This is a genomic window from Streptomyces herbicida (assembly GCF_032656585.1).
Taxonomy (GTDB): Bacteria; Actinomycetota; Actinomycetes; order Streptomycetales; family Streptomycetaceae; genus Streptomyces; species Streptomyces herbicida.
The window spans coordinates 287014-344500 of record NZ_JAUYWJ010000006.1 but is presented as its reverse complement, the minus strand read 5'-3'; the positions used below and the strand labels follow the sequence as shown (position 1 = coordinate 344500).

General features: G+C 69.1%; 47 protein-coding genes and 3 pseudogenes (2 of these 50 running past the window's edge). 28 read left to right on the top strand and 22 right to left on the bottom strand.

Features of this window, described 5'->3' with window-relative positions:
• Positions 1-1965, top strand: the final stretch of a protein-coding gene (locus Q8A52_RS15930; protein ID WP_316752422.1) for a polyketide synthase. Its footprint begins 5145 nt before the window's first position; 1965 of the gene's 7110 nt are visible here — the last part of the coding sequence; the start codon falls outside the window, past its left edge; the stop codon is at positions 1963-1965.
• A gap of 475 nt (positions 1966-2440) precedes the next feature.
• Here Q8A52_RS15930 and Q8A52_RS15925 read toward each other — a convergent pair whose 3' ends face one another.
• Both Q8A52_RS15925 and Q8A52_RS15920 read right to left on the bottom strand, forming a co-directional pair.
• Entirely contained in the window at positions 2441-4105 is a 1665-nt protein-coding gene (locus tag Q8A52_RS15925) for a DEAD/DEAH box helicase (RefSeq protein ID WP_316752420.1), read from the bottom strand.
• An 87-nt stretch (positions 4106-4192) separates the two neighbouring features.
• Entirely contained in the window at positions 4193-4396 is a 204-nt protein-coding gene (locus tag Q8A52_RS15920) for a cold-shock protein (RefSeq protein WP_316752418.1), read from the bottom strand.
• Positions 4397-4861: 465 nt separating this feature from the next.
• Between Q8A52_RS15920 and Q8A52_RS15915 the strand changes: the two genes are divergently transcribed.
• Positions 4862-5878 carry a LacI family DNA-binding transcriptional regulator gene (locus Q8A52_RS15915; protein WP_316752415.1) on the top strand — a complete coding sequence of 339 codons (1017 nt, stop codon included), beginning with the start codon at positions 4862-4864 and terminating at the stop codon, positions 5876-5878.
• Between the two features lie 16 nt (positions 5879-5894).
• On the opposite strand, the gene Q8A52_RS15910 is transcribed toward Q8A52_RS15915, so the two are convergent.
• From Q8A52_RS15910 to Q8A52_RS15900, 3 genes are all read right to left on the bottom strand, one after another.
• Positions 5895-6332, bottom strand: coding sequence for a LacI family DNA-binding transcriptional regulator (locus Q8A52_RS15910; protein WP_316752413.1), 438 nt, complete (start codon positions 6330-6332; stop codon positions 5895-5897).
• 463 nt (positions 6333-6795) lie between these two features.
• The gene (locus Q8A52_RS15905; RefSeq protein WP_316752411.1) at positions 6796-7308 is read right to left on the bottom strand and encodes a hypothetical protein; all 513 of its coding nucleotides are present in this window, start codon (positions 7306-7308) and stop codon (positions 6796-6798) included.
• 70 nt (positions 7309-7378) lie between these two features.
• A complete protein-coding gene (locus tag Q8A52_RS15900) occupies positions 7379-8437 on the bottom strand; it encodes a fibronectin type III domain-containing protein (RefSeq protein ID WP_316752409.1) in 1059 nt (352 codons plus the stop codon).
• Between the two features lie 982 nt (positions 8438-9419).
• On the opposite strand from Q8A52_RS15900, the gene Q8A52_RS15895 reads away from it, so the two are divergent.
• From Q8A52_RS15895 to Q8A52_RS15880, 4 genes are all read left to right on the top strand, one after another.
• Positions 9420-10406: a helix-turn-helix domain-containing protein gene (locus tag Q8A52_RS15895; protein WP_316752407.1), complete on the top strand. Its 987-nt coding sequence runs from the start codon at positions 9420-9422 to the stop codon at positions 10404-10406.
• Positions 10407-10764: 358 nt separating this feature from the next.
• Positions 10765-11862: an MFS transporter gene (locus Q8A52_RS15890; RefSeq protein WP_332845894.1), complete on the top strand. Its 1098-nt coding sequence runs from the start codon at positions 10765-10767 to the stop codon at positions 11860-11862.
• Positions 11859-12878 (top strand): TolB-like translocation protein, encoded by a 1020-nt coding sequence (locus Q8A52_RS15885; protein ID WP_316752403.1) that lies wholly within the window; start codon positions 11859-11861, stop codon positions 12876-12878. The genes Q8A52_RS15890 and Q8A52_RS15885 overlap by 4 nt, the downstream gene beginning before the upstream one ends.
• Positions 12879-12991: 113 nt before the next feature.
• Positions 12992-14026 (top strand): sulfotransferase family protein, encoded by a 1035-nt coding sequence (locus tag Q8A52_RS15880; protein WP_316752402.1) that lies wholly within the window; start codon positions 12992-12994, stop codon positions 14024-14026.
• A gap of 28 nt (positions 14027-14054) precedes the next feature.
• Here the strand turns inward: Q8A52_RS15880 and Q8A52_RS15875 are convergent, their stop codons facing one another.
• Entirely contained in the window at positions 14055-15278 is a 1224-nt protein-coding gene (locus Q8A52_RS15875) for a glycoside hydrolase family 3 N-terminal domain-containing protein (RefSeq protein WP_316752395.1), read from the bottom strand.
• A 291-nt stretch (positions 15279-15569) separates the two neighbouring features.
• Here Q8A52_RS15875 and Q8A52_RS15870 point away from each other — a divergent pair, with 291 nt between their 5' ends.
• A complete protein-coding gene (locus tag Q8A52_RS15870; RefSeq protein WP_316752394.1) occupies positions 15570-16346 on the top strand; it encodes a helix-turn-helix domain-containing protein in 777 nt (258 codons plus the stop codon).
• A 210-nt stretch (positions 16347-16556) separates the two neighbouring features.
• Positions 16557-16727: a hypothetical protein gene (locus Q8A52_RS15865; protein ID WP_316752393.1), complete on the top strand. Its 171-nt coding sequence runs from the start codon at positions 16557-16559 to the stop codon at positions 16725-16727.
• On the opposite strand, the pseudogene Q8A52_RS15860 reads toward Q8A52_RS15865, so the two are convergent.
• Together Q8A52_RS15860 and Q8A52_RS15855 are read right to left on the bottom strand one after the other, a co-directional pair.
• A pseudogene (locus Q8A52_RS15860) lies at positions 16724-17496 on the bottom strand (SDR family oxidoreductase). The gene Q8A52_RS15865 and the pseudogene Q8A52_RS15860 sit on opposite strands and share 4 nt — an antisense overlap.
• A complete protein-coding gene (locus tag Q8A52_RS15855) occupies positions 17481-17771 on the bottom strand; it encodes a hypothetical protein (protein WP_316752392.1) in 291 nt (96 codons plus the stop codon). The pseudogene Q8A52_RS15860 and the gene Q8A52_RS15855 overlap by 16 nt, the downstream one beginning before the upstream one ends.
• 110 nt (positions 17772-17881) lie before the next feature.
• Between Q8A52_RS15855 and Q8A52_RS15850 the strand changes: the two genes are divergently transcribed.
• The 8 genes from Q8A52_RS15850 (at position 17882) to Q8A52_RS15815 (ending at position 26544) form a co-directional block, all read left to right on the top strand.
• Entirely contained in the window at positions 17882-18949 is a 1068-nt protein-coding gene (locus Q8A52_RS15850; protein ID WP_316752391.1) for a glucose-1-phosphate thymidylyltransferase, read from the top strand.
• A gap of 71 nt (positions 18950-19020) precedes the next feature.
• Positions 19021-19620, top strand: coding sequence for an acyltransferase (locus Q8A52_RS15845; RefSeq protein ID WP_316752390.1), 600 nt, complete (start codon positions 19021-19023; stop codon positions 19618-19620).
• 260 nt (positions 19621-19880) lie between these two features.
• The gene (locus Q8A52_RS15840) at positions 19881-21053 is read left to right on the top strand and encodes a hypothetical protein (protein WP_316752381.1); all 1173 of its coding nucleotides are present in this window, start codon (positions 19881-19883) and stop codon (positions 21051-21053) included.
• Positions 21050-21820 (top strand): WecB/TagA/CpsF family glycosyltransferase, encoded by a 771-nt coding sequence (locus Q8A52_RS15835; RefSeq protein ID WP_316752379.1) that lies wholly within the window; start codon positions 21050-21052, stop codon positions 21818-21820. The genes Q8A52_RS15840 and Q8A52_RS15835 overlap by 4 nt, the downstream gene beginning before the upstream one ends.
• A complete protein-coding gene (locus Q8A52_RS15830) occupies positions 21820-23079 on the top strand; it encodes a nucleotide sugar dehydrogenase (RefSeq protein ID WP_316752377.1) in 1260 nt (419 codons plus the stop codon). The genes Q8A52_RS15835 and Q8A52_RS15830 overlap by 1 nt, the downstream gene beginning before the upstream one ends.
• Before the next feature lie 3 nt (positions 23080-23082).
• Positions 23083-24198, top strand: coding sequence for a non-hydrolyzing UDP-N-acetylglucosamine 2-epimerase (gene wecB / locus Q8A52_RS15825; RefSeq protein WP_316752376.1), 1116 nt, complete (start codon positions 23083-23085; stop codon positions 24196-24198).
• Between the two features lie 50 nt (positions 24199-24248).
• The gene (locus Q8A52_RS15820; RefSeq protein WP_316752374.1) at positions 24249-25094 is read left to right on the top strand and encodes a Wzz/FepE/Etk N-terminal domain-containing protein; all 846 of its coding nucleotides are present in this window, start codon (positions 24249-24251) and stop codon (positions 25092-25094) included.
• Complete coding sequence (locus tag Q8A52_RS15815; protein ID WP_316752372.1) at positions 25057-26544, top strand: oligosaccharide flippase family protein; 1488 nt, start codon at positions 25057-25059, stop codon at positions 26542-26544. Before Q8A52_RS15820 ends, Q8A52_RS15815 begins: the two co-directional genes overlap by 38 nt.
• A 31-nt stretch (positions 26545-26575) precedes the next feature.
• Here the strand turns inward: Q8A52_RS15815 and Q8A52_RS15810 are convergent.
• A pseudogene (locus tag Q8A52_RS15810) lies at positions 26576-26728 on the bottom strand (RNA-guided endonuclease TnpB family protein); the annotation flags it as partial.
• A 309-nt stretch (positions 26729-27037) separates the two neighbouring features.
• Between Q8A52_RS15810 and Q8A52_RS15805 the strand changes: the two are divergent.
• Together Q8A52_RS15805 and Q8A52_RS15800 are read left to right on the top strand one after the other, a co-directional pair.
• Complete coding sequence (locus Q8A52_RS15805) at positions 27038-28006, top strand: hypothetical protein (protein ID WP_316752371.1); 969 nt, start codon at positions 27038-27040, stop codon at positions 28004-28006.
• A gap of 11 nt (positions 28007-28017) precedes the next feature.
• Positions 28018-28815 (top strand): glycosyltransferase family 2 protein, encoded by a 798-nt coding sequence (locus Q8A52_RS15800; protein WP_316752370.1) that lies wholly within the window; start codon positions 28018-28020, stop codon positions 28813-28815.
• Positions 28816-28844: 29 nt separating this feature from the next.
• On the opposite strand, the gene Q8A52_RS15795 is transcribed toward Q8A52_RS15800, so the two are convergent.
• A complete protein-coding gene (locus Q8A52_RS15795; protein WP_316752368.1) occupies positions 28845-29756 on the bottom strand; it encodes a glycosyltransferase family 2 protein in 912 nt (303 codons plus the stop codon).
• On the bottom strand, positions 29753-31777 hold the full coding sequence (locus Q8A52_RS15790) for an O-antigen ligase family protein (protein WP_316752367.1): 2025 nt from the start codon (positions 31775-31777) through the stop codon (positions 29753-29755). Before Q8A52_RS15790 ends, Q8A52_RS15795 begins: the two co-directional genes overlap by 4 nt.
• Positions 31778-31848: 71 nt before the next feature.
• Here Q8A52_RS15790 and Q8A52_RS15785 point away from each other — a divergent pair, with 71 nt between their 5' ends.
• Complete coding sequence (locus Q8A52_RS15785) at positions 31849-32511, top strand: hypothetical protein (RefSeq protein WP_316752366.1); 663 nt, start codon at positions 31849-31851, stop codon at positions 32509-32511.
• 17 nt (positions 32512-32528) lie between these two features.
• On the opposite strand, the gene Q8A52_RS15780 is transcribed toward Q8A52_RS15785, so the two are convergent.
• The 8 genes from Q8A52_RS15780 to Q8A52_RS15745 form a co-directional block, all read right to left on the bottom strand.
• Positions 32529-33575: a glycosyltransferase gene (locus tag Q8A52_RS15780; RefSeq protein WP_316752365.1), complete on the bottom strand. Its 1047-nt coding sequence runs from the start codon at positions 33573-33575 to the stop codon at positions 32529-32531.
• 75 nt (positions 33576-33650) lie between these two features.
• Complete coding sequence (locus Q8A52_RS15775; RefSeq protein ID WP_316752364.1) at positions 33651-37253, bottom strand: DUF4082 domain-containing protein; 3603 nt, start codon at positions 37251-37253, stop codon at positions 33651-33653.
• Positions 37254-37323: 70 nt separating this feature from the next.
• Positions 37324-38442 carry a DegT/DnrJ/EryC1/StrS family aminotransferase gene (locus Q8A52_RS15770; RefSeq protein ID WP_316752363.1) on the bottom strand — a complete coding sequence of 373 codons (1119 nt, stop codon included), beginning with the start codon at positions 38440-38442 and terminating at the stop codon, positions 37324-37326.
• Positions 38439-39128, bottom strand: coding sequence for an acetyltransferase (locus tag Q8A52_RS15765; protein WP_316752362.1), 690 nt, complete (start codon positions 39126-39128; stop codon positions 38439-38441). Before Q8A52_RS15765 ends, Q8A52_RS15770 begins: the two co-directional genes overlap by 4 nt.
• Positions 39125-40264 (bottom strand): DegT/DnrJ/EryC1/StrS family aminotransferase, encoded by a 1140-nt coding sequence (locus Q8A52_RS15760; protein ID WP_316752360.1) that lies wholly within the window; start codon positions 40262-40264, stop codon positions 39125-39127. Before Q8A52_RS15760 ends, Q8A52_RS15765 begins: the two co-directional genes overlap by 4 nt.
• Entirely contained in the window at positions 40261-41256 is a 996-nt protein-coding gene (locus Q8A52_RS15755) for an NAD-dependent epimerase/dehydratase family protein (protein ID WP_316752358.1), read from the bottom strand. The genes Q8A52_RS15760 and Q8A52_RS15755 overlap by 4 nt, the downstream gene beginning before the upstream one ends.
• 30 nt (positions 41257-41286) lie before the next feature.
• Positions 41287-42342, bottom strand: coding sequence for a Gfo/Idh/MocA family protein (locus Q8A52_RS15750; RefSeq protein WP_316752356.1), 1056 nt, complete (start codon positions 42340-42342; stop codon positions 41287-41289).
• Between the two features lie 23 nt (positions 42343-42365).
• Complete coding sequence (locus Q8A52_RS15745; protein ID WP_316752354.1) at positions 42366-43805, bottom strand: sugar transferase; 1440 nt, start codon at positions 43803-43805, stop codon at positions 42366-42368.
• Positions 43806-44088: 283 nt separating this feature from the next.
• Here Q8A52_RS15745 and Q8A52_RS15740 point away from each other — a divergent pair, with 283 nt between their 5' ends.
• The 3 genes from Q8A52_RS15740 to Q8A52_RS15730 are packed head-to-tail and all read left to right on the top strand — an operon-like array spanning position 44089 to position 47295.
• A complete protein-coding gene (locus tag Q8A52_RS15740) occupies positions 44089-44952 on the top strand; it encodes a glycosyltransferase (protein ID WP_316752353.1) in 864 nt (287 codons plus the stop codon).
• 25 nt (positions 44953-44977) lie between these two features.
• Positions 44978-46249, top strand: a complete 1272-nt coding sequence (locus tag Q8A52_RS15735) for an MFS transporter (protein WP_316752350.1) — start codon at positions 44978-44980, stop codon at positions 46247-46249.
• A gap of 23 nt (positions 46250-46272) precedes the next feature.
• A complete protein-coding gene (locus tag Q8A52_RS15730; RefSeq protein ID WP_316752346.1) occupies positions 46273-47295 on the top strand; it encodes a TolB-like translocation protein in 1023 nt (340 codons plus the stop codon).
• A gap of 97 nt (positions 47296-47392) precedes the next feature.
• Here Q8A52_RS15730 and Q8A52_RS15725 read toward each other — a convergent pair whose 3' ends face one another.
• Positions 47393-48067, bottom strand: coding sequence for a hypothetical protein (locus Q8A52_RS15725; RefSeq protein ID WP_316752344.1), 675 nt, complete (start codon positions 48065-48067; stop codon positions 47393-47395).
• 913 nt (positions 48068-48980) lie between these two features.
• A pseudogene (locus tag Q8A52_RS15720) lies at positions 48981-49257 on the bottom strand (helix-turn-helix domain-containing protein); the annotation flags it as partial.
• 322 nt (positions 49258-49579) lie between these two features.
• On the opposite strand from Q8A52_RS15720, the gene Q8A52_RS15715 reads away from it, so the two are divergent.
• Complete coding sequence (locus Q8A52_RS15715; protein ID WP_316752342.1) at positions 49580-49726, top strand: hypothetical protein; 147 nt, start codon at positions 49580-49582, stop codon at positions 49724-49726.
• A gap of 7 nt (positions 49727-49733) precedes the next feature.
• The gene (locus tag Q8A52_RS15710) at positions 49734-50735 is read left to right on the top strand and encodes a peptidoglycan-binding protein (RefSeq protein WP_316752341.1); all 1002 of its coding nucleotides are present in this window, start codon (positions 49734-49736) and stop codon (positions 50733-50735) included.
• An 855-nt stretch (positions 50736-51590) separates the two neighbouring features.
• Here Q8A52_RS15710 and Q8A52_RS15705 read toward each other — a convergent pair.
• Positions 51591-52079, bottom strand: coding sequence for an ATP-binding protein (locus Q8A52_RS15705; RefSeq protein WP_332845893.1), 489 nt, complete (start codon positions 52077-52079; stop codon positions 51591-51593).
• Positions 52080-53507: 1428 nt separating this feature from the next.
• Here Q8A52_RS15705 and Q8A52_RS15700 point away from each other — a divergent pair.
• The 4 genes from Q8A52_RS15700 to Q8A52_RS15690 all read left to right on the top strand — a co-directional run.
• Positions 53508-53912 (top strand): hypothetical protein, encoded by a 405-nt coding sequence (locus Q8A52_RS15700; protein WP_316752337.1) that lies wholly within the window; start codon positions 53508-53510, stop codon positions 53910-53912.
• 240 nt (positions 53913-54152) lie between these two features.
• Positions 54153-54638, top strand: a complete 486-nt coding sequence (locus tag Q8A52_RS49065; protein ID WP_361612033.1) for a DUF5988 family protein — start codon at positions 54153-54155, stop codon at positions 54636-54638.
• A 108-nt stretch (positions 54639-54746) separates the two neighbouring features.
• Positions 54747-56015: a beta-ketoacyl synthase N-terminal-like domain-containing protein gene (locus Q8A52_RS15695; protein WP_408649206.1), complete on the top strand. Its 1269-nt coding sequence runs from the start codon at positions 54747-54749 to the stop codon at positions 56013-56015.
• 154 nt (positions 56016-56169) lie between these two features.
• Positions 56170-57487, top strand: partial view of a type I polyketide synthase gene (locus Q8A52_RS15690; protein WP_316752333.1) — the 5' end (the start) only. The gene runs 5012 nt beyond the window's last position; only the first 1318 of its 6330 coding nucleotides appear in the window; the start codon lies at positions 56170-56172; the stop codon falls past the right edge of the window.

Below are 57487 nucleotides of genomic sequence, written 5' to 3'. Positions count from 1 at the left end.
CGCACGACCCGGGCCACCGTGCACTGTCTGGTGCGCGGAGCCGACGAGGCGGAAGCCCTCCGACGGCTGCGGGACAACCTGGAGTGGTACGAGTTCTGGGACGACATCGACACCGATCGGCTCTCCGTGGTCGTCGGCGATCTCGCCGAACCCCTGATGGGGCTGGACCCCGAGCGGTTCGACGCACTGTCCCGCAGCGTTGACGCCGTCTACCACTCGGCGGCGACCGTCAACGGCTTGTACCCCTACTCGGCGCTGAAGGCGGCGAACGTCTCCGGCACCGAGGAGATACTGCGGCTCGCCGCCCGGCACCGGACCGTGCCCGTCCACCACATCTCGACCACCGGCGTGTTCGCCGCGGAGGCCGTGCCGGGCATGCCGCTGAGGGTGACCGACACACCCGGTCCGGCCGAGGCCCTCTCCTCCGGCTACCGGCAGACGAAGCTGGTCGCCGAGCAGATCATCGAGCTCGCCAGGGACCGGGGACTGCCCGTGTCCGTCTACCGGGTCGACGAGATCTCCGGTGATTCCGAGCGCGGTTTCTGCCAGACCCACGACTTCGTCTGGCTCAGCATCAAGGGCATCGTGCAGGCGGGAGCCGTACCCGCCGACCCGGCCGGCATCTTCCATCTGGTGCCCGTCGACTACGTCAGCTCCGCCGTCCTCAGGCTGTCCCTCGGCGAGTCCGCCGCGGGCCGCACCCACCACATCGCGAACCGGACGCATCTGCCGTTCTCCGAGATGACGGCGTCCCTGCGCTCGTTCGGCTACCGCCTCGACGAACTGGGCTGGGACGCCTGGGCCGAACGCATCCGGTCCGACCGCGACAACGCGATGGTGCCCCTGATCGACGGCTTCGAGTCGACCATCTACAGCGGCCGCAACCACTATCTGCCGATGGACACGGACGAGACGCGGAAGCTGCTGGCCGGGACGGGCATCGAATGCCCGCCGATGACCCAGGAACTCTTCGAGAAGTACGTCGGATTCTTCATCCGGGTCGGATACTTCCCGCCGCCCGAAGCCGAGATCGACGACACCGCGTCCACAGGGCTGCACCTCCGTGAGGCGAGGCCGGACGATCTGACGCGCATGGCCCGCATCTGCTTCGACTCCTACAACGCGTTCAACGCCAAGTTGAATCTGCCGCCGGAGTGGCCGTCCCTTGACGTGGTGACGGAGATGCTCCAGGACCGGCTGGCCTCGCCCGGGTGCCTCGGTTATGTGGCCGTGGACGACGGCGGCACGGTCGTGGGATCCAACTTCCTGGTCCTCGGCGAGTCCGTGGCGGCCCCGGGGCCGCTGAGCGTGGACCCGGCGGCCCAGAGCCGGGGGGTGGGCCGGCTGCTGATGGAGGCGGTGATCAGTGCGTGGGAGACGTCCGGCCTGGAGTCCTTCCGTGGCGTCATGGTGACCAACAACCTCGGCGCGTACCGGCTGTACTCCTCCCTCGGATTCATGCCGCGCGAGCAGTTGGCCCTCATCAGCGGCTACGCCCCGCCGACCCCGGCGAACATGGCCGGTTACGAGGTACGCCCGATGACCGAGGCGGATGTGGCCGTGTGCCAGGAGCTGTACAGGAAGGTCAACGGCCACGCGCGGGACCGGGAGATCCACATGGCCGCCAAGCGTGCCTTCGCCTGGTCAGCCCCGTACGTCGTGGTGGACCGGGAGACCGGTGACGTGGCCGGATATACGACGGGCCTGTCCGACCTCGGCCATCTGACGGCCCTGTCGGAGCCCGCGGCACGTGCGCTGTACGCGGGTGCCGGCGAGCTGATGCGCAGAGCCGCTCCCGATGGTCCGGCTCCGCGACTGCGCGTATCGGGGCGACTGCTGCCGGAGACCCTGCGGTGGGCGATGCGTATCCCCGGCCTGTCTCTTCTGCGGCTGGAGACGCTCATCGTCAGCGGCGACTACACGACTCCGGAGGCGGGGGTGTACTGCCCGGGGCTCTCCTACTAGACGGGTCGCCGGGTCGCCGCACTCGGCGGCTCCGGGCGGTCAGAATGATCACGTGACTGAACGTGTACGGGTCCCGTGAGATCGATGACGGCCGACGTGCGGGGGTACCGGGTCGGTGGGCGACCAGGCGGCGGGCCCAGATGATCCTGATGTCCGCGCAGCGCATGGACGTGGCGAAGGTCGCGGAGGTGACCTTCGCCGGCCCGGACCCGGTCCACGACGTGATCCACAGCACGAGTTCGGCCCGCGAAACCTCAAGCCCACCCGGGCCGACAGTGTGCCGAACACGGCGGCCGGACCGACGACCCTGGCGGCGGGCCCCCACCGCCGCCGCAGGGCGACCTACACGCGCCGGCACGGAGTCCGGCACCCGTTCGCCGCCTACGACCGGGCCAAGGACGAGCTCGTCCGGCGGAACACCCGCAGATACGCGCTGCCAGACCCCGCGTCTGCGGCGTGATCGGCCCTACGGGTCCTATGTGGCCGAGGTGCGGCGGCCGCCTCGGCGGTCGGAGCTGCGGCCGCCGGTCCCGGCAGCGCCGCCCGTGGCTCCGCCGGCCGCCGCCCGTCGGCCGGATCCTCGGCCGGCCTTGCCGGAGGCGGCGGCGGTCGCCGCACGGCTCGCGGACTGGCGGTCGGAACTGCGACCGCCCGCGCCGACGGCACCGCCGGTGGACCCACCGGATCCCGCCCGGCGGTCGGAGCCCCGGCCCCCCGTCCCGGTGCCGACGCCTGCCGCCGCTTTGGCCTCGCCGCCGTTTCGGCGTCGGCGGCCGGATCGCCCGTCGGGCTTGGTTCCGGTCTTCCGGTCCGGGCGGGACGCCGTCGGTGCCGCCGGCTGGGGGACCTCGATGGTGACGGCCACACCGGAAGGCTCGCGGGCGCCGGTGATGGTGGCCAGTTCCGCGTCGCCCGACTTGATGCGGGCCGTCCGAGGGCGGATGCCCGCGTCCGACATGAGCTGGGTGACATCCCGTTTCTGGTCGGGCAGGACCAGCGTGACCACGCTGCCGAAGCCGCCGGCGCGGGCCGTGCGGCCGCCCCGGTGGAGGTAGTCCTTGTGGTCGGCGGGGGGATCGACGTTCACGACGAGGTCGAGGTCGTCGATGTGTATGCCCCGGGCCGCGACGTTCGTCGCCACCAGCGCGGTGACCTGGCCGTTCTTGAACTGTTCCAGGGTGCGGTTGCGCTGCGGCTGCGAGCGGCCTCCGTGCAGTGCCGCCGCGCGGACACCGACGGCCAGGAGCCGCTTGGCGAGCCGGTCGGCGGACCTCTTGGTGTCGAGGAAGAGGATGACCCGGCCGTCACGGGCCGCGATGCGCGTGGTGACGGCCTTCTTGTCGGTCTCGTCCAGGACGTGGAGCACGTGGTGCTCCATGGTGGTCACCGCTCCCGCGGACGGGTCCACGGAGTGCACCACAGGGTCGGTCAGGAACCGCTGCACCAGGCGGTCGATGTTGCGGTCCAGGGTGGCCGAGAAGAGCATGCGCTGTCCGTCGGGCCGTACTTGCTGGATCAGCTTGGTGATCTGCGGCAGGAAACCCATGTCGGTCATCTGGTCGGCTTCGTCCAGCACCGTGATGCGTACATGGTCGAGCACGCAGTCCCCGTGTTCCACGAGGTCGTTGAGCCTGCCGGGAGTCGCTACGAGCACCTCGGCGCCGCGCCGCAGCGCACTTGCCTGCTTGGTGATGGACAGCCCGCCGACCACGGTGGCCAGCCGGAGGTTCACCGCCGTCGCGTACGGGGTCAGCGCGTCCGCCACTTGCTGGGCGAGTTCACGGGTGGGGACCAGCACGAGGGCGAGGGGTGCCTTGGGCTGTGCGCGCAGTCCGGCCGTGCGGGCCAGGAGCGCCAGCCCGAACGCGAGGGTCTTGCCGGAGCCGGTGCGCCCCCGTCCCAGCACGTCACGCCCGGCGAGTGAGTTCGGCAGGGTGGCGGCCTGGATGGGGAAGGGGGTGGTCACGCCTTGCGCGGTAAGGGTCTTCAGCAGCCCCGCGGGCATGTCCAGACCGGCGAAGTCCTCGACGGCGGGAAGCGCGGGTGTCGTGCTTTCCGGCAGCCGGAATTCCATTGGCGACGGCGCGGCCGGCGGGGGTGACGAGGCGCGTCGGTTCGTCTTCTGGGGCCTGCGGGACATGCGTTTGTTTACCTTCCTGGAAACAGCACAAACCGGGGTCCGCACCATGACGGTGCGGACCCCGGCAAGCGGATACGCGTCCGACGGTCAGGCGGGGAGGATGTTCTCCGCCTGCGGGCCCTTCTGGCCCTGCGTGACGTCGAAGGAGACGCGCTGGCCCTCCTGGAGCTCACGGAAGCCCTGGGTCGCAATGTTCGAGTAGTGGGCGAACACGTCCGGACCGCCGCCGTCCTGCGCGATGAAGCCGAAACCCTTTTCAGAGTTGAACCACTTCACGATTCCCTGTGCCATGACAATCTCCTTCAATAGGCAGAGGCCCCATCCGGAGATGCCGGAAACAACTAATGCGCCTGAAGGAGAAACATTCCCGTCAGGCGCACATAGGTTCATGGGTACCACAACTGCAACTCCGAAACCGTAGCACAGCTCGGCGGCCCGTGATGGATCATCGAGGCGCGCGCCGGGGTGTCCCGGCCGCCGCCCCCAACAGGGGTGGCCGAGGGCGATCGCTCCGCCTGACAGACAGCTGCATGCCACCCGCCGGGCCTGGCGACACCATGCCGCCCGGACCAGCATCCGAAGGCGGCGAGCGTTGCTGCAAGCGGCATGGAAAGTTTTCGATTGCTCCCCTGCAAGCGGAGTGCGAAGATTTTCCACAGATCGATCGCCACCGGTATCCCGCGGTCACTCTGGTGTCCACGGCGTTCCTGGCGCGACCGTCGTACCGGCGGCTCCCCGAAGGAGAAGCAGCACAGCATGAAGATCGGGATCACCGAGGTCGCGGCACGGGCAGGCGTCAGTGAAGCCACCGTCAGCCGGGTGGTGAACCGCCGGCCGGGAGTGTCCCGGAGCGCCCGCGCGAAGGTCGAGGAGGCGATGACCGAGCTCGGCTATCGGCGGCCCTCCCCCGGCCGGCTCGTCGCCGTGGTCACCGAGCACATCTCCAACCCCTTCTTCGCGGACGTCGCCGAGCGCATCGAGGCGGCCTTGGCTCCGCACGGACTGAAGACGGTCATTTGCCCCGCCTTCACCGGTGGGGTGCCCGAGGGCGACTTCATCTCGGTTCTCATGGGGCGCGGGCTCGCGGCGGTGGTGTTCCTGTCCATCAGCAACACGCTCGACAACGCGGACACCACTGCGTACGAGATGCTGCGGGACCGACAGATTCCCTATGTGGGGATCGACGGTCGGTTCGGCGACGGGGTCGCCGCTCCGGTGTACTCCACGGACAACCTGCAGGCGGCCGAACTGGCCGTGGCCCACCTCTACGGGCTCGGCCATCGCAGAATCGGCATGGTGTCCGGCCCGAAGGGCAATCAACCCGCGGATCTCCGCGTCTCCGGGTTCCTCAGGGCGATGGCCGAGCGGGGCATCAAGGACGCAGACCGCTGGGTGGTCCGCCAGTCGTACACGATCGAGGGTGGCCAGGCCGCGGCAGGCATGCTCACGAAGACGGGGGTGACGGCCATCGTGGCGGCCAGCGACTTCATGGCCCTGGGCGCCATCCGCGGCATCCGCCGCAGCGGCCTGAGTGTGCCCGGCGACGTATCGGTGGTGGGCTACGACGGCACCATGCTCACCGAGTTCGTCGACCCGCCGCTCACCACGGTCCGCCAGCCCGCCGACCGTCTGGCGGTGGAAGTCGGCCGCAGCGTCCGGGCGTTGGTGGCCGGGCAGGAAGTACCCACCGGGGAACTGCTGTTCGCACCCGAACTGGTGGTCCGCTCCACCACGGCTCCGCCTCCCCCGGGCTCGGCAGACGGGCAGGGCTGATCCCGCGCGGACCACGTCAGTCCTTGCGCACGGGTCCCGTCGAGGTGCGGCGTGCGCGCAGCAGCTCGTAGGTCTCGGTGTCCGCGCCCTCGAGGGTGTTCGACACCGAGAGGAAGATGACGGCCGCGATGCCCTTGTCAGCGATCGAGGTGATGAACTCGCGCTCCTGCACGCCGCCGGGGAAGGCGGGGCAGAGGACGGTCTTGAGGCCGTGCGGGGCGAGTGCCGACTCGATTCGTTCGGCGACGTCGGCGAAGAACGGGTTCGACACGTGCTCGGTCATCACGGCGACCAACTGGCCCTGAACGGGGCGTTCGTAGCCCAGCTCCGCCATCGCGCTCTCGACCGCGTCCCGTGTCCTCTTCGCCACGCCCTGCCGCCGGTTGACGACCCGGCTCACGGTCGCTTCGCTGACTCCGGCGCGAGCGGCTACCTCGACGATACCGACCTTCATGCACTCCCTTTCGTCGGGTGGCTCACGCACTTCTCCGGACAAGGGCCGGTCCCGTCCGCGGCACCGGCAGGCTGTGCGGACCGGGCGGGAGATCGATTCGGCTCCGCCCGATCATACGGCCGGACGAGCCGCGGACATTCCGTGAAATACGGACCCCCGTGCTCTCACGGCGGACAGGCTGATGAGCGGGACGCTAGCCCTCCGCCGTCGTGCTTGCCGTGTTTCAATGAAAACTTTCAGTTGGTCAGGCAGATCATGCCTGCCTGAACTGTTGAAAGCCTCCATGCCCGTTGCTAGCGTCCTCGCACCCCGACCCCGCCTCAGACTGGAGCCACCATGAGGTCGACCCGCCCCCGACGTCTGGGCCACATAGCCGCCCTCGCACTGCTCACCCCGCTCACCCCACGTCGCCGGCCTGGTCGGCGACGTGGGCGCATCTCCCTGAGCGTCTGTCCGCTGCTGTTCAGCGGCGGCGTCGGTACCCCGCCAGAAGGGCGCTGACGACCATGACAACCGCGGCGCCGGTGATCCACGTCCAGGTTGTGCTGCTGTCGGCCGGCTGGTGGGGCCGCGTCGGGGAAGCAGCCGACACCTTGGTCCGCTCACCAGGATTCGGCGGCGGCGTCACCGGTTTGGGGACGGTCACATTGCCTTCGCCATAGCCCAGTTCGGGAAAGGCGCTGCGTATCGTGATGCGCCACCGTCCCTCGGACAGCCGTTGCCGCGTGGTGAATCCGCCCGCGACATGGGGCACTTGCACCAGGCGCCATGGGCCGAGGGTACGTCCGTCGGGCGACTGCGCCGTGAGGGTACCGACCACGCTGTCGTCCACCGGATCCTTGTCGTTCTCATAGGTGGCCAGTGCCAGGACCTGCCCCGACCGGTCGAGTGAGACCCGGAAGGTGATGGTGTCGCCGTGCGGGGAAGCCGGATGAGCTCCGCCCACCACCACGACTCCGGCGAGCGCCGCGGCCACGGCTGCGGTCGATCCTTTCAGGCGCATCCCAGGCCCACCTCCTGGCGGCGTCCGGTGCGCTTGTCCGCGTTCACTGCACCTCCTTCGTGCGGAACGTCGCGGCGGGTCCCGGCTTGGTGGTGCCCTTCGGCGTGTGGGCGGTGACTGTGACCGTGTAGGCAGTGCCCGGCCACAGTGAGGTCAGGCTCAGCCGGAGCCCCTTCACATTGCCGAAGGAGCGTCCGTTGACTCGTACGGTGTAACGGTCCGCGGACGGGATGCTGCGCCAGCTCAGCACGGCCGAAGTGGCCTTCACCTGTGTGGCATGCGCTTGGGGCCCGGTTGATCCGCCGGTGCCGTTGTCCGTGTCCCCGCCTTTCGACAGGAAGGTGCTGTCGGCCACGTTCCAGTGGGTGGCCAGGTAACTACCGGGCTTCGGGGCGGTGTTGTAGTAGTCGTCGTGGTTGCAGTCCAGTCGGGCGTCCTTTGCACGGTCCGGGCACAGCACCTGCATGCGCGGGTGGAAGGGCTCGTCCGAGTAGCACATGATGTCCCACTCGTCCACGCAGTGGCCGCCCTTGCTGCTGTGCGGAGCACTGTCGTTGACGGCGCCGAGATTGTGGCCGAGCTCGTGCGCCGCGGTCTGACCGTTCCAGCAGCCGGCATCGACGCGTGCGTAGGAAGGGCCGAAGTTGCTGCGGTTGCCGGCGCCCGGCCGATCGTCTCCGGCCATGGTTCCGATGCCGCAGTACACCTTGGCGTCCGCAAAGATCAGGTACTTGCGGTCGCGCCGGTCGAATCCCTTTGCGCCCAGGGCCCGGTTCATCGAGTCGAAGCTCTGCAGGTCGGACGCCCCCACTTCGACGGCAGTCAGCGCCGCGTTGCAGCCCGAATCCGTAAGGAACCGGACGTGACGTGTTCCGCCGGTCTCCGTGGCACTGGCGTTGTAGATCGTGTCGGTGTCCGCGGCCCAGCGCTGGAAGGACGACTGGTACTGAGCGAGCCGGTTCTGGCCAGGAGCATGAACGTACAGGGCCTGAACCCTGTTGCCCGACTTCCCGTCACCGATGCACGGGACGGACGCCGCAGGCGCGGCGACTCCACTACTGGCTGCACGGGTTTCGCGCGGAGTGCTTCCGGAAGCATCCACGGGCGGGGTGTCCCTGCTGATGTCCACTCCCTTCGGTGCCGCGTCCGGACCATGGCTGCACTGACGGGAATCGCCCAGGCGGTACAGGCCGACGCACGCATCACCTTGCGGTGCGGGCCGCAGGCCCGTGTAGACCATCCCTCGGTCGGCGTCGTTCTTCGGGGGCTGGCCCAGCGGAGCAGGCTCTTTGGTGGGCGGAGCCGATATCCGTCCGCCGTGGGCCGAGCCCCGGGGTTTGTCTGCCGAGTCGGGGCTTCCTGCCATGGCGGCGTGGATGCCGACAGCCGCGGCGGCCAGACCCGCCAAGGTACTGAGAACCACGAGGAGCGCCCACGGTTTCTTCCTCCCGTGTTTGCGTGCGGCCTCTCTGCTCATGATGACTGTTCCTCCATGTGTCGTTGAAGGCGAGGGGACAGGCGGCGCTGTGCCATCGCGTGGACGGACCAGTCAGCGGCGGTCGGCCACGGATCGACCCATTTCGCGCCGGACAAGGGCGGGGGACGCCCAGGCGGGCGGGTCACTGTCCTCGCCAAGTAGCCGGCAGTCGCCGAATTGGGCGGGCGATCAGCCGGACATCGCCCAGCAGGCAACGGGGGTTGCCTGACCTAGGGGGCGCAGTGCGATGAGTCAAGGGCCAACGTTCGTTGCGGTCATCCGCCGCCAGAATGAGTTCGCCGAACCTGCGTTGTAGTCACAACCTGCGCTGGAGTCATGTGGCCGACCGCAACGCTCAAACACTTCGGGACTCACGAGAAAATGTGTACTCCCGGAAAACCCTGTGCGGCACACGATGGCCACTGACGCATACGGGCATTTTCCTCTCCCTCTCGCTATGGCACCGACCACATACTCACCGGTTATGTGGCGCCCCATGGACCGGGCGTGCCACGATGCCGCGCACCAACTCGCCGTGGAGGAACGGGAGAACGAGTGTTTCTTCAGGCAGGTGAATGGTTCCCCGTTCCCACTGGGAGGTGCTCCAATGGCCGACGAGGACCTGCGGACCCATTTGTGCCGTCTTGGGCTGACCCGCCGACAGTCGGAGATCTATATGGCTCTGCTTGCCCTCGGTCCCTGTAAACAAGAAAGTCTGGCCATGGGCCTGGGCCAGGACCAGGACGCCTATCTGGAGCGGGAGTTGACTCAACTCCGCAAGCTGGGCCTGATCACCGTCACCGGGACCGACGTCCGTGAACACGTGCCCGTCGAACCGACCATTGCGCTGGAATACCTGGCGCACGCCCGCACGGCCGAACTCCGCGAATCACACCAGGCCGCCGTCAACGCCTATCGTGGCTACCGCCGCTCCGTCAGCCCGCAGGCGACCGACAACCTGGTCGAGGTCGTCACCGGTCCATCCATCGCCGAACGCATCTGGAACATCGAGGAAGCCGCCGAGAGTCAAGTCCTGCGCTTCGACTCACCGCCGTATCACACCCACGGCAGCGCCAACCCGATCGAGGTCGACAAGCTCAAGAACGGTGTCGAGTACCGCGTTGTCTACTCCAAATCCGCGGTCGAGAATTCTGCCTACTACAGCGTCAACATCCAGCCATGCATAGCTGCCGGGGAACATGCCCGCGTCCTTCCGACCGTCCCCGTGAAGCTGACCATCTTCGACCACCGCCTGGCCATCGTGTCGATGTCCTTCGTCGAAGCCGAAGTCAACGACTCGCTGCTCATGGTCCACCCCTCCAGCCTGCTGTCGGCGCTGACGGGGCTGTTCGAGACCTCATGGCGGACGGCTCTGCCCATGCATCTGAACGAGAGCGTGCCCTCGGCACTCAGCCCGACGCATCGCCGCATCCTGGAGCTGCTGGCCACCGGCGTGACCGATGACACCATCGCGGAACTGCTGGGCGTGAGCCGCCGCACGCTGTCCCGCCATCTGGAGCAGCTCAACACCCGGGCCGGATCACTCACCCGGTTCCAAATGGCCTTGCACGCGACCCGCAGCGGATGGCTCTGATCCGCAGTGGACCGCTGATCGGGGCAGGCATCATCACACCCCCGCCGCATACATCCGCAGCAGGAGCCGAACGCCGGCCCGAGTGAGCGACCAGCGAGCGGAGTCGTACGCGACACCGCCGTCGGCCACATCAACGCGAGGGCGTCGGGGGCCGGTCGGCTGCTGCCCGCCGTACGGACAGTACCGCCCAACAGCGATTCCCGGCCGCTACGCGGTCGCTGCCGTGGAACAGGCACAGCGCGCCGATCAGCGTGAGTCCGCGTCCGCCTTCGTCATCGGAATCCGCGGCCCTCGGCCGAGGCACTTCGGTGCTGCGACGACCTCGATCACCACGAGCCCGCCTTCCAGCGCGACGCCAATGAGTCCGGCGGCGTACGGCATGGTCGACGGCCTGTACACGGGCGCGACCGCCCTGCTGCGACTGGTCGGCGGCTTCATCGCCGACCGCTTCCGCAGGCGCAAGCCCGTGGCGGCGGTCGGTTACGGCGTCTCGGCGCTGGCCAAACTGGGCCTCGTCGCAGCCGGCTCCTCGGTGCCGGCGCTCGGTGCACTCATCGTCGCCGACCGCACCGGAAAGGGGCTGCGCACGGCCCCCCGCGACGCGCTCATCACACTGTCCGTCCCCGAACCGCTGCTGGGCAGGGCGTTCGGGGTCCACCGCGCCATGGACAGCGCAGGTGCCTTCGCCGGGCCCTTGGCCGCGCTCGGCGTGCTGGCGGCCGTGGGAACAGTCACTCCGGCGGCCTTCAACGCGCTGTTCCTCACCAGCTTCTGCGTGGCCGCCGCCGGCCTGCTGGCCCTGGCGTTCCTCGTCCGCGACCACCGCGCCAAACACCCGGCGGCCGCGCCCGTCACCCTGCGCGCCGCAGCTGGACTCCTCCGCGAGGCGTCCATCCGCAGACTCCTGTACGCCGCGGGGCTCCTGGGGCTGGCCACCATCGGCGACGGCTTCGTCTATCTGCTGCTGATGCAGCGCCAGACCGTGACGACCGGCTGGTTCCCGCTCCTGGCCGTGGGCACGAACCTGGTCTACCTGCTGCTCGCCACCCCCCTCGGCGCACTCGCCGACCGGTTCGGTCGCCGCACTGTTCTGCTGTCCGGTTACGGCGCGCTCGTGACCGTATATCTGCTGCTGGGCAGCCCGTTGAACGGTATGCCCCTGGCTGTTGCGGTGCTGTGCTGCCACGGCGCCTTCTACGCCGCCACGGACGGAGTCCTGATGGCCCTGGCCGGCCCCGCCCTCCCCGCCGGCCTGCGCACCACCGGCCTGGCCTGCGTGCAGACCGTCCAGGCCCTGGCCTACTTCGCCTCATCGGTGGCCTTCGGAGCCGCCTGGGCGAGCTGGGGAGGCGCCACCGCGGCCGGGGCCGCCGCGGGCGCTGCCGCCATCGCGGCCACGGCGACCTCCACCCTGCTTCCGCGCCCCACGATCGAGAAGGAACCGGTCACCTCATGACCAAGCGCAACACCCGGCTCGTCACCGGGATCATCGTCCTGGGCCATCTGACTGCGCTGGCCGCCCTGGCGGCCCTGGCCATCCTGGACGTCCGGGACGCCGGGGCGTCCTCGCGGTCGGCGGCGACCGGCACCGTCTCGCTCGCCCCCGGGCCACGCCTGCTGGCCCGCAGCACGGCAGCAAACAGCCAAGGCCGTCTGGTCGCCGTACCGGCGAACGCCCCGGGCGGGAAAAAGGTGGTGTCGCCGCTGTCGTGCAGCAGGCTCTACGCGGCCGGGGGCACGGGCCTGTGTCTGCGCCTCGACCCTGGACTCACGACCTATCAGCTCGTGGTTCTCGACCGGCACCTCAAGCCCACCCGCGAGATACCCCTGGTCGGAGTGCCCAACCGGGCCAGGGTCTCGCCCAGCGGACGGATGGTCGCCTGGACGGTGTTCGTCGTCGGCGACTCCTACAACGGAGGGCGGTTCTCCACCCGCGTCGGCATCCTCGACACCCGTACCCAGGAACTCATCCCAACCTTGGAGGACTGGAAGGTCACCATGTCGGGCAAGCCGTACAAGGCCAGGGACCTCAACTTCTGGGGCGTCACCTTCACCACCGACGACCGCCGCTTCTACGCGACCATGTCCACCGCCGGACACCGCTACCTCGTCCTCGGCGACCTGGCCACCCATCGCCTGCGCGCCGTCCGGGACAACGTCGAGTGCCCCTCCCTCTCCCCGGACGGCACCCGTATCGCCTTCAAGTCCGCCATCGACGGCAACCCGCACCACGGCTGGCGGCTCTCGGTCCTGAACCTGGCCACACACCAAGTCACCCCGCTCGCCGAGACCCGCAGCGTGGACGACCAGGCCGCGTGGCTCGACGAGCACACCATCGCCTACTCGCTCCCCCGTGGCCGGGGACACGCCGACGTCTGGAGTGTGCCCGCCGACGGTTCCGGCACCCCGCGCCGGATCATCCCCGACGCGGAGTCACCCGCCACGCTCGGCTCCGCTCCGCAGAACCACTGACCGGCACGCTCTGCTGAATTCGTGCCTGCGCGAGTTTGGACAAGTTGCGGTGATGGACAGTGCTCCGGTAACGGGGTTTGGTCCTGAGTGTCACAAAGCTGCGGAGGAGAACCATGCGTCCCTTGACCTTCGTCATTGGTACGGGTCGTAGCGGCTCGACTGCGCTGTCACGCATCCTCAACGCCCACCCGGACGTGCTGAGCCTCAACGAGTTCATGGCCTCCGTGGGCGACGCCGCATTCCCCGAAGGGAAGGTGACCGGCGAAGAGTTCTGGCAGTCGCTCTTCCGGCCCGCGCCGCACTTCGCCCGGATGATCCGCAGCGGGCTGCCGATGCCGGAATTCCTCTACACGCGCCGCCCAGGGAGGTATTCAGCGGAGACCACCGGTATTCCGGCGCTCTCCCTGATGGTGTTGCCTCACCTCACCGACGACCCGGACGGACTCCTCGACGAGTTGCGCGCAGCGGTGGTCCCTTGGCCCGAGCGCTCCGCCGCCGAGCACCACCGAGCGCTGTTCGACCTCCTGTGCGCACGGTTCGGACGGACTGCCGTCGTGGAGCGCTCCGGTTACTCGACTGGCTGGGCGCCGGGGCTGCGGGCCACGTTCCCGCACGCCAGGTTCGTGCACATGTTCAGAGACGGACCGGACTGCGCCCTGTCCATGAGCCGTCACCCCGGTTACCGCACGATCTGCCTGCTGCGCGAGATCAAGGCACGAGCCGGCATCGACAGTTTCGCCGAACTGACCGACGAGCACGTACGCTCCCTGCCCGCGGATCTGTCGCCGCTCCTCGACGAGCGCTTCGATCCTGCCCTCGTACGCGACCGGGACCTCCCCCTGCGGACGTTCGGCGCTCTGTGGTCCGAACTCGTCACCGAGGGAACGGAGTTCCTCGGTCAACTGCCCGCCGACCGGTGCACCACTCTTGCCTACGAGGACCTCCTCGACAATCCCGCCGAAGAGCTGACCCGCCTGGCCGGCTTCATCGGCGTCGCCCCGCTGCCGCGGTGGCTCCTCACCTCGTCAGCCCAACTCGACCACAGCCGGCGCGGCTCCGCCCAGCGGCTGCCGGCCGCTGAACTCGACGAACTGAGGGCGAGCTGCGCCGCGGGCAGCCGCGTTCTGCAGGGACAACGCAGCCGGTGACCGACCGGCTCTCAGCAACCGCCGGGGGTCAGCCGCAGTACAGCAGGCCCGCCTTCTGCTTGGCGGTCAGGATGCGATGGACGCTCTGGTTGACCTGTGCACGGAAGGTCGCGTTCTGCGCCATCCGGGTCTGTACTGCCTTGGCCATGGCCGGGACCAGGTTCGGTTCGACGGTCAGGACCAGGTCGCCCCCGGCCGACAGGAAGTTCAGGGCACGGTTGGCCGGGGGCACCGCCTTCACCGACACCGCGTTCCCGAGGTCGTCCGAGATCACGACGCCCTTGAAGCCGAGCGTCTTGCGGAGCAGTCCCTGGATCACCGTGGAGGAGAAGACTGCCTGATGCTTGGGGTCGATCCTGCTGTACGTGGCCAGGGAGACCATGACGAAGGGTGCGCCCGCCTTGATGCCCGAGCTGAACGGGATGATGCTCGAGCTCTTGCTCGTCGTCACCGAGTCCACCACGTTCGCCGTGGTGTCGGTGTTGCCGCGGACGTAGCCGAGTCCCGGGAAGTGCTTGAGCGTGGCCAGTACGTCGGACTGGGCGAAGCCTGCGGCGAAGGCATTGCTGTGAGGGGTCACCGTCGCGGCTGTGTGGCCGAACTCGCGGTCGTACCGGCCGATCGGTCCGTTGTTCTTGCCCAGACTGGCCGGCACGACATCGGCGACGGGCGCGAGGTTCAGATTCACACCGGCCGACTTGAGCTGCTTCGCCCACGTGGCGGCCTCAGTACGGAGCTTTGTGGTCGACCAGCTTCCCTGCACCAGTGCGCTCGGCATGGTCGAGAACCCAGGGCCGTTCAGCACCTGCACCTGGCCGCCCTCCTGGTCGGTGGAGACCAAGAGGCCCACGCGGTGCCCGGACACGGTGTCGGCCTTCGTCTGAAGACCGTCGACCAGGGTCTTGGTCGCCTTCGTACCCGCCGTACTCCGTCCGGCCAGGAAGACCGATCCGACGTGGTATTGGCGCAGAACTTGGATCCGGCTCTGGTCGGGCTTGGAGGCGGCGACGGCGCCCATGAAGAGCTGGCCGACTCGCTGCGGCCCGGTCATTGCCCCGAAGACCTGGTCGACGCAGGTGGTGGTCGCGGTCGTGCTCCTCGTCGTCGAAGCGGGTGCTTCCCGCACGACCGCGGCGTGCGAGGTGTGAGCGCCGCCCAGGCTTGCGGCCGCCAGCGCAAGCGTCAGCAGCGGAACAGGCCAGACCGCCTTGTTCCCGTTCGGGCGATGGGATGGCGCCTGCCGCGATGTCATGCGGAGCCCCTTCCGGTACGCCGATCACGGACCGGGCGCCCCTTGCCCGGCCGTCGACGGCGGTCACGCAGCCACTACGAATAAACGTACATCCATCCGACCGCGTTCGCCTCTGCGGTCGCGGACCGGAGCCCTGTGGCACAGGGGCTTCGTGCAGGACACGTCGATGCAGGAGTTCCGGTAGTACGGCTTCGGTCAACTCGGCATCCAGGGTGCGGAGATGGGGCTGCGCGAGGGTCACTGGCTCAGCCGCGAGCGATGCGTGCGTGCGCTTCTGACTAGGCTGCGGGCATGCCGGAGCCTTTCGATTTCAGCGCGAGTCTGGCGCGGTTGCTGGACCACAGAGAACTCGACGTGCAGGAGTTGGCCGACCGCGCCGGGTTGAGCGCAGACCGGGTCCGAGCGGTGCTCGAGGGGGAAGCTCCCGGGGAGGAGCTGCTGAGACGGCTCGCGGCTGCGCTGGGTCTCCACGCCGTCGATCTGTTCATCCTCGCGGGGGTGACCGTCCCGGACGACATGGCGCCGTTGGACGCCTCGGCCGAACGGTGGGTGTCCCGGGTCGTGAGGGATGCGGTGCACGTGTCAGCGGCGGGACGGCGGGAGCTCCTGCAGTTCATCCGGTCGCTGCCGCAAGAGGAACGGTGTTCCGTCTTTGCCCCGAAGCGGCTCGCACTGCTCGTCGACGGTCCGGGCGATCGGGTCATCCGCATGCTTCGGTACCGGAACCTGAACTGGATGGGCATGGCGGAGACCCTCGCGTTCACGACACCCACATACCTGTCGGCGGCCACGTACGGTGTGATCGGGTCGGGTCGCAAGGAGCCGGCCCCCAGCCTGGTGACGGACTTCGCCGCCGTGTTGGGGATCGACGCCCTCGAACTGGCCGCCCTGACCGGCGTGTTCCTACCCGAGATGCCGGCGTCTCCGACGCCGCGGGCCGTGGACGCCGCGGCGCTCCTGTGGGAGACGCCGCGCCTGTCTGCGGCCCAGGCACGGCACGTGTCCGAGCTGGCGCGCTCCATGCGCGGCGACTCCCACCGCTGCCTCATCCACCGGCCGGAATCGTAATCGCCGCCTTTGCGCAGCTCGACTGTGGCCAGACGCTTGGCCCCCGCGTGGCCCGCCATCCCGGGACCGGCGGGCCGGCACCTCGGAAGGCACCGACGCGGGGTGAACGGAACCTACGCCTTCGCCGACGGAAACGGAAGCCCCTCCTCCCCTTGACCCTCGACCTGCACAGACGCACCCTGAACCCCATATGTCGCAAGGGAGGACCGCATGAGCCGAGCCACCACCACACACCGCGTCGTCGAGTACTGGACGGACAAGGACACCCACGTGATCTTTCCCGTCGCACGCAGCGAAGAAGTCGACCGCATGAGCGACGAGCAACTGATCTCGAAGTACGGGGACCCCGAAGACGGAGCGGTTGCGCGCATCGTCCACTAGGCGGTACAGAAGCCCCTGCGCACACCGCCGTCGATCGACAGCATCACTCCGGTCAGGTACGACGCAGCGGGCGACAACAGGAAGGCGGCGCTCCGGCCGAACTCTTCCGGGGTTCCGTAGCGGCGCAGAGGGACGCCGGCGGTCGCCCGGGCCCGGGCGGCATCGGGGTCGCCATTGCGCGCGTCGAGTTCGCGCACTCGGTCGGTTTCAATGTGGGCGGGCACCAGGCCGACGACGCGTATGCCCCTCGGCCCCGGCTCATTCACCAGATTCCTCGCATAACCGGCCAAGCCGGGCCGCAGGGCATTGGAGATCGCGAGGCCAGGAATCGGCGGCTCGTACACGGAGCTGGAGAGGACGAGGCCGATGACGCCGCCTTCGCCCAGTTCAGCCGCGACGGCGCGGGACAGCCGCACCGCACCAAGGAAGACCGACTCGAAGGCGGCGCGCCACTGATCGTCGTCGATGGTGTCCGACGTACCTGCCGGAGGCCCGCCGACGCTGATCAGCACCCCGTCCAGCCGCTTGAAGGCGTCGCAAGCAGCGCCGATCAGCCGGTCCGGAGTCCCGGTGTCGGCGTTGTCGGCCACCACACCGACCACCTGCCCCCGGCCACGGGCTCCGCCTCGGCGGAAGCCACCGACTTCTCGCTGCGGCCACTGACGACCACCCTCACACCGTCCGCCACCAGCTCATGCGCGGCGGCCCTGCCCAGCCCGCGGGTGCCACCTGTGACGATGTACACCCGGTCCTTCAGCCCGAAGTCCATGGCTGCCGTCTCTCCGATCGTGCAGGCCGCACGGCCCGCCCATCACGGGGTGTGGTCTGTTCGGTGCCGAAAGTGACATCCACGACGCACCTTCGAACGCCGTGCGCGATGAGAGTGGCGGATCTGCAGCCCGCGCCGGCGACCTGCGCCAAGGCCAGGAGCGATCGGCGGAAGAACCACTGGGCGCCGCGCACCACATTTCGCATGAAATTGGTATCGGTGCACAGTGCGCCCAGCGCTTCTCGGCCGGACGGCACGGTGAAGTCATCGCGCATGATCGAACTGGATGCAATCGGACTGATTACACCTGGGACGGCTGTCCGGAACGGACCGTACGTAGGCGGAATCCCTTCGTCCATGAGTCCCCCATAAGTAGGGTGATCTCGTGAAGGCACTCCTGTTGTCAGGTGGCTCAGGTACCCGATTGCGCCCCATAACTCATACATCGGCGAAACAACTTGTACCGGTCGCGAACAAGCCGGTGCTGTTCTACGGTCTGGAAGCGATCGCCGACGCGGGCATCACACAGGTCGGGATCATCGTCGGGGACACCGCCGAGGAGATCCGGGAGGCGGTCGGCGACGGGTCCGCGTTCGGACTCGACGTGACCTATGTCCCGCAGGAGGCGCCCCTGGGGCTGGCCCATGCGGTGCTGATCGCCCGCGAGTTCCTGGGCGAGGACGACTTCGTGATGTACCTCGGCGACAACTTCATCGTCGGTGGCATCACGGATCTGGTGGACGCCTTTCGCGCCAAACGGCCGGACACGCAGATCCTGCTGACGAAGGTGCCGAACCCGAACGCGTTCGGGGTGGCCGAACTCGGTACGGCGGGCCAGGTGATCGGCCTGGAGGAGAAGCCGAGGCAGCCCAGGAGCGAGCTGGCACTCGTGGGCGTCTATCTGTTCACCCCGGCGATCCATGAGGCCGTACGCTCGATCAAGCCGTCCTGGCGCGGCGAGTTGGAGATCACGGACGCCATCCAGTGGCTGATCGACGCCGGACGAAAGGTGCGCTCCACAACAATCTCCGGATACTGGAAAGACACCGGGAACGTCACGGACATGCTCGAGGTCAACCGCTCGGTACTGGAGACCCTCGAGCGCCGGATCGACGGCACGGTCGACGACTGCAGCGAGATCATCGGCCGTGTGCGCATCGAGCCCGGGGCAAAGGTGACCGGCAGCCGGATCGTGGGCCCGGTGGTCGTCGGCGCCAACACCGTGATCACCGCATCGTATGTGGGCCCCTTCACCTCGATCGCCGAGGACTGCCGGATCGAGGACAGTGAGATCGAGTACTCGATCGTGCTGCGCGACTCCTCGGTGAGCGGTGTCCGGCGGGTGGAGGCCTCCCTCATCGGCCGCAATGTCGAGGTCACTCCCGCGCCCCGCAAGCCTGCCGCCCACCGTTTCGTCCTGGGCGACCACAGCAAGGTGCGGGTCTCACCTTGACTTCGCCGCTGACGCAAGGCGCTCGACGCGGCGCTTCCGGCTCTGCTCGAAGAGAAGAAAGGTTCAGCCCGATGAGCTCCAGGATCCAGCCGACCGCCCAGGTCGACGAGACGGCCACGATCGGCGACGGGACGACGGTCTGGGATCTGGCCCAGATACGGGAGGACGCCCGCCTCGGCAGCGGATGCATCGTGGGCCGGGGAGCGTATGTCGGCCCGGGGGTGCGCATCGGCGACAACGTGAAGCTCCAGAACTACGCCCTGGTCTACGAACCCGCGGTGCTCGGTGACGGGGTGTTCGTCGGCCCGGCGGCGGTGCTCACCAACGACTACTTCCCCCGTTCCGTGGACCCGCAGGGCCGGCTGAAGCGCGGTGGCGACTGGGAGGCCGTGGCGGTGGAGGTGGCCGAGGGGGCGTCACTGGGGGCCCGTTCGGTGTGTGTGGCGCCGGTGCGCGTCGGTCGCTGGGCGCTGGTCGCGGCGGGTGCCGTGGTGACCCGGGACGTGCCGGACTTCGCGCTCGTGGCGGGCGTTCCGGCGCGCCGGATCGGCTGGGTCGGCCGGGCCGGTGCCCGACTGGCCGAGCGGGAAGGCGAGTCGGGCACATGGGAGTGCCCCGAGACGGGCGCGCTGTACGACGAGAAGGACGGCGAACTCGTCGAGCGCGTATGACTCCCTGATTTCTCCCAAAACGCCACTCCTCGAACATCCGCATGCATAACATGTGTGCGAACTGTGCAGACCTAGCGCAGTGAGCACGCAAACCGGTCGTGCCCAGGGGGGGTTGCCGGGTGGGGACACCTGTGCCTGAAGCCAGGAGTGACAGCCGCTCCGACGCCTGACGTCGACCATTCGCCGCGCGGCCGTCCATGACGCGGCGATCACAAGCCTGTCCACATAAGGACCCACAGGGGGGTTGGTGTGCCCAAACGATGACCACCACACGTCTGGCGGCGCTCGGTCATGAGGAGCCACCGCTGCTCGCGCTCGCCCAACGGCTCCTCACCGTCGCCGAGTCGGGGCTTCCGTCCATGCTGCTCCCCGGCGGAGAGGCCTTCGCCTTCACCATGGCCGGACGGAAGACACTCGACGGCTCCTGGACCTCGGAGCGGCGCGGGACCAGCACTCGGTACGCAGCCATCACCACGCTGGGAGCCCAATTCCTCCCCGAGGAGCGCCAGCGCGCGGTGCTCGGGGGGCGTACGGCCCAGGAGTTCACGGGTCTGCTGGTCGAGTCCTTGCCCGCGGTGACCAACCTCGGTGACGCGGCGCTGATCGCCTGGGCCGCCGCCGAGACCGGACACCCCAAACTGTCCGACGCCCTGGAGCGGGTGGACGCCCTGGACGAGGAGGGCCGCCCGCAGTACACCGTCGAGGCGGCGTGGGTGCTGTCCGCCCTCGCGTCGGCTCGAGACACGGTCGATGTGGAGAGACGTTTCACCGCAGCCCGCGACCGGCTGCTGCGGGCCCGGATCGGGGACAGCCCGCTGTTCCCGCACGCCACCGGTCCCGGCCTGGTGCCCTGGTACCGGGCACACGTGAGCTGCTTCGCCGACCAGACGTACCCGATCCAGGCCCTGGCCCGCGCCCACGCGAGCGGCGACGGAGACGGCGATCCCGAGGCGCTGGCCGCGTCCGAGGCGTGCGCTGCGCGCATCTGCGAACTGCAGGGCGACGGGGGGCAGTGGTGGTGGCACTACGACGCCCGTACCGGCGGTGTGGTGGAGGGCTACCCGGTCTACAGCGTCCATCAGCACGCGATGGCGCCGACCGCACTGTTCGATCTCGCCGACGCCGGCGGCACCGACTTCGGCCGGTCGATCCGCCGGGGCCTGCGCTGGATGACAGATGTGCCCGAGCTGGCCGCCCGCCCGGAGAAGCGGGAGCCGTTGATCCTGGACCAGCTCGGCGCCACCTGGCGCAAGGTCTACCGCGGGGATCCGAAGAAGGCCGTACGCGCCGCCCGAGGGCTCGGCACGCGCATCGCGCCGAACCTCCGGCTGAAGTCCCTGGACCGGGTGTACCGCCCCGTCTTCGTGGACCGCGAATGCCGGCCGTACGAATTCGGCTGGATGCTCTACGCCTGGCAGGGGGGCCGCATATGAGCGAGCGTCAGTCTCTCTTCGGGATCGAACTGGACCCGCTGACCATGGACCAGACCGTAGAGCGCTGTCTCGAGGCGGTCCGGGACGGCAGACAGCTCGAGATCGGGGTGGTCAACGCCGCGAAGCTGGTGAACATGCGGCGCGACCCCCGGCTCGCCAAGGCCGTGTCCGGCTGCGATCTCGTGCTGGCCGACGGACAGGCCGTGGTCTGGGCCGGCCGGATACTGCGCGCCCCGCTGCCGGAACGGGTGGCCGGTATCGACCTGTTCCTGCGGCTGCTGGCCGAGGCGGAAGGGGCGGGCATGTCCGTGTACTTCCTCGGCGCCAAGCAGGACGTGCTGGAGCAGATGCTGCGCCAGGTGGCCGACCGCTTCCCCGGCCTGAAGGTCGCCGGCAGCCGCAACGGCTACTTCGACGACTCCCAACAGGAGGCGATAGCCGACGCGATCGCCGACAGCGGCGCACAGATGCTCTTCCTTGGCATGACCTCGCCGAAAAAAGAGATCTTCACCGCCGGCTACGGCGCCCGTACCGGCGCCCACGTCGTCCACGGGGTCGGCGGCTCGTTCGACATCCTGGCCGGGGTGACCAAGCGGGCCCCCGAGTCCTGGCAACGGTGGGGCCTGGAGTGGCTCTACCGCGCGCTGCAGGAGCCGCGCCGCCTGGGCCGGCGCTATCTCACCACCAATGCTGCCTTCCTCCTCATGACGGCGCGCGAGCTCATCCGGCTCACCCCGTCGCCCGCTTCCGCGAACAGGAGTCACTGATGCGCGTCGTCGTGGTCGGACAGGGATACGTCGGCCTGCCACTGGCCATCCGCGCCGCGGAGGTCGGACACGAGGTGATCGGCTACGACGTCGACTCCCGGCGGGTCAAGAGCCTTGCCGCCGGTGAGTCCTTCGTCGAGGACGTCTCCTCCGAGCGGATCCGCGCGGCACTGGACCGCGGCGCCTATCGCCCGAGCGAAGCGGCCCGCGACTGCGGGGGATTCGACGTCGCCGTGGTGACCGTCCCGACTCCGCTGCACGAGGGCACTCCCGACCTCCGTTACATCCAGGAATCGGCGGTCACCCTGGCCCGCTACCTGCGCCCCGGAGCCACGGTCGTCCTTGAGTCGACCACCTATCCCGGCACCACCCAGGAGCTGTTCGCCCCGATCCTGAAGGACGGCTCGGGCCTGACCGCGGGGGCCGACTTCCACCTGGGCTACAGCCCGGAGCGGATCGACCCCGGAAACACCGTCTGGGGCTTCCAGCAGACCCCGAAGGTCGTCTCCGGCGTCAACGAAGCGTCCCTGAAGGCGGTTCAGGACTTCTACGCGCAGCTCGTCGACACCACCGTTCCGGTGAGCTCGCCCAAGGAGGCCGAACTCGCCAAGCTCCTTGAGAACACCTTCCGCCATGTGAACATCGCTCTGGTCAACGAGATCGCGATGTTCGCCCACCACCTGGACATCGACGTCTGGCAGGCCATCGACGCCGCCTCCACCAAGCCCTTCGGCTTCATGAAGTTCACGCCCGGGCCGGGTGTCGGCGGTCACTGCCTGCCGATCGACCCCTCGTACCTGTCCTGGCGGGTGCAGCGCGAACTCGGCCAGAGCTTCCGCTTCGTGGAGCTGGCCAACGACATCAACAGCCATATGCCCGAGTACGTGACGCGCCGCATCAGCGACCTGTTCAACGAAAGACGCCGTTCCGTGAACGGCTCGCGCATCCTGCTGCTCGGCCTGGCGTACAAGAAGAACACCGGCGACGCCCGTGAGTCGCCCGCCCTGCGCATCTCCCAACTGCTGCTCGACATGGGCGCCCAGGTCAGGGCCGCCGACCCGCACGTGGTCGAAACCCTGCCGGTGGACACCCGGCTGGTCCGGGTCGAACCGGCACCGGACGAGCTGGCGGCCGCCGATGTGGTGGTCCTGCTCACCGACCACGACAGCTTCGACTACGAACTCATCGCCGAACACGCCCCCTTCGTCCTCGACTGCCGCCGACGGCTGCCGTCCGGACCCACGATCGAGGTGCTCTGAACCATGCCGCGGATCGTCTGCGTCGCCGGGGCGCGACCCAACTACATGAAGATCAAACCGGTGATGGACGCCCTGGAACGCCGGGGCACCGAGGTTCTCCTCGTCCACACCGGTCAGCACTACGACCCGGCCATGAACGACGTGTTCTTCGCCGACCTCGGCATCCGTCCGCCCGACCGCTTCCTCGGGGTCGGCTCCGGCACCCATGCCGAGCAGACCGGACGCGTGATGACCGCGTTCGAACCACTCCTCGACGAGGTGTCACCGGACCTCGTCGTCGTGGTCGGAGACATCAACTCCACCCTGGCCTGCGCCCTGGTCACCGCCAAGGCCGGACCGCTGCTGGCCCACGTCGAGGCCGGCCTGCGCAGCCGCGACTGGAGCATGCCGGAGGAGGTCAACCGCGTCGCCACCGACCGCGTCAGCGACTATCTGCTGGCCCCTTCCCCCGACGCCGCCGAGAACCTGCGCGCCGAGGGGTATCGGGACGATCAGATCCACCTCGTCGGCAACGTCATGATCGACACGCTGCTCGCCAACCTGGAACGGGCCAGGGCCTCGGACGTCCTCGGCCGATACGACCTGGCCAGAGGTGAGTACGGCCTGGTCACCCTGCATCGCCCCGCCAACGTGGACGACCCCGAGGTCCTCACCGCGCTCCTGAAGGCCCTCGGTGAGATCGCCGGCCGCTGCCCGCTTCTGCTGCCCGTGCACCCGCGCGCGGCCGGACGGCTGGCCGACATCGGCGTCCCGGGAGGCATCCGCCTCGTACCGCCCGCCGGATACCTGGACTTCATCGCCCTGCAGGACTCCGCCCGCGTCGTACTGACCGACTCCGGCGGCGTGCAGGAGGAGACCACCGCACTGGGCGTGCCGTGTGTGACCCTGCGGGACAACACCGAGCGACCCATCACCGTCGAGCAGGGCACCAATGTGCTGGCCGGCCGGGACCCGGCGCGGATCGTGTCCACCGTCAACCGGGTGCTGGACGAACCTCCCGCCCCGCGCCGGCCCGAACTGTGGGACGGACGCGCGAGCGAACGCATCGCCGACGTGCTGCTGGGGGGAGGCACGGCGACCACACGACCCAGACCTACCGACCAAACGTTCCCCGTATGATCCGCTTGCAACATATGCTCGTCGAACGTCTGGTCGCGAGGGGGGCCACCATGGATCTCGCTGAGATCTTCCGGGTCATGCGCAGGCGCTGGTACGTCCTGCTGCCCGGACTGCTGCTGACGGCCGGCCTGACGGTCGCCGTGGCCCTGGTGGTTCCGGTCACCTACCAGTCACAGAGCACAGTGGTTCTCCTGAACTCCCAGAAGGCCACCGTCGCCTACGACGGCAACCCCTTCCTCAGCACCCAGACCTCGCTCACCGGCATGGCCGACGGCCTGGCCCGCAACCTCAACTCCGATGTCTCCGTCCGGGAACTCAAGTCCCGTGGCGCCACCGGCACGTTCGAGGCCAAGCTCGCCGACAACGCACAGGGTCCGCTCATGTGGCTCACCGTCACGGGCACCGACAAGGCCGCCGTCCTGGCCTCGGACCGCATCCTGACGACCTATGCCAAGGACCGGCTGGAGCAGTTCCAGCAACAGCAGTCGGTCGCCCCGAAGGCCATGATCCGCATGACGACGATCGTGCCGCCGCAGAACCCGGTCGCGCAGACCAAGACCCGGCTCGAGTACATGATCATGGCCGGAGTGCTGGGCCTGGTGCTGAGCCTGATCGCCGTCTTCTACGTGGAGGCGCGCCGCCGGTCACGCGTACCGGCGCAACCGGAAGAGCCGGCACAGCAGGACACCACCCCCGAGTCCACGGCCGGGGAACCCGCCGCGGAACAGACGATGGCCCTCCGGCCGCCGCCCAGTTGGTCACGGTCCGCCGAGAACGGAACCGCCACAGAGCCGAGGGCGGGGCGGCCCGCCGTGGCCGTGGCGCCTGCCGCCGAGCCGCTCGACGAGGAGTCGACTCATGGACAGCGTTCGCACACCGGACAGCGAGACCTCTGAGGCGAACGACGCCCCCGCTCCCGACTCCCTTGGCCGGAAGGTCCGTTCGGCGGCCCGCTGGAGCCTGATCAACACCGTCGTCATGCGGCTCGGCAACTTCGCCACGGGCATCCTGCTGGCGCGCTTCGCCCTCGGACCGGCGCAGTGGGGGGTCTACGGCATCGCCCAGACCGTGCTCCTGGTCCTGCTCTCCGCGAACGAACTGGGCGTGGGCCTGGCGATCATCCGCTGGGACGGCGACCCCCGCCGCTTCGCACCGACCGTCCTGACCCTGGGCACCGCGTCCAGCGGCCTGCTGTACGCCGCCATCTTCTTCTCGGCACCGACGGTGGCCGGGCTGCTCGGCTCGCCCGACGCCTCGGGCGTACTGCGGGTGATGTGCCTGTGCCTGGTACTGGACGGGGTGGCCCAGGTGCCCGCGGGATTCCTGACCCGGGAGTTCGCCCAGGGCAAGCGCATGATCATCGACGCGCTCAACTTCGTTCTCAGCACTTCGGTGACCCTGGTGCTGGCCTTCGCAGGCTGGGGCGCGATGAGCTTTGCCTGCGGCGCGGTCGCGGGCAACATCGCCGCCCTCATGGGCTGCGCGCTGGCCGCCCCCGGCACCCTGCGGTTCGGCTGGGACCCCGAACAGGCCCGCGCGCTGCTGAAGTTCGGGCTTCCCCTGGCCGGCGCGAGCCTCCTCGCCCTCGCCGTCATCAACGTGGACACCATGGTCGTCGGCTCCTCGCTCGGCCAGGTCGCCCTCGGCTTCTACGTCCTGGCGTTCAACATGTCCGGCTGGCCGGTGCGCATCATCTCCGAGGCGGCCCGACGCGTCTCCTTCGCCGGCTTCTCCCGCCTCGCCGACTCCCCGCGGGCCCTCGCCCAGGGCTTCGGCCGCGCCCTGGGGGTGCTGGTCACCGGCACCGTCCCACTGTGCGTGCTGCTCGCCGGTCTCGCCGGCCCGGTCGTCCACCTCGTGTACGGGAGCCGGTGGCTGCCGGCCGCCGACGCGCTGCCGTGGCTGATGGCCCTCGGTCTGATCCGGATCGGCTGCGAACTCGCCTACGACTGCCTGGTCGCCACCGGACAGCGGCGCGCCCTCGTCCTCGTCCAGGCTCTCTGGGTCGTCGCCCTCATCCCCGTCCTCGTCATCGGCGCCCGCCTCGGCGGCATCGTCGGCGTCTCCCAGGGCCACGTCCTGGTCGCCGCCGTTCTCGTCGTCCCCGCCTTCCTCTACGCCCTCGGCCAGGCCGGGATCAGCCTCCGCCACATCGCCAGAGCCTGCGCCTGGCCCCTGTTCGGGGGAACCGCGATGGCCCTGGTCATCCTTGCCGCGAAACAGCTCCTCGGCGACGGTACCCTCGCCCTGTTCGTCACCGGTACAGCCGCCCTGGCCTGCTATGCGGTGTGCGTACTGCCCAGCCGCCGTTTCCTGCTCGGCTCCCGGACACCGGAGACCGCTTGAACTCCTCCCCCTCATGAATGTGGAGGAATTCCTACGGCTCGCGCTGCAGGGGTTTCCGCTTCGTCGCCGACTGCCTGCCCGGAGTTCTCCGTTGAGGTCTTGCACCAGCTCCACAGACAGACACCGCCAGCCCGGCGGCCAAAAGGTTCGTCGCCGCGTTCACGTCCCGGTCACACATCGCGCCAAGCACATCCCGCCTGCGGCCGGCGATCCGGGTGGCCTTGCGGGACAGTTCCCGCTGAGCCTTCGCCAGACGGTCACGGTCCCTGCCCTGCTGCAACGGGGCGGGGTAGCTCACGCGCTCCTGGCGCGCCCACGCCTCGGTGCGGGCCGCGGGTGCCAAGTCGTAGACCTCAGGCCTTGCGTCCCTCCGACCGAAGTTGCAGGTGGGCACCTGTCCGCCCCAGCTGTGAATCGGCCTGTCCTGCCCTGCTCCGCAGAGGTCCGTCTCCTCCCCCGCCTGACGACGGGGGGTATCCACGGAGGAATCCCGATGAACAGGCTCCATCGCCTGCTCGCCGTCCTGGCGCTTGCCCTGGCCACCGCCTGCTCCGGGGGCGCCGACCCCTCTCCTGCCGCTCAGGGTCCCGGAGCCTCCGTCGGCACTGGCACCAAGAGCACAGCTCACCCCTTACACCCCACCACCGCGGCACCCCGGGAAGCCAGTTTCCCCGACGCCCGCAGCACCGGCCCCCGGATCCCGCTCGCTCCGCACTCCACGGGGAACATGAGCGTCAAGGCCGACGGGACCGTCATCAAAGGGTGGGACATCACCGGCTCACTCGACATCTATGCCAACGACGTGACCATCATCGACACCAGGATCACCTCCACCAACTGGTGGGGCATCAACCTGCGCCCCGGCTACACCGGACTCCGGGTCCTCCACACCACCATCACCGCCGTCCCCGGCAAGGGCCCCGACAACGGCGGCGTGGACTACGCCGTGTCCAACATGGGCACCAGCTCCATCGAGGTCGGCTGGAGCAACATCTCCGTCTTCGGCAACGCCCTCTCCATGGGCCAGGGGTACATCCACGACAACTACGTCCACGACCTCGTGCCCTTCCGCAACGCCGGCGGCGAGTGGCAGCACACCGACGCCGTGATCAGTGGCGGCGGCAACAAGGGCAAACTGATCATCCGTCACAACACCCTGCTCAACCCCGTCGCCGTCGACCGAGGGGCGTCCGCCAGCATCGGCTTATTCTCCGACACCGGCCACGTCTCCAACACCGTCGTCGACGGCAACCTGATGGCCGGCGGCGCATACGCCCTCTACGGGGGTGGCGACGGCGCCACCGGGATCACGGTCACGAACAACGTCTTCTCCACCCGGTACCACCGCAATGCCGGCCACTATGGAGCCGTCGCCGCCTGGAACGCCGACGGTTCCGGCAACGTCTGGCGCGGCAACCGGTTCTCCGACGGCACTCCGATCACCCCCAAGCCGGCCGGCTGAGGAAGAGGATCATGCGACGTATCGCCCGCGCCCCCTGGGAACTCCTCAAGCGCGCCTTCGGCTGGCTCGTCCTCTTCGAGCTCCGCAACAAGGTCCTCCTGGCCCCCTCCGCGCTGCGGCTGCGCCGCCTCGAAACGGCCGAGACCCGGCGCCTCGCGGCTGCCGGCGCCGCGACGCCCGCCGCCCTCGTCGCCACGGTCATCGCCACTCACCGCCGCCCCGACGAACTGCAGGCCGCCGTCCGGTCGGCCCTGGCCCAGACCGTTCGCGATCAGGTTGTCGTCGTCGTCGACGACGGCGCCGGCCTGCCCGAGCTTCCGGACGATCCACGGTTGTTCGCCGTCTCGCTGGCCCGCAACACGGGCGTGGCCGGTGTCGTTCGGAATGTGGGCATCCGCCTCACCCACTCGCGGTATGTGGCCTTCCTGGACGACGACAACCTGTGGGAGCCCGACCATCTGGAACGGGCACTGGCGGTCCTGGAGTCTCCCCAAGGGCCCGACGGCGTCTACACGGCGCTGCGCCGGGTCCTGCCGGACGGGACCGAGCGGGACATCCTGTCCGTTCCGTTCGACCGCCACCGGGCCGCCCGGGAGTCCTTCCTGGACACCAATGCGTTTGTCGCACGGCGCACCGGGGCCTTGCGCTTCAGCCGTCTGCGGCGTACCCCGGAAGTGCTGCCCCGTGAGGACTGGGAGCTCGTCTACCGGTACAGCCGCAGCCACAGTGTGCGCCACGTGCCGCATGCCACCGTGCGGTACCTGGTGAACCCCGCAAGCTTCTACACGACGTGGGACGGCGCGGCCTGAGGACAGGGCCGGCGCCCCCCCGCCGGGCGTCACGGCCCCGGCGTGGCCCTCAGCGCGCCCGGCCTGAGCAGTGCGGCGGCCGCCGCGCGGCTGGCCTTGCGGCCGAGCAGGGCCCGCGCGGTCTCGCGCAACAGCACGGCACCACGGAAACAGGTGGTGGCGACGGCCCCGTGACGCCGCTCGTACAACCGCACACGGTTGAGCGTGAGGAGGGTCCACAGCCGGGGCGACACCCGGGAGTCACCTCCGAGGTGAACGGCCTCGGCTGCCGGCTCCAGTTGCGTGACGTATCCCAGCTCCCGGGCACGCAGGCAGTACTCGGTCTCCTCCGAGTAGAGAAAGAAGGACTCGTCCCACCGACCGCAGGCGGCCAGGCAGTCCGCCGAGATGACCATGAGCGCGCCGGTCGCCCAGTCCGCACGCGTGGGCCGCTGATACGCGGCGGGATCGGTGACGAGTTCGCTCAGGCGTGGGAAGCGCCCAGCCCGGCGGTTGCCGATGATGGCCTCGCCGAGGGCGCGGGACACGCTCGACTCACGGCGCAACGAGAACAGGGGCGCCTCCCGGCCCTCTTCGTACAGGAGCGGGACGGCGATCCCCACTTCGTCGCCGAGCGTGTCGACGAGGCGTTTGGCGCAGCCCTGCCGCATCCGGATGTCGGGGTTGCAGATCACAACGGCCTCGTATCCGCCGTCCCACTCGTCGGCGGCCGCCAGAGCGGCGTTGATGCCGGCCGCGTACCCGGCGTTGCGGCCGGTCTGGACGATGGTGGCGTCGGGGGCCAGCGTCCGGAGTACTTCGACGGTGTCGTCGGCGGAGTCGTTGTCGGCGACGACCAGCCGCCAGTCGAGGCCGGCCATGCCGTCCGGAAGCGCGGCGAGGAATCCGGGGAGCACCGGGGCGCTGTTCCAGGTGACGATGACGACGGCGACGGGGCTCATCGGGCCTCCACGAGTTGGGGAACCTGGGCCTCTGAGGCCTTGTGCGGGGCCGGGACTGCGGGGGCCGCCGCGCGCCGGATGAAGCCCAGATAGCTGCCCCCCGCTCCCAGCATCAGGAAGAACATGCCGGCGAACATCGGGAAGCTGAGCGAGTCGAAGGTGGCGCTGCTGACCAGGGCGACCAGCGACGAGGCGAAGAACGCCTGCCCCAGTTCACGGTCGGCTTCGGTGCGGGCCAGCCGCCGGACGGCGCCGCCGTGGTGGATTCCGGTGATGAACAGGGCGAGCAGGGCGACAAGGCCGAGCAGGCCCATCTCGGCCAGGCCCAGCATGTACTGGTTGTCCGTGAAGAAGTACAGATCCGGTGTGAAGGTGCCGAAGCCCCGTCCGAACAGCGGATGTTCCTTCAGATAGGGCACGATCGCGCTGTACTTGACCGTACGAGCCTGGGTACTGCTGTCGGAGTTGGACAGAAACGACGCGAACAGGCCCGTGATCGTGCCGATCAACCCGGGAACGAGCACCTTGAAGAAGGCCACGGAGGCCGTCATCACGCCGATCGCGGCCCAGCGTCGCGCCGGCTTCCAGCGCGGCACCATCACCAGGGCCACAATCAGCAGGCCGATGATCGAGGTCCTCGACACCGACAGCGGCAGCGCACCGGCCATCAGCACCACCGGCCCGAAGCGGCGCGCCACGTGGAGGTGGCGGCGTACCGGATCGAAGGCCTGCTGGATCGCGAAGGGCAGGAGGATCGCCAGCATGCCCGCGAACTCCAGCGGCTGGGCCGTGGTGGCCCGGGGCCGGGTGAAGGCTCCGCGGTCCATCACGCTCACCTGGGCCACGCTGGTCTGGAGTCCGGGGATGTGGATGGAGTCGGCGATGTTGGTGGCCGCGAAGAAGTCGTAGAAGCCGATCGCGGCGACGACGGACGCCATGATCACCACCCGGCGCATCAGAACGTCCAGCCGGCCGCGCTCCTGTACGCCCGCGGAGGTCAGGACGACCAGCGACAGCCACACCAGGAACCCGATGAGCCCGCGGTCGGCCCCGAGGACCTCCTGATGCGAGCTCTCGCGCATGGCGCCCGACATGTAGGCCGCCAGGACGGCCAGGCCGAGCAGGCACATCGCGACCCGGACGAGTCTGGTGCCCGGTGCGGGAAGGATGCGGCCGCCGAGCCAGGTCGCGAGATACCACAACAGCCCCAGCAGCGCGAAGACGTTGGCCGGGGTGCCGACGCCGCCGAGCGCGGGCAGGGCCAGGTTCGACGGGATGAAGAAGGCCAGCACCAGGTAGACGGTGAGGATCGCGGGGGCGTCGACCCGCCGGCTCAGCCAGCCCGCCCGTACCCGGTTCGGCGCGCGGGCTCGCTTCGGTTTCGCGACGACGCTCTTCGCGACGTGCCGCCGACGGCGGACCACCGCGACGCCTTCCATCAGGATCGACAGTAAAAACGCACTGACGACGCCCAGGATGACGACGGCCGCGATGTCCTGGTAGCGGCTCTTCGACTTCGCCACCGGGGTCTGCGGCAGCACGACGGGCGCGGTCTGCACGAAGTACGCGGGCGGGACCTTGGCGGCGGCCTGCAGGGCACTGAGTTGTTCGCCGGCGAAGGTGGTCAGGATGTTGGTCTCCCTGAGTACCTTCGCCCGGTCGGTTCCGGTGACGCTGAGCACGAGCAGCGGGCTGTCGCTGGCCGGCGCGAAGCCGGCGGTGTACGGATCCGTGACGCCCCGGCTGCTCAGCTCCTTCGCGGCGTCACTCGATTCGAGGGTCCTGATCAGCACGTCGGCCGTGACGATGAGCGAACCGCCCGCATTCGAGATGGGATTGCCGAACGTGGGGGCCAGCCGAGCGACGGCGGAGGAGTCCAGCAGCGCGACGGAGCTCTGCGACTGGTAGGAGACAGGAACGGTCACATACAGGTAGGCGCCGCCGAGCAGACTGAGCAGGGTGAAGGGCACCATGAAATACCAACGTCTGCGCAGGATGGCCCATATCTCACCAAGACTCACGAACCATCCCTCCATTCGGTGGCATCCCACCGCGCATCCTGCCAGTATCGGGGGCGACGGAAGGAACTCGTATGTCGCCCGGGAACGTCGCCGATGCGCTGCTCCGCCGCTGGTACGTCGTGGTGGTAGCACTGCTGCTGACGGCCGCCGCGGCGTACCACGTGGTGCGTCCCGCCCCCCAGTACGTCGGCTCCGCGGTGGTCGTCCTCAAGCCTCCGGTGACGCAGAACCAGCCCAACCAGCTCACCAATCTGCAGCCACCGCTGGCCGTGGTCTCCTACGCGGTCGTCCGGCAGCTGGAATCCCCCGCCGGAGCCAGGGAGCTGCGCGCGGCAGGCGTCGACGGCACCTACCGCCTCATCCCCCGCAACAGCGGCACCAGCGCGACGCCTCGCTATCTGATCCCGTCCCTGCAGGTGCAGTCGCAGGCGCCCGGCCCCGACGCCGCCGTCACGGCGGTACGCCGCATCATCGACGCCTACACCAAGCATGTCGACGAGATGCAGACGGCCCAGCACGTCCCGGCCGGGGCGCGGATCACCGCCTCGGTCCTGACCTCGCCGAGCGCCGCCGAGGTGCAGGGCAACAAGGCCCGGGGTCTGGCGGGCGCGGCCCTGCTGGGCGTCGCCGGCGGCGTTCTCGGCGCGTTGTGGGTCGACCAGTACGCCATGAAACGCCGGGGGACGCCCGCGGGCCACCGTCGGCAGTCCGGCCCGGTTCCCGCGGCCAACTGAGCTGAACCGATGAGTCATCAGATGCCGCGGCGCTTCCACGACTCCCACCAGAGCCTTTCGCGGCCGCGCTCGGCCACGGCCGACCACACCAGCGGCTGCAGATACGGCATGGCCTTCGGACCTATCCGTCTCCGCAACCGCAGCGCGCGGTACTCGGGCAGCGCCGCGTATCCCGGCAGGCACTCCTCGGCGAACGCCACACATTCATCGACCGGTACGACTCCTGTGCGCCCCCGGTCGTAGGCCCGGTAGGCCCGGCGCAGCGCAAACCGCGCGAGCCGGGTGTGGACCTCGTCGGCCAGGCGGTCGGCGTGGGGCAGCCGGTCGGCGCATTTGGCGAGCACGGAGTCGAAGGCCACCAGGCGCTGGCGCAGGTCGTCGAGCTGACCGCCGAAGTCGGTCGTGGACATGTTCTTGCCGTGGACGCGGTAGAAGGCCTGATCGGCTCCGCGTATGTAGCCGACGTCGGCGTGTGCGGCGAGCCGCATCCACATCTCGATGTCGCCGGCGTGGGGCAGGGCCGGGTCGTAGCCGCCGACCGTCCGCTGGAGGCTGGTGCGGACGACGACTTCCGGCGAGGTGATGCAGCCGGTGCCCTCGCGGAAGCGCCGCTCCAGCCACCACTGCCCGGGGTAGACGACCGAACCGGTGCTCTGCGTACGGGCCGGCGGGAGCGGGCCGCCGTGCTGGAAGCGCAGGGGGCGCCCGTAGGCGAACCCCACCTCGGGATGGGCGTCCAGCAGCGCGGCGGCCCGGGCCAGCGCGCCCGGGACCAGCCGGTCGTCCGCGGAGAGGAGGGCGACATAGTCACCGTCGGCCCATTCCAGGAGGCCTTCGTTGTAGGTGGCGATGTGGCCCTTGTTGGTTTCGTGGACGAGGACTTCGATGCGCCGGTCGGAGGCGGCCAGTTTGTGCGCGGCCTCCGCCGAGTCGTCGGGCGAGGCGTCGTCGATGATGAGTACCCGGACGTCAACGCCGTCCTGCTCGTCCAGGACGCTGCTCACGCAGTCGGCGAGGAAATGGCCGTACTTGTAGCACGGGATCACAACACTGACGGTGCTCATCGTTGAGGAAGCCAATCCCCGGTGGTGGTCTCCGCCGGACTTCGGAGGAGACCACCACCGGTGGGTTCTGGTCGGTCAGTTCTTCTTGCGGACGGTCTTGCTGGTCAGGGTCCAGCTCTGGGACTTCACCATGTGCCGGTCCTTGTCCTTTGCCGTGACCGTGACCGTGAACCGTGTGCCGTCCGGCAACGGGAAGGACAGATGGACGGACACCTTGTGGGTGGCCCGGTTGTAGGAGGTGACGGCCGTGACGTGGAGCTTCCTGGCGGCGGCGGCTTCTGCGCCCGGCAGGATGGTTACGGTCGCCTTGACGGACGACAGCTTGACGTCGGCGGGCAGGGTCGTGACGAGGGGGCTGCCCGCGTCGGCGGTGTGCGTCACCGCGGACGCGGTCTCCTCCGAGGCGGTGGCCGTCGTCAGCGACGCGCTGGGGTTGTCGGCGGTGAAGACGGGGCCGACCCAGTAGTTCGCCGATCCGTAGGAACTGTTGGGGAAGGCCGAGTCGGCACCGTACCGGTAGAGCCCGTTGTGGTGCGTGGTGGTGTCGGCGGTGGCGGTCAGCGGATAGGACTGGTGGGCTGCCGCGAAGTAGCCGCCGTCCACCGCGTAGTTGCCGTTCGGCGCATGGTACGAGACGACGTACGGGGTGTCGGCGGTGATGGCCACCGGAGTGGCGAAGGTCAGCTGCTGCCAGCCGGAAGCCGTCTCGCCGGTGAAGGTGCCGGTGGCGAGCAGCGTGCCGGTGTCGGACCACAGGCTGCCGGTGTGGGTGCCGGTGTTGCCGGTGCCCTTGTAGAAGGTGACGCCGGTGACCCAGCCGCTCGTCGAGGACGTGAACCGGGTACCCAGCTCGACGGAGTTGGTGTCACCACTCATGTCGGGAGTGGCTGGCACGGTGGAGGAGTTCCACAGCATGCAGGGGCAGGTGACCGCGGGCGGGGTGGAACTGGTGGTGAAGGACCACGCCACCGGGTCCGCCATGGCGTTGCCCCACAGGTCGGAGGCCTGGACGGACGCGGTGTAGGTGGTGTGCAGCGCCAGCTCGGTCGACGGTGTGAACGTCGCCTTGTTCGACGCGGGGAGTGTCTTGGTTCCCGGCACGGTCGTGCCGTTCGAGTCCTTCAGGGTGAACGTCAGGGTGTCGGCGTCGATGGCCGAGCTGAAGACGGCCGACTCCGGTGCCGTGATCGACACTCCGGTCGCCCCGGACGTCGGGGAGGTCGAGGTGACGGTGGGCGGGGTCGTGCTGGCCGTCGAGGTGTCCAGCACCACGTCGACCCAGTAGTTGCTGCCGGAGGACTGCGAGGACGGGAAGGCGCTCGTCGAGCTGTAGCGGTAGACGCCGTTGCCGCCGTCGGTGCCGGACTTCAGGGCCGTGAGCGGGGCCAGGCCGGCGTCGCCGCCGGAGAAGTAGCCGCCGTCGTAGGAGTATCCGCCGTTCGGGGCGAAGTACGACGCGACATAGGTGGTGTTGGCCTTGACGCTCACCGGGGTGGCGAAGTTCAGCTGCTGCCAGCCGGAGGCCGTCTCGTTGGTGAAGGTGCCGGTGGCCAGGCGGGTGCCGGAGGCGCTCCACAGGCTGCCGATGTGGGTGCCGGTGTTGGCCGGCGACTTGTAGAAGCGGACACCGGTGATCGAACCGGCCACCGTGGTACGGAACTTGACGCCGAGCTCCACCGAGCTGCCGTCGCCCGCGTTGACGGTGCCGGGAACGGCCGAGGCCGGCCAGACGGTGCAGGGGCAGGCCTGGGGGCCGACGGTCACCGGGATGGTCGTGACGGCGCCCATGTTGACGCTGTCGTCGACCGCACGGACCTTGATGGACGCCGAACCCGGGGCCGTGGGCGTCCAGCTGAAGCTCCAGGACGTCAGGCCCTTGGCGGCCTTCCAAGTCGTTCCGCCGTCCGTGGACACCTCCACGCGTGCCACCACGCCCCCGCCGGAGTCGGCGGCGGTGCCGGTGATGGTGACCGGTTTCAGCGCCGGGACGGTGACCCCGGAGGCCGGGCTCGTCACGGTGACGGCCGGGCCGGTGGTGTCGCTGGAGGCCGTGGCGACGTTGAGGTTGCTCTGCCGGGTCAGCGGCTGGACGCCCATGTCGGCGAGGATGTTCACCGTCGCCTGCTGCATGCGGGCGTCCTCGGTGACCACCGTGTCGGCGGGGTTGTACGTCGGGATGTTGGTCAGGCCCCACGACCACTGCACGGTCCCCGCCCCGAACACCAGGGCTCCGGAGTCCTGGTCGCGGAACTCGACCAGGTTGTGCGTCGCCGTGCCGTTGCCGTATGTGTTGCCCCAGTCCAGGCGGTACTTGCCGTCGTTGATGTCCACGGTCGTGGACGACAGGTCGATCGCCCCGGCGGGTCTGGTGCTGTTGGCGATGTCGCTGTCCCACTCGTACCCGAGGGTGCCGGTCGGGAAGGTGGCGGTCTGGCTCGAAGTGAGATTCGCGATGGAGGTGTTGCGCCACAGCCGGTTCTTGCCGTACGAGCCCGGGACCGTGATCGCGTCGCTGCGGTAGCCGTTCACCTGGAACATGGAGCCGGTGAGGATGTTCGGCGGCTGGTAGTCCTGCCCGTAGTCGGTGCTGGTCGGGTCCATCCAGGTGCCGGTCCAGATGCCGCTGGGGTCGGCGATGCCGTTGTTCTGCGCCATCTTGGTCATCTTGTAGCAGACCAGGGTCCGGTTCGCCGTGCTCGTGCCGTCGATGCTCGGGGTGAGCCGTGTCTTCCAGAAGACCTCGTTGCCGCTGAAGAAGGCCTCTCTCACGCCGGCCTTCCTGGCCGCCAGGACGTTGGAGTACTGGCTCTGGGTCCAGTACTCGTCATGGCCGGAGGACAGGTACACCTTGTGGTTCTTCAGCAGGGTGCCGCCATTGGCCGACACGTCCACGCCGGACAGATAGCTGACGTCGTAGCCGTTGCGCTCCAGCCAGGACAGCATCATGTACTCGGAGCCGTAGATGCCGTTGTCACCGCCGATGTCCAGCGGCCGGTTGTAGCTGACCTCGTAGGCGCGGCCGTCCGGCGCGGGCCCCGCGCCTCCGTACAGGTCCTGGCCGCCGTAGTCGTTGTAGGCCTGCCAGGTCTGGTCGCTGGTCTGTACGACGACGTCGGAGGTGCTGGAGTCCTTGCGGACCACGAACGGGTACGGCATCAGGCCGTCGCCGTCCGTCTGGGTTATGTTCGCTATGTACAGGCCGGACACGGCGTCGCTGGGCACCGTCCAGCTCGCGGTCACGGGCCAGTTGCCGCAGTCGACCAGGCCGGTACCGCTCTTCTTGGTGCAACTGGCGGGATTGGTCGAGTAGTTGGCCGGATAGGTCACCGCCGCCTGGGCCGCGGTCGACATCTCGCGCGCGCCGTCGCCGCCGTACCAGCCCAGCCGGTAGATCTCGATGTGGTACGAGACCTTCGACTGGACCTTGAACTGGACGGTGTCACCGGCCTGGACGCTTTCCTTGGTGGTGAAACCCTCGATGTCACCGTAGGCGTTGGGTGAGAACCAGTCGGACTTCGGACTGCCCGGCTTGGAGTTCTCGCAGACGATCGCGTTGGAGCCCGCTCCGCACGGATCGGATGCGGCAAGCGCGGGCCCGGCCTGCGGGAGCACCGCCCATATCAATGCTGCTACGACGGCGAGGCGGCCGCCCCGGATCCGTCTGCTCCATCTGTTCATGTGTACCTCTCAGCGGTGCTGTGCAGGACCGGTCCGTGACGGCCGGGGTCGAGCGTGAAACTGGGGCCGATCAGCCGCCGAGTGCGTCGGCGAGCGTGTCCACGACGCGCTGCTGCTGGTCGGGGGTGATCTGCGGGTAGAGCGGCAGCGACAGGATCCGTTCCGCCGCCTTCTCGGCGTTCGGGAAGTCGCCGCGGGAGTGGCCCAGATGGCGGTACGCGGGTGTGAGGTGGACCGGGGCGGGATAGTGCACGCCCGCACCGATGCCCTCGGCGTTGAGCTTGCCCACGATGTGGTCGCGGTCCGCCCCGACGACCTGGACGACGTACAGGTGCCAGACGTGGACGCTGCCCGGCGCGGTGGTCGGGAGCACGACCCGGCCGGCGGCCGCCAGGTCGGCGAGCAGCGCGTCGTAGCGGCCCGCGGCCGCCCGCCGGGCAGCGTTGCCGTCGGCCAGCCGCGCCAGCTTCGCTCGCAGGACGACCGCCTGCAGGCCGTCCAGACGGCTGTTGAAGCCGGGTACGTCGTGGCGGTACTTGGCGACGCCGCCGTGGTTCGCGATCGCGCGCACCAGACCGGCCAGTTCCTCGTCGTCGGTCAGTACCGCGCCCGCGTCGCCGTATGCTCCCAGGTTCTTGCCCGGGTAGAAGCTGGTGGCCGCGATCCCGCCGCTGCCCGGCGAACGGCCGTCACGGCTGGCGCCCTGGCACTGCGCGGCGTCCTCGACGACCCGTACGCGGTCGGGAAGCCGGCCGGTCAGCTCCGGCACGTCGGCCAGCTGTCCGTAGAGGTGCACGGGTACGACCGCGCGGGTGGCCTGGCCGACCGCGTCCAGCGCGGCCTGGGGGTCGAGCAGGTAGGTGTCGGGCAGGCAGTCCGCCAGGACCGGTCGCGCGCCGGTTCTGGCCACCGCGCCCGCGGTGGCGATGAAGGTGTTGGCGGGCACGACGACCTCGTCACCGGGCCCGATTCCGCCGGCGCGCAGGGCGAGTTCGACGGCGTCGGTGCCGTTGGCCACGCCCACGCAGTGCGCGACACCGCCGAAGTCCGCGTACTCGCGCTCGAACCGGCGGACCTCGTCGCCTCCGATGAACGCGGTGTGGGCCAGGACTCGTTCGAATCCGGCCCGTACGTCGTCGGCGACTTCCTCGTGCGCCGCCTTGAGGTCCACCAGCGGAATCTGGTTCATGTGACGGGTCCCCCCATTGTTCGCGTCGCAAGTTCGTCAAGTGCCGGGGCAGCCGCCTCGCGCAGCCGCCGTGCCGGACTCCCCGCCCAGACCTCGCCCGGCGGCACATCGCCGAGCACGGTGCTCCCCATGCCGATCAGCGACCAGGCGCCGACCGTCGTGCCTTCCCTGACCAGGGCCCCCGAGCCCAGATAAGCGCCCCGCTCCAGTCGTGCGCCCCCGCCCAGGCGGGCGCCGGAGGCGATCGTGGCGAAGTCCTCGACCACGTCGTCATGGGTGAGGACGACATGCGGCATCACCGCGACATGCGCGCCCACCCGCACGGCGGCGGTCAGGACGCAATGTGCGAGCAGGACCGAGCCGGGACCGATCCGCGAGGTCGCCGACACCGCCGCCGTCGGGTGGATCACGGTGGCGTAGCGGTCCGCGGGCAGGTCGAGCCTGCGGACCAGACGGGCGCGGGCGGCGTAGTCCCCGGGGTTGCCCACGCAGATCACCACCCGGGCGTCGGGCAGCTCGTGGACCAGGTCACAATCGCCGAGCACGGGCACACCGTCCACCTCGGTGCCGTGCAGGGCCGCGTTGTCGTCCAGGTGCCCGAGCAGCTCGATGCCGCCCGCGTCCCGTACGGCCTGTGCGGTCTCCCGGGCGAAGCCGCCCGCGCCGATGATCAGGAGCCCGCTCATCTTCGGGCCTGTTCGTGCAGCGCGGCCACGACGCGGTCCTGCTGGGCCTCGGTCATCGTGTGGAACAACGGCAGGATCAGCGAGGCCCCGCTGATTCGCTCGGTGACCGGCAGCGGCGCGCAGGGGTGGCCCTGGTAGGCGGGTTCGAGGTGCGAGGCCATGATCCCGCGCCGGGCGGAGACGCCGGCCTCGGCGAGCGCGCCGAGCAGGTCGTCCCGGCCGACGGGGAAGTCCTCGGCCAAAAGCACCCAGTAGGACTGGAAGTTGCTCTGCCCGTGCGCGGGGTCGCGTACGGGGGTGAGGCCGGGGACGCCCTGCAGCAGTGCGTCGTACCGTGCCGCCAGCTCGCGGCGGCGGACGATCATCGCGTCGAGTTTCTGGAGCTGGACCAGGCCGATCGCGGCCTGGACGTCCGTCATCCGGTAGTTGTAGCCGACCTCGAGGTAGCTCTCCAGGACCGGCTTGTTGCTTGCATGGCGCTCCGCCGCCGAGACGTTCATCCCGTGCTCCCGCAGCCGGCGCAGACGTGCCGCCCACTGGGCGTCGTCGGTGGTGACCATGCCGCCCTCGCCGGTGGTGACGACCTTGCGGGGGTGGAAGGACCAGGCGGCGATCAGCGCGCCGTGCCCCACGGACTTGCCGCCGACGGTCGAGCCGATGGCGCAGGCCGCGTCCTCGACCAGGGGAAGGTCCCAGTCGGCGCAGGCGGCACGCAGGGCGTGCACATCGGCCGGTACGCCACCTTGATGGACGACGAGGACGGCCTTGGTACGCGGGGTGCGGACCGCGTCCACGGTGGCCGCGGTCAGGTTGCCGGTGGCGAGGTCGACGTCCGCGAACACGGGCTCGGCCCCGACGTAGCGCACGGCGTTGGCGGTGGCGATGAATGACAGCGAGGGCACCACGACCTCGTCGCCGGGCCCCAGTCCGAGCGCGACGAGCGACAGGTGCAGGGCGGTGGTGCATGAGCTGACCGCGATACCGTGCTCGGCGCCCACCCGCTCCGCGAAGTCCCGCTCGAAGGCGGCGACCCGGGGCCCCTGGGCGACCCACCCGGACAGCACCGCGTCGGAGGCGGCCCTGGCCTCCTCCTCGCCCAGCCAGGGGATCATCACGGGGATGCGATCCGCGCTCATCGCGAGGCCTCCCCGGCGGCGGCGTCGGCGGCGCGCTCTGCACGCCACCACTCCACCAGGTCCCGCAATCCCGTGCGCAGGTCGATCTGCGCGGTGAAGCCGAGCCGTTCGGCGGCCTGTGTGACGTCCGCGAGCCGCCGGCTCACACCGTTCACCGTGCGGGCGGGCCCGTGCACCGGCTCCAGGTCCGATGCGCCCATCGCCTCCAGCAGGCCCTGGGCGAGCTCGAGCAGCGAAGTCTCCGCACCGTTGGCGATGTTGAACACCTCGTCGGTGAGATCCGACTCGGCGGCCAGCACATTGGCCCGGGCGATGTCACGGACGTCGACGAAGTCCATGGTCTGCGTGCCGTCGCCGAGAATCAGCGGCGGCTCGCCCGCCTCGATGCGCTCCATCCAGCGGATGAGCACTTCGGTGTAGAGGCCGTGGATGTCCATCCGGGGGCCGTAGACGTTGAAGTAGCGCAGTGCCACGTAGTCCAGTCCGTACATGGCGTGGAAACTGCGCAGCATGCCCTCGTTGAAGGCCTTCGCCGCGCCGTAGAACGTGTCGTTGTTGTACGGGTGATGGCGTTCGGTCGTCGGGAAGGCCTCGGCCATGCCGTAGACGGACGCCGAGGACGAGGCGATCACCTTGCCCACCCCGGCCTCGGCCGCCGCCTCCAGGACGTTGAAGGTGCCGTCGACCAGGACTTCGTTGGCGAGCCGGGGTTCCTCCGCGCACTGGGTGATGCGTATCGCGGCGAGGTGGAACACCAGGTCGGCGCCCTCGGTGACCTTCCGTACGGTGGCGGCGTCCCGGATGTCGCCCTCGACGACCTCCACGACGCCGCTGGGCAGGGCCCGGGCGAGGTTGGCCCGCCGCCCGCGCACGAAGTTGTCCAGCACCACGATCTCGCGGGCGCCACCCTCGGCCAGGAGGTCGACAAGGTTGGAGCCGATGGTGCCCGCTCCCCCGGTGACCAGGATCTTCTTGCCTCGTACGCTGCTCAACTGCCTTGCCCTCTCGGTGAAATAAGACCGTCAACGCCCGGCACGCAGGCCGACGACCGCGCCCCGGAATTCCAGACTCCGGGACGCCGCCTCAAGAATGTCCAGCACCCGCAGGCCCGCCCGGCCGTCGGTGAGTGGCGCCCGCCGCTCCTTGATCGCGTCGGCGAACTCCTCGACCATGCTGCGCAGCGCTTCCTTCTCACCGATCGCCGGGGCGACCATGTCCCCGGAGCGGTACGAGACGAGCATCTCCCTGCGCTCGTCCGCGCCGATCTCCTGCGGCGCGGCCAGGTCCACGCCCCGGTCGTAGATCGCCACCCGCTGGACGGGGTTCAGGTCGTCCCAGATCAGGGTGCGTTTGGCGCCGCCCACCATGGTCGTCCGAACCTTGGTCGGGGAAAGCCAGTTGACGTGCACGTGGGCGATGGCGCCCGTGTTGAGCTGAAGCGTCAGATAGGCCACACAGGCCTGTCCCGCGCCGATCGGGTCGGCCCCGTGGGCGGCGACGGCGACCGGCTCGACGTTGTCGGGGAGGATGAAGTCCAGGATCGACAGATCGTGCGGGGCCAGGTCCCACATGACGTCGATGTCCTTCTGGACGAGCCCGAGATTGATGCGAACCGAGTCGACGAAGTGGATCTCCCCGAGTTCGCCGGAGCGGACCAGTTCCCGGATGCGGCCCACGGCGGGCGTGTAGCAGTAGGTGTGGTCGCACATCAGGGTGAGCCCGCGCTCCTCCGCCTCGGTCACCAGCCGCATCCCGTCGGCGTAGGTCGCCGCGAGCGGCTTCTCCACGAGGACGTGCTTGCCGGCGCGCAGGGCGGCCAGGGCGATGTCGAGGTGGGTTCCGGCGGGCGTGGCCACGGCGACGGCGGCCACGGAGGGGTCGGCCAGTACGGCCGCGTAGTCCGAGGTCGCCTCGACCGTCGAGTAGCCTCCGAGGACCCGGTGGGCCCGGTCCACGTCGAGGTCGCACAGCCAGCGCAGCCGGAACCGCTCGCTGGCCTGGAAGTTGCGTACGAGGTTGGGTCCCCAGTAGCCGGCCCCGACGACGGCGACCCCCAACGGCTCCGTGGTCTGCGTCACTTGGCTCCTCTTCCCTTGGTCCATCAGTACGCCCCCGTTCCTCGCACCACGGCGGACCCGGTGCGCAGCAGGATCGACAGGTCCAGGCCCATCGACCAGTTGTCGACGTATCCGAGATCGAGCCGGACCGCCTCGTCCCAGGGCAGGTCGGAGCGGCCGCTGACCTGCCACAGCCCGGTGAGGCCGGGCTTCACGAGCAACCGGCGCTTGATGTCCGGCGTGTACGCCTCCACCTCTTCGGGCAGCGGCGGGCGGGGGCCGACGAGCGACATATGGCCCTTGACCACGTTGATGAGCTGTGGCAGTTCGTCCAGCGAGCTGCGGCGCAGAAACGAGCCGACCCGGGTGATCCGCGGGTCTCCCTTCACCTTGAACAGCAGGCCGTCGCTGTTCTGGTTGAGGTGCTCCAGCTCCGCCCTCAGGGCCTCCGAGTCCTGCCGCATCGTGCGGAACTTGAGCATGGTGAAGTGGTCGCCGTACCGGCCCACCCGCTGCTGTCTGAACAGCGCGGGCCCGGAGCTGTCCAGCCGGACGATCAGGGCCATCAGCAGCATGGGCAGGGCGAGGAGGACCAGGAGCGCCCCGGCGAAGGAACGATCCAGCAGTTCCTTGGGCAGCCGGGAGACCCGGGAGAGGTTCGGCGCCTGTATCCGCACCAACGGCACCCCGTTGGTGGGCCGTACCGCCAGCCGGGAGGCGGACACGTCGGCCAGCACGGGCGCCAGCAGGAAGTCGACACCCTGCACGGCTGCCGTCCAGGACATCCGGCGCAGGACGGAGGCGTCGTACTCGGGTGCCGGCAGCACCACCACGGTGCTGATGCCCAGGGCCCGGACCACGTCGTTCATGTCGCCGACGCCGCCGAGGACGGGGAGTCCCAACTTGCGGATGTCCCTGGCGTTTTCCGGATCGCTCAGGCACACTCCGGCCACCTGAAGCTCCTGTACGCCGCCCCGCTGCAGCACGGCGACCAGCTCCATGATGCCGCGCGACGGCCCGACCAGAAGCGTCGCGCTCCGGTCCCGGCTCCGTGCCCATCGTCTGTGCAGTCGGCGGCGCAGCGTGTACCGGACCGGCAAGGCGATCGCGGTGGCCGGCACCGCAGCCATGGTCATGTCATGGAGGAGGCCCGAGTCATGCGTGAACAGGTAGTACGCACACGCGGCCAGCGCCGGCAGTGCGACACCGCCCCGAAGCACCCGTCGGTACTCCTCGGTCCCCATGCCCAGAGCGCTGCGGTCGTAGGAGCGATGGGCGAGCATGGCGGCGATCCACGTCGGGGGCAGCGCCAGGGCCACCGCCCAGCGGCCATAGGCCGCGTGGACCAAGAAAGCTGCGGCAGCGGCCACTAAACCGTCCGCGACCAGCAGGACTATCCGGTACTTGTGTTCCCAACGTCTTCGGCGCGCTTCCGGACTTCTGCGCTCCACAACCAGTTGCTCATGCGTGACCTCAATGGTCATGCTCCCCCCACCACATGCGCGGCTACCCCTGACCGAAGTGCCCATCATTCAGCGGCACCGGAAAGCGAGGGTGCTTCAGCGGTCCCCAACCGCCTCATGCCCCCAGCATGCTGGTTACTGACTGTTCAAATACTCTCAACAAGCCGAACCGTGACAAGCAGTCAAGACCAGTTCCCCACCCAAACCGGTCCGGCGAACCTCAATCTAGACCACGGGAAGCAGCCGCGGGAACAGTTGGACGAAACACACATCGCAATAGCGACACCGGCGGCATACTGCCCAGGTGACGAGCATCGTGATACCGGCCCACAACGAGGCGCGAGTCATCGGCCGGCTCCTCGATTCGCTGCTGGCCGATACCTCCGAGGACGATTCCTCCAAGGTCGAGACCGACATCGTGGTCGTATGCAATGGCTGCACGGACGACACCGCGCGGATCGCGGCCGCGCGTGGCCCGCGCGTGCGGGTGGTCGAGATCCCGGTCCCCTCCAAGCACACCGCCCTGCGGACGGGAGACGATCACGCGCGTGGCTTCCCCCGCGTCTATGTGGACGCCGACGTCGTGATCGCGGGCGCCGACATACGGGCGTTGACCGCGCCTCTGAACGACGACACCTCGGGTGTCCTCGCCACCGCCCCCGAACGGCAGATCCCGCTGGACGCCTGCGCATGGCGGGTCCGGGCCTACTACCAGGTGTGGCAGCGACTGCCCGCCGTACGCGCGGGCCTGTTCGGCCGAGGGGTCATCGCGGTCTCCAAGGCCGGGCACGCCCGGATCGCCGAGCTGCCGCCGCTCATGGCGGACGACCTGGCCGCATCCCTGGCCTTCGGTCCGGAGGAGCGGCTCGTGGTCGACTCGGCCCGAGTCGTGGTCCACCCGCCGCGCACATGGCCGGATTTGATCAAACGGCGGATCCGGGCCGCGGTGTCCACCGCCCAGGTCGAACGGCATCAGAGCCCCGAAGAAGCCTCGGCACGCACCAGCACGGCAGATCTCAAAGCTCTGCTCCGCGGGGAACCGAAGCTCTTCCTCGCTGTCATCGTCTTCGTCGCGGCGGCGGTCGTCGCCCGGCGGGGGGCCAAGAAAGCCATCCGGGCACAGGACTTCGGCACCTGGCTACGGGACGAGAGCAGCCGGCAGAACTGATCGCACCGCACCTGGAGCCTTGATCATGTATCTCACCGACCGCTCCGCGCCACCGGCGGCCGACACCGAGCCGGGCCGAAGACGCGGCCTGCGGCCCAAGGTCGCCCCGGTGGTGCTCGTGCTGGGCACGGTCAGCCTGATCACCGACATCTCCTCGGAGATGGTCACCGCCGTCCTGCCGCTCTACCTCGTCACCACCCTCGGCTTCAGCCCACTGGGATTCGGCACCCTCGACGGCGTCTACAACGGCGTCAGCGCGCTGGTCCAGCTGACCGGCGGCCACCTCGCCGACCGGGTGCGCAACCACAAGCTGATGGCCGGACTCGGCTACGGCCTCTCCGCGCTGTGCAAGCCACTGCTCCTGCTCGCGGGCAGCCTCGGCACGCTCGGCACGGTCCTCGCCCTGGACCGGACCGGCAAGGGCCTGCGCACCGCTCCGCGCGACGCGATGATCTCCCTGTCCACGCCGCCCGAGAGCCAGGGCCGGTCCTTCGGCGTGCACCGCGCGATGGACACCACCGGCGCGATGCTGGGCCCGCTGGCGGCCTTCCTCATCCTGCGTGCGGCCGCCGACGGCTACGACGCCGTGTTCGGCGTGAGCGCCTGCGTCGCCGTGCTCGGCGTGCTCGTACTCGTGCTGTTCGTACCCGGCAGACGCCAAGGCGCGCCGACGGACGAGGCAGGTACACCGGACGGCAAACAGCCCGTCCGCGTACGCGAAGCGCTGGCACTGCTGCGCCTGCCGCGTCTGCGGGCGCTCGCGGTCTGTGCCGCGCTGCTCGGCCTGACCACGGTCAGCGACGCCTTCGTCTACCTGCTCCTGCAGCGGCGCGTGGGCATCGGCGAGGAGTGGTTCCCGCTGCTGCCGCTCGGCACCGCCGCAGTGTTCCTGCTGCTGGCCGTGCCCGTCGGCACGCTGGCCGACCGGGTCGGGCGGCACACGATGTTCCTCGCCGGACACGCAGGACTGCTCACCGGCTACGCCCTCCTGCTGTGGGCCCCGGCCACGCCGGCTCTTCCCTGTCTCGTACTCGCCCTGCACGGCACCTTCTACGCGGCCACCGACGGCGTGCTCCCCGCCGCCCTCGCCGGCCTCGTGCCCGAGCAGCTGCGCGCCAGTGGCCTCGCCATCGTCGGCACCAGCCAGGCATTGGCTCGGTTCTGCTGCTCGCTGGCCTTCGGCGCCGCCTGGACGACCTGGGGAGACGGCCCGGCGCTGGCCGGTGCAGCGGTCGGCCTCCTGTGCTGCGCGGCCGTAGCCGGCATGGTGTTGCGGCCGACGAAAGAAACCCGATGACCACCACAGCCACAAGGATCCGAATGACACCGCTGCGCCGCCGCCTTCTCATACTCGTCACGGCGGTGCTGCTCCTCGCAGGGCTGGGGACCGGAGTGGTCCTGCACGCCGCCGCCCGCGCGGATCGGGCGAACCAGCCGCAGCCGGGCGGCCCCGCCGTCAGCTCGGGCACGTTGACGCTCGGCCAGAAAGGCCGCCTGGCCTTCCTCAACGCGGCCGCCGGCCCGCACCGCACCGCGGTCGCCTCGGTCCCGTCCAGCGACCCCAAGGGCGCCCGGATCGCCTCGAACCTGAAGTGCGCGCGCTTCTACGCGGCGGCCGGCACGGGCGTCTGCCTCCAGTCCGTCACCGGGGTCCTCAAGCAGAGCAACCGCGCCCTGATCCTGGACGCCAGCCTCCGCACCCTGCGCACCTTCCCACTCGCGGGCACCCCCAGCCGGGCCCGTGTCTCGCCCAGCGGCCGCTTCGCCGCCTGGACCGTCTTCGTCTCCGGCGAGTCCTACTCGTCCGCCTTCTTCTCCACCCGGACCTCGATTCTGGACACCCGCACGATGCGGCTGACTCCCAGCCTCGAGACGTTCTCCATCGTCAAGGACGGCAAGCGCTACCACGCCTCGGACATCAACTTCTGGGGTGTCACCTTCGCGTCCGACGACGACACTTTTTACGCCACCCTCAACACCGCCAACCACACCTACCTGGTGCGCGGTTCACTCTCCCGGCATACGGTCACCACACTCGTCCAGAACGTGGAGTGTCCCTCGCTCTCGCCCGACGGTACCCGTGTCGCCTTCAAGAAGCGGGTCCTGTCCGGTACCGCCCTCTGGCACGAGTACGTCCTCGACCTGAGGACTCTCAAAGAGACGGCGCTGGCCGAACGCCACAGCGTCGACGATCAGGCCACCTGGCTCGGCAACCACACCGTCGCCTATGCCCTCCCCGCCAATGGCAAGGTCGGCAGCAGCGATCTGTGGAGCGTGCCCGCCGACGGCACGGGGACTCCTCGCGTGCTGATCGCGGGTGCATCTTCTCCGGCGCCGTTGTAGACCGGGATCGGCTCACCGCCTGCTACCGCCCGCTGAGCTGCCCCGACTGCCCCGCGGGTGTACGGAACGCGAGGCAGCCGGGCGCGCGATCGGTGGATCAGCCTTGGACGACGAACGTCCTGGCCCTACCGGAGCGGCTGGAGCAGGACTGCTTCTCCTTGGCCGTCATCTTCCGGGACTTGACGACCACCGCGTTGCTCTGCCCGTCCGTCCCGTTCGGGGCAGGCCCCGTGACGACGTCGGGGACGAACCAGAAGTAGTGGCCCCACTTCCGGTCGTCGTAGTGGGTCTGCCAGGTTCCGGAGACCGTCTGCATCACCTGAGCACGGGCGATCCAGCCGACTTCACCGGGTTTCACCGTCATGTTGACGGAGCTGGTCTCCGAGTGCGAGCTCGACCAGGTGTGGCTGTAGGTCGCCGTCACACTGACATCGATGATGTCGGCGATCTTGCCGCCGACGGTCACGGACACGCCCGCCGAATCCGTGGAACCGACCGTGTCGGACCAGGTCATCGACTGGGTGGCAGGCGAGGTGCTGCAGTTGTAGAGCGAGTCGGAGACCCGGTGGAAATCTCCGAGGTACGCCTCGCCCAACTGGGGTTCATTGAAGGTGCACTTGCCCGCACCCGAGTCGCAGTCGGCTATGAGCTGTGCCCGGGTGGGCTGGTCATCGGCCGAGGCCGGGGCGGCTATCGCCGCGACCATGCCCAGGGCGGCCGCCGAGAGCGCCAGCATCCGTCCGCCGTAGCGCATCATGCGGTTGTTCGCCATACATGTGCCTTTCGCTGTGCATGAGGGGGGTCGGCGATCGCAGGCAAACGGCTGAGCAGTTACCGCGATCACCGCCTGTTGCGATCCAACAGACGCAACAACTGACTTATCTACACCACCAGTTGACGAAATCCCAGCCGTGAACGACCTTCTGCCCATAAATGATCGGCAGATCCTCTTCGCCTCCTGCGATGACGAGCCACTCTCCCCGGTCGACAAAGGTGGCCTACCACCGCTGTGTTCTGATACGACAGTGGATCTCGGCTCGTGGCCGATCACGCTCGGTGAGGCGTGGTGAAACACGGTGGCGGACCCGGACTTCAGCACACATTGCGGTAAGGCAGCTCAGTCGGGTACGTCCGCCACTGCTCTCGCGCAAGTCACCCGCCGGCCTGCTCGCACACCCTGGCGGCAATGCGTTGCGGGTCGACGGGATACATCCGCAGTGACACGTGCTCTCCCGCGACCTGGAGGGCCCGGCCGTCGTGGGTGAAGGACAGTGCAAGGATCCGGTCCCCGGAGGTCGGCAGGGGGAGCCCAGTGGCCGGCGTCGTCACCCGACGGCCGGCCGGTCGCCAGAGGGGCTGAACTGCGGCAGGGTGGACGGCCCGTTCCCCAGTCGCCGTACGACGGAACGGCCGGACGGGAGGGCGACGAGCGCGGAACAGGCGGTCGCAAGAAGCCGGCCGTCGGGCCGCAGGGCCATGGAGTGTGACGCGTCATACGGGCGCCCCAGAAAGAGGAGTGCGCAACGCCGTGGCGCGCGATCCGGTGTCCCGTGCGCAGGTCCCACCGCTCCCACACGTCCGCGCTGGACCGGTAGAGCAGGAGGGAGTGCTGGTCGGGGCCGAGTACGAAGTCGTTGCCCAGGGTCTCGTCCGGTTTCTGACGGGTGATGTCAAAGGACGACGGGGTCGACCGCTGTCTCAGCTGCCGCCTGTCGCCACCGTTCCTCCCACTCCTCCATGTCGCCACCGCAAGCGCGCACACAAGCAAGGGCAACCGGCAGGGTCGGCAGCCGCTCCCCCGCCGCCGCCTGCGAGAGCGTGCTTGCCCCCTGCCCCGTCCGCTGCGCCATCACCCAATACGTCGGACTCCCGGCCTCCGCCCGGGAGTTTGCGCAACTCGGCCGCGAACCGCTGCACGGGTCCCGTGCTCGGATCCAGTGGGCTCTCCGGACGCCCCGCCATCGACACCTCACCCCTCTGCCCGCCCGCCTCCCCGGTAGACACGACGCGGGGCCGGATGACGTACGCACACCTCTGCCAGGAGGCAACCCGAGAGCGCCGTCTTTGGTCAGAGCCGCAACGCCGCGCCCGTGACCTGCGGCGCGGCCATTGATCAGGGTGACGGAACCGGCTGCCCATTCAATTGCGGGCCCGCTGAACTCGGTGGTGCAAGGCGGTCGCCCCGCCTCCCGGTGCCGGCTTCACCACGAGCAGGTGGTGCTGCCGGGCCGGCCAGAGGCGGGGCGGTCCATCACCCGAGTGACATCCGAAGGAGTCAGCGTTCATGAGTGAGAACGAGCAGGTCCCGCCGTACCCGGAGGGCGGCGCGGGCATCTTCGACGTCGATCCCGACCAGACCGGCATCAGCCAGGACCCCGACCACGAGGTCACCTCCGACCTCGACGCCCTCCCCGACGACATGGAGCTCTGACACCGCCATGGGAACCGCAAAGGGAATGATCGCCGCCGCACGCAAGCTGCTGGGCACCACCGAGCACCCGCCCGGCTCGAACCACAACCTCATCACCTCCTGGTACGGCTTCTCCGGACCGTGGTGCGACATGTCCATCAGCTACGAGGCCGCCCACTCCGACAACCTCAAGGCCGTCATGGGCAAGTTCGCCCTGACCACCGCACACGCCCGCGCCTTCCAGAACCGGGGCCGCTGGCACTACGGCATCGGCGGCATCCGCCCCGGAGACGTCGTCTTCTTCGACTTCTCCGGCGGCCGCTCCATCAGCTCCATCAAGCACGTCGGCCTGGTCGAGGCCGTCCACTCCAACGGCACCATCACTACCCTGGAGGGCAACACCTCCGACGCGTTCCGCCGCCGGGTCCGGGGTCGCGCCTGCGTGGTCGGCTACGGCCGCCCCGCCTACGACAACGCCGCCCCGATGCCCTCGCACGACGGCATCCTGCGCCTGGGCTCGACCGGTAACTCCGTCAAGACACTCCAGAAGAACCTCAACACCGTCCAGAAGGCCGGCCTCACCGTCGACGGCCGGTTCGGCCCCGCCACCGACAAGGCCGTCCGCACCTTCCAGGCCAAGCACAAGCTCACCGTGGACGGCGAGTACGGCCCGCACACCGCCGCCGTCATGAAGGCCGCCCTTACCGGCCGCACCGGCGTGATCAAGCCGAAGGCCCTGGTCGCCGCACCCGCACTCCTCGACGTGGACGGCCAGTTCGGGCCGGCCACATGCGCGGCCCTGCAGCGGGTGCTGAACACCAAGACGTCCGCAGGACTGGAGGTCGACGGCGCCTTCGGACCGCTGACCGTCAAGGCTCTGCAGACCTACCTGCACGTGACCGCCGACGGCATCACCGGCCCGGACACCACCACCGCCCTCAACAAGCACCTCGGCCTGACGCCCCAGGACACCTGGGACACCAACACCACCAGCCAGCTCCAGAAAGCCCTCAACGCAGGCGCCTTCTAACGGCTGACCGACGGCAGCGACATCGGCGTCCGGCTTGCCCGTCGGGCGCCGATATCGTCACCCCGGGTTGGGGCTGCGTATCGCCGGGCCTGCTGGTGGACCCTGTACTCCGCGTCTCCGGCCGCCGGACAGCGGATGCGGTGGACAGACGCGGATCGGCGGCAGCACGGGCGCGCACGTCGGGGTCGGGGTCGTGGCTGAACCGCTCGACCAGTTCGTCGGGCGAGTCAGGATCGTCGAGCGCGAGGAGACGCACGCGCGGCCGCGGGTCGTCCGCGAAGCGGAGCAGCTCGTGCCGGGGAAAGTTGGGGTGGTTGCGGGGGCGGCCGGGGAACGAAAAAACCCCAACCACCACGTCCACACATCGAGAAGCATCTCCGCCGGGGCATCGGCACAGGATTCGACGAGAAAGAGATGCACGACGCGGTCCTCGTCGCGGGCGAGGAGGCTCACCACATCCGCAGGCAGACGCGGCGCGCGGGCCACGCTGCGGCGGATCCATCGTTTGGGGGATACTGCCAACTGCCACATGGCGTCCGGATTTTCGTAGAAGGCGACGACCCACCACAACGCGTACGTCACGTCCTTCTGATCGATGTCGGGAACCGCATCCGCCAAGTCGGCGATCTCGGCCGGCGTCGCGGGCGGCTGAGCATCGGGATGCTGCGGGCACTCGATGCCCCTATGGTCAGCCGACAGGAGCAGACGGTGGGCCCGGAGGCGTGCGAGCCAGCCGTCGGCCGGGCCGAGTCCGCGGAGCGTGGCGGGCGGTGGCCGCGCCCGGCCTCCGAACCCAACGCGTTGACAAGCACGACACGTTCCTCGGCCCCGCCGTATGTCGGAATGAGCCGAACCTCACCTGAGGGGGACGGTCGCCCAGATCGATCGGGTGCCGTCGCGTTCTATGCGGGTGCCGAGTGCTCGGGCGGAGCTGGCGACGATCCCCAGTCCGCGGCCGAACCCGGGGGCGTTGTGCCAGTGCTTGGCGGACATTGCTGTCCCTTGGTCACGTACCTGGATCCGAAGGTGATTCTTATTTCTTTGCAGGTTGGCGCTGATGACGGAGCTGCCGGTGTGCACGATGGCGTTCGTGGCGAGTTCCGTGGTGATCAGCAGGGCCGTATGGCGAATGTCTTCGTCCGTCAGGAGTTGCTGGTCGAGCCATGAGCGAGTCACGCTCCGGCAGACCGGGACGGCGCGGTCCACAGCCGGGAATCGAAAGGTGATGGTACGGGATCGGGACCCTACGTCGGTCAATGCGCGAGCCGAAGGCGTATTGGGCCATCGCTCGATTTCTTGGCGGGAAATGGTGATCGGCACGCGCGCACGTGCAGTCGTTAACATGACTCTCCTGGTACTCGCGAGGGCGCATGGGCAGTAAGGGCTGGTGGCTCGCAGCGGCGCGCGGCAACGTTCGTGACGCGGCGAGGAGGCTATTTCACGTATGAAACAGAAAGAGCCAGGCAGCGTGCGTCGGTGCGCGGCTTGCGGCGTGAAGCGAAGGCGCTCACAGCGTAGAGGGGCGTATGCGTGTGCCTGCTCTCCATTGTCCACAAGCCCACCTCACGCATCGACGGCGCGGTGCAGTCCTGCAACGGGCACTCGAGTGTGCCGGCGAATTGCGTCGGCTTCGCCTTCCCCTGGGCCGGAGACGGCGAAACCACCCCACCTGGGTGGAGCGGCGGCCTGTCAGACTGATCGTGGGCTGTGAGCACGAGCCTCACGGAGCTCCTTGTTCCGCAACCTGCTCCCATTCCGCCGGGGGTCGTGAGTAGCACGTCAGCCGACGCCGGCGCCGACGTCGGCTGACGGATCCAACCCCTCTCATGGGGTGCCCATCGTGGCAGCCCGTCCTTGTGCGACCGGCACGAGGCCAACACGCTCCATGGGTTGGGCAACCACTCCCCCGGAGAGGACAGGCGGCCCACCGTTGGATGTAACCGTTATCCGTCCTGGTGGCATATGGCAGCAACAGGTGACAGTGCTCCAACACCCGAATGGCGTACTTCGTATGATGGAATATTCGTTCACGTGTGCCCTGGACGGATGACAAGCTCATGCCCCCGGAGGGGTTGGGCGCCAAGGCCGTGCAATGAGTAGCCCCCACCCCCGAAACGCCAACTCTTTGATGAGCCAGTTCGAATGAGCAGCGGGCGAACTCGCCGTGCTCGGACAGGCTACTGCGAATCCCCACTCAGCGGTGACGTTTCAGCAAGCCACAGTAAAGCAGCAGATCGGCCGACAGTGTGCCCGTCGGGCCGCTCGACGAGGCACTGAGTCCGGCAACAACGTGCACTGAAGTTACCGTCGCCGCCTGCAGCATCCGACGATGTCGTGCCATCCCGCAAGACTCCGGCCGGTCCGGTGAGTCGACTCCAACTTGGCTGTTCAACAGCCGACTTCAGTCATTCCCTGCACGCCAGGACAATGGCGCCCACCAGGCTCAGCACACACTCCTGTCGGAGCCGTGGATGTGGTTTCACGTGGATCACACATCATGCCGTACTCCGATCGAGTGATGCGGGGACCGCTCCTCTTGAGGTATCACTCGTCCGTGCTGCATTACTGGATTACGAACCGGCGGGTTGCCCATCCCTTTCCGGGGACGTGACTGCTACCCGTTCCGGTCGTCACTCCCAGCACGCGAAGTGCGCGGCGATCAGGTCGAGTTCTCGTTCCCGATGCAGGACGTCCCCTGAAACACATGGGGTTCCACTCCCGTCGGCGTCGTTGCCCATGAGCGCGATGTCATCTTTCCAAGGGAGTGCCATCATGATTCGTTCTCGTCTTGCCGCCGCCACCGTTACCGCTGCCCTAGCGGCCGGCGCCGTGGTGGGCATTGCCCCCCTGGCCATGGCGACGCCTGCCGCGGCTGCCTCACCGTGCGTCAACGATCTGGAGGCGGCGCAAGCGTCCAACAACGCGGCCATCGCTGCCGACCAGGCCAACGACACCACCACCGCCCGCACCCACAACCTGTCCACCGCCACCTCCCTGGTCGCAGCGATGGGCGACTGCCTCGGCCAGCCGCAGGTCGTGGTGGCCAACATCCTCACGGCTTCCGCGACCAACGCGAGCGCCATCGTCCACAACTGGATCGGAGCCTCGAGTTCGGCCCTGAGCTCCGAGCAGGCAACCGCTTCCGCGATCGACCAGGCGCTGGCCAACGCGAGCTGACCAGCACATACAGGCGGGCACCTGAGCAAGGGCCCGCTGCCTCCCGCCCCGGCGTACGCCGGGCTTGACACCCCCCGGACCGACGCGCCCCCGGTCCGGGGGGCCGTAAAAGCCGAGCATTCACCATCGCCGCGTCGGCGACGGTGAATGCTCGGTCCGACCCGGTGACAAGGGTTTGTCATTCGCGCCGTCTCCGCGCCCACGCGGTGTGCCGCAGTATTGCCAACGCACGCGCTCGGCATGAGAGGCGATGGCTCCATTCCTCACCTGGCGAGGTCGTCATGCTGGTTGTCGCCTTTCTCAATTCTCTGGGCCGAGCCTGTCTCCTGGCGTCCCGATTGCTGCTTCCCGCGCGTGCCTGCTCTCCGCCCGCAGTCCAGAGCGCAAAGTCGCCGCAAGCGGACGGAGTTGACCCAACACCCAGTGACGCAGGGCGTATCCAAGGAAAACACAGGGCATGACCGGGTGAGCATCCGTCCCCTGCCCGTCACACCGATACCGGAGCCGGACGTGCCGAACTCTATGCGGGTCATTCTTTCCGGGGGTCCGGAGTGGGTTCCCCTTCCCGCGGTATGGGAAGTCGAGTCCCTCGAAGTCGAACCCAAAGTGAAGATCCTGTGCGGGAATGCCTATGAACACTTCGAGTTCTCGGGCTCGTACTCCGCACGGGAAGGCGAGCAAATGCCCGTCTACCGCTGGTGCCGCCGCACTTTTGTGGCCGAATAATTCATCGCGTTCCTGAAGGAGAAACGCCATGATCAATCCACTGTCATCTGCGAGTCACTCGTGAGCCGCCGGACCGGGACACGGGCCCGGGACGCCGTAGTCACCGGAATCGGGCTGTGTCTTCCGGGGACGGAGTCGGCGGTGTTCACGGCGGACGACCTCTGGCACATCGCCTCTTCCGGAACGTCCTGCCTCGTCAAGAAAGGCGTCTACTACGGCAGCGTCGACCTGTCGAAAGACACCTTCGAAGAACGTGTCCCCGGCGTTCCCGAGTTCTTTTCACGCCACTACACGGACGCCCACCGCTTCGGACTGGTGTCACTGTCTCAGGCATGCACGGATGCCGGCCTCGATGTCCAGCGCGATCTCGAAGAGGCCGCCATCCTGGTGGGCCGTGGCGGGGTGGATGCCAACATCGACAGCTATCTCGCCGTGCTGAGAGCCGATCCGGTGACATATCCCGTCGCTGAGGCATTGGAGATGTTCGTCGCCGCGGAGCAGGCCGTCACCCCCTCGGACGTCGCGCTGGTCCAGGGCGCGCTCACTCGGTCGAGGGGTGCCAACTTCACCGTGTCGTGCGGCTGCGCGTCCTCGGCCCTGCAGATCGGCCTCGCCCAGCGCCTGATCGCCGCGGGCGAGATCGACATCGCCGTGGTGACCGGGGTCGATGTCTTCAGCGTCACGCTCATCCGCAACATCCAGCGCCTGCTGAGCGGAGCCCAGCAGACCTACGACGCCATGCGATCCCAGGACATGCCGAGCCTCCTGCCGTCGTTCGACGCTCTGATGCGTCCCTATGACCGGCGAGCCGACTGCATCAACCACGGGGAAGGGGCCGCGACCGTCATCATCGAAAGCCGGGAGCACGCCTTCGGACGGGATGCGCGCCTCTACGGCCAGGTCCTGTCGCAGGCCACCACCCGCGACGGGCTTGCCAATCCACTTGCCTGCGACGAGACGGGGAAGGCACTGGTGTCCGCGGTGCGCCGATGCCTCGGTGACACCTGGGAGATCGCCCAAGTGCCCTACCTCCACGGGGGCAGCGACGGGAACGTCGTGGTCACGACCTTCGAGGCGAATGCGGTCCGTGAGCTGTACGGCCCTGCGTCCCACGACCTCCTCATGTCCTCACAGGAGGGCTGCTTCGGCCACAACGGCGCACCGGCGGGCTGTCTCGGGGTGGCTCTGACCCTGCTGATGATGAACCACGGCCAGGTGTGTCCGACGGCCAACTGCGAGGAGCCGGCGGACTGTCTGACCTTCGATCCGGTTCCGGGGACCGCGCCCCGCCCCCTCGACTTCGACTACGCCCTCAGCTTCAACTACCAGGTCGGGGGCGTCAAAAGCGCGATTCTGCTGGGAAGCCCCGACGTCTGAGCCACCTCCGAGGCTCGACCGGCTCCTCGCTCCGGGGTCGCCCCCTCACCCTCGCTGCCCGCCCCGCCTACCGCGCGGCCTGCCACGCGGCACACCTCCTTCTCCCCGAGCAGCACCCGTTCTCACCTCTCCTATGGACGACAAGGAGACTCCCGTGGCCAACGACAAGCATCGCTCGCGCCTCCCGTACGCGCCCATCGCCGTCATCGGTATGGGCTGCCGACTCCCCGGAGACGCCGACTCCCCGGCCGCCTTGTGGCGCCTGTTGGTCGAGGGCCGGGAAGCGGTGGGCGCTCCGCCTCCCGGCCGCGAGATGGCCGGCCCAGGGGAGGGAGCGCCGACCGACCCACAACCCGTCTTCCAAAGGGGCGGGTACCTGAAGGACGTCTCCCGGTTCGACGCCGACTTCTTCGGAGTCGCCGGGCGCGAGGCCGACGTACTCGACCCCCAGCACCGGCTCCTGCTGGAGGTTGTCTGGGAGGCCCTCGAACATGCCGGGCTGCCTCCCGATCGGCTCGCCGGCTCCCCCACAGGCATTTTCACGGGCCTGAGCTACAACGACTACATGGACCAGCTGGCCGGCCAACCCCAGGAACTCGAGGGCTCCATCCTGACGAACGGTCACTGTGTCGCCGCCGGCCGCGTCTCCTATCTCCTCGGCCTGCACGGCCCCAGCATCGCCCTCGACACCGCGTGCTCGTCCTCCCTGGTCGCCTTCCACCTGGCCTGCTCCGCGCTCCGACGCGAGGAGTGCGACCTCGCCCTGGCCGCCGGCGTCACGCTCATGCTCGCCCCACGCATCACCCGGTCCTTCGCCAGGATGGGCATGCTGTCCCCGACCGGGCGCTGCCACACCTTCGATGCCGCCGCGGACGGCTTCGTGCGCGGCGAGGGGTGCGGCGTCGTCGTGCTCAAGCGTCTGGCCGAGGCCCGCAGGGACGGAGACCGCATTCTCGCCGTCGTACGCGGGTCGGCCGTGAACCAGGACGGCCGCTCCGACGGCCTCGCCGCCCCGTCCCCCACCGCCCAGCAGGCTCTCTACCGCACGGCACTCGCCCGGGCCGGGGTCGAACCGGCCCACCTCTCACTGATCGAGGCCCACGGCACCGGCACCCCCGTGGGTGACCCGGTGGAGTTCGCCAGCCTGGCGGCCGTGTACGGCAACGGTCTGTCTCCCTGCGCTCTGGGCTCGGTCAAGACCAACCTCGGCCACCTGGAGCCCGCCGCAGGCATCACCGGGCTGATCAAGACCGTCCTGTGTCTTCAGCGCGGGATCATCCCTCCCAACCTCCACTTCAGCCACTGGAATCCGGCCATCCACGCCGACGCGACCCGCTTCTTCGTCCCCCTCGAAGCCACGCCATGGCCGAAGAAGCAGCCGGTCAGGCTGGCCGCCGTCTCCTCGTTCGGCTTCTCCGGCACCAACGCCCACGTCATCCTGCAGGAGCCGCCGCAGTCCACCCGCCGCGCCG

Excerpts from the sequence above, each read along its gene's own strand:
- Q8A52_RS15800 (WP_316752370.1), top strand. The coding sequence starts at position 28,018 with ATGCGACGTATCGCCCGCGCCCCCTGGGAACTCCTCAAGCGCGCCTTC.
- wecB (WP_316752376.1), top strand. The coding sequence starts at position 23,083 with ATGCCGCGGATCGTCTGCGTCGCCGGGGCGCGACCCAACTACATGAAG.
- Q8A52_RS15730 (WP_316752346.1), top strand. The coding sequence starts at position 46,273 with ATGACACCGCTGCGCCGCCGCCTTCTCATACTCGTCACGGCGGTGCTG.
- Q8A52_RS15745 (WP_316752354.1), bottom strand. The coding sequence starts at position 43,805 with ATGACCATTGAGGTCACGCATGAGCAACTGGTTGTGGAGCGCAGAAGT.
- Q8A52_RS15805 (WP_316752371.1), top strand. The coding sequence starts at position 27,038 with ATGAACAGGCTCCATCGCCTGCTCGCCGTCCTGGCGCTTGCCCTGGCC.
- Q8A52_RS15870 (WP_316752394.1), top strand. The coding sequence starts at position 15,570 with ATGCCGGAGCCTTTCGATTTCAGCGCGAGTCTGGCGCGGTTGCTGGAC.
- Q8A52_RS15765 (WP_316752362.1), bottom strand. The coding sequence starts at position 39,128 with ATGAGCGGGCTCCTGATCATCGGCGCGGGCGGCTTCGCCCGGGAGACC.
- Q8A52_RS15925 (WP_316752420.1), bottom strand. The coding sequence starts at position 4,105 with ATGTCCCGCAGGCCCCAGAAGACGAACCGACGCGCCTCGTCACCCCCG.
- Q8A52_RS15840 (WP_316752381.1), top strand. The coding sequence starts at position 19,881 with ATGACCACCACACGTCTGGCGGCGCTCGGTCATGAGGAGCCACCGCTG.
- Q8A52_RS15880 (WP_316752402.1), top strand. The coding sequence starts at position 12,992 with ATGCGTCCCTTGACCTTCGTCATTGGTACGGGTCGTAGCGGCTCGACT.
- Q8A52_RS15830 (WP_316752377.1), top strand. The coding sequence starts at position 21,820 with ATGCGCGTCGTCGTGGTCGGACAGGGATACGTCGGCCTGCCACTGGCC.
- Q8A52_RS15700 (WP_316752337.1), top strand. The coding sequence starts at position 53,508 with ATGATTCGTTCTCGTCTTGCCGCCGCCACCGTTACCGCTGCCCTAGCG.
- Q8A52_RS49065 (WP_361612033.1), top strand. The coding sequence starts at position 54,153 with ATGAGAGGCGATGGCTCCATTCCTCACCTGGCGAGGTCGTCATGCTGG.
- Q8A52_RS15885 (WP_316752403.1), top strand. The coding sequence starts at position 11,859 with ATGACCAAGCGCAACACCCGGCTCGTCACCGGGATCATCGTCCTGGGC.
- Q8A52_RS15780 (WP_316752365.1), bottom strand. The coding sequence starts at position 33,575 with ATGAGCACCGTCAGTGTTGTGATCCCGTGCTACAAGTACGGCCATTTC.
- Q8A52_RS15775 (WP_316752364.1), bottom strand. The coding sequence starts at position 37,253 with ATGAACAGATGGAGCAGACGGATCCGGGGCGGCCGCCTCGCCGTCGTA.
- Q8A52_RS15920 (WP_316752418.1), bottom strand. The coding sequence starts at position 4,396 with ATGGCACAGGGAATCGTGAAGTGGTTCAACTCTGAAAAGGGTTTCGGC.
- Q8A52_RS15845 (WP_316752390.1), top strand. The coding sequence starts at position 19,021 with ATGAGCTCCAGGATCCAGCCGACCGCCCAGGTCGACGAGACGGCCACG.
- Q8A52_RS15855 (WP_316752392.1), bottom strand. The coding sequence starts at position 17,771 with ATGCGCGATGACTTCACCGTGCCGTCCGGCCGAGAAGCGCTGGGCGCA.
- Q8A52_RS15785 (WP_316752366.1), top strand. The coding sequence starts at position 31,849 with ATGTCGCCCGGGAACGTCGCCGATGCGCTGCTCCGCCGCTGGTACGTC.
- Q8A52_RS15710 (WP_316752341.1), top strand. The coding sequence starts at position 49,734 with ATGGGAACCGCAAAGGGAATGATCGCCGCCGCACGCAAGCTGCTGGGC.
- Q8A52_RS15895 (WP_316752407.1), top strand. The coding sequence starts at position 9,420 with ATGGCCGACGAGGACCTGCGGACCCATTTGTGCCGTCTTGGGCTGACC.
- Q8A52_RS15735 (WP_316752350.1), top strand. The coding sequence starts at position 44,978 with ATGTATCTCACCGACCGCTCCGCGCCACCGGCGGCCGACACCGAGCCG.
- Q8A52_RS15705 (WP_332845893.1), bottom strand. The coding sequence starts at position 52,079 with ATGTTAACGACTGCACGTGCGCGCGTGCCGATCACCATTTCCCGCCAA.
- Q8A52_RS15890 (WP_332845894.1), top strand. The coding sequence starts at position 10,765 with ATGAGTCCGGCGGCGTACGGCATGGTCGACGGCCTGTACACGGGCGCG.
- Q8A52_RS15770 (WP_316752363.1), bottom strand. The coding sequence starts at position 38,442 with ATGAACCAGATTCCGCTGGTGGACCTCAAGGCGGCGCACGAGGAAGTC.
- Q8A52_RS15915 (WP_316752415.1), top strand. The coding sequence starts at position 4,862 with ATGAAGATCGGGATCACCGAGGTCGCGGCACGGGCAGGCGTCAGTGAA.
- Q8A52_RS15835 (WP_316752379.1), top strand. The coding sequence starts at position 21,050 with ATGAGCGAGCGTCAGTCTCTCTTCGGGATCGAACTGGACCCGCTGACC.
- Q8A52_RS15865 (WP_316752393.1), top strand. The coding sequence starts at position 16,557 with ATGAGCCGAGCCACCACCACACACCGCGTCGTCGAGTACTGGACGGAC.
- Q8A52_RS15715 (WP_316752342.1), top strand. The coding sequence starts at position 49,580 with ATGAGTGAGAACGAGCAGGTCCCGCCGTACCCGGAGGGCGGCGCGGGC.
- Q8A52_RS15815 (WP_316752372.1), top strand. The coding sequence starts at position 25,057 with ATGGACAGCGTTCGCACACCGGACAGCGAGACCTCTGAGGCGAACGAC.
- Q8A52_RS15795 (WP_316752368.1), bottom strand. The coding sequence starts at position 29,756 with ATGAGCCCCGTCGCCGTCGTCATCGTCACCTGGAACAGCGCCCCGGTG.
- Q8A52_RS15910 (WP_316752413.1), bottom strand. The coding sequence starts at position 6,332 with ATGAAGGTCGGTATCGTCGAGGTAGCCGCTCGCGCCGGAGTCAGCGAA.
- Q8A52_RS15760 (WP_316752360.1), bottom strand. The coding sequence starts at position 40,264 with ATGAGCGCGGATCGCATCCCCGTGATGATCCCCTGGCTGGGCGAGGAG.
- Q8A52_RS15875 (WP_316752395.1), bottom strand. The coding sequence starts at position 15,278 with ATGACATCGCGGCAGGCGCCATCCCATCGCCCGAACGGGAACAAGGCG.
- Q8A52_RS15820 (WP_316752374.1), top strand. The coding sequence starts at position 24,249 with ATGGATCTCGCTGAGATCTTCCGGGTCATGCGCAGGCGCTGGTACGTC.
- Q8A52_RS15725 (WP_316752344.1), bottom strand. The coding sequence starts at position 48,067 with ATGGCGAACAACCGCATGATGCGCTACGGCGGACGGATGCTGGCGCTC.